The organism is Streptomyces sp. NPDC058326 (genome assembly GCF_042879855.1).
Classification (GTDB): domain Bacteria; phylum Actinomycetota; class Actinomycetes; order Streptomycetales; family Streptomycetaceae; genus Streptomyces.
Map to the genome: position 1 here is coordinate 170,636 of NZ_JBHVZO010000011.1, position 55,813 is coordinate 226,448.

Annotated in this window: 54 protein-coding genes and 2 riboswitches (2 of these 56 cut by a window edge); of the genes, 22 read left to right on the plus strand and 32 right to left on the minus strand. The window is 71.6% G+C overall.

Annotated features, from left to right (window positions below; all coding sequences use genetic code 11):
* From ACFVYX_RS21460 to ACFVYX_RS21475, 4 genes are all read left to right on the plus strand, one after another.
* On the plus strand, positions 1–1,357 hold the 3' portion of the coding sequence (locus tag ACFVYX_RS21460; RefSeq protein ID WP_389683003.1) for a YhgE/Pip family protein. Its footprint begins 731 nt before the window's first position; the window shows 1,357 of its 2,088 coding nt (coding positions 732–2,088); the start codon falls outside the window, past its left edge; it ends in the stop codon at positions 1,355–1,357.
* A gap of 43 nt (positions 1,358–1,400) precedes the next feature.
* Complete coding sequence (locus ACFVYX_RS21465) at positions 1,401–2,009, plus strand: TetR/AcrR family transcriptional regulator (RefSeq protein WP_389683004.1); 609 nt, start codon at positions 1,401–1,403, stop codon at positions 2,007–2,009.
* 371 nt (positions 2,010–2,380) lie between these two features.
* Positions 2,381–3,028 carry a DUF4126 domain-containing protein gene (locus ACFVYX_RS21470; RefSeq protein ID WP_389683005.1) on the plus strand — a complete coding sequence of 216 codons (648 nt, stop codon included), beginning with the start codon at positions 2,381–2,383 and terminating at the stop codon, positions 3,026–3,028.
* Positions 3,029–3,094: 66 nt separating this feature from the next.
* Positions 3,095–4,528: a phytoene desaturase family protein gene (locus ACFVYX_RS21475; protein ID WP_389683006.1), complete on the plus strand. Its 1,434-nt coding sequence runs from the start codon at positions 3,095–3,097 to the stop codon at positions 4,526–4,528.
* Positions 4,529–4,611: 83 nt separating this feature from the next.
* On the opposite strand, the gene ACFVYX_RS21480 is transcribed toward ACFVYX_RS21475, so the two are convergent.
* The 5 genes from ACFVYX_RS21480 to ACFVYX_RS21500 all read right to left on the minus strand — a co-directional run bounded on the left by ACFVYX_RS21480 (position 4,612) and on the right by ACFVYX_RS21500 (position 8,985).
* Positions 4,612–5,493, minus strand: coding sequence for a hypothetical protein (locus ACFVYX_RS21480; RefSeq protein ID WP_389683007.1), 882 nt, complete (start codon positions 5,491–5,493; stop codon positions 4,612–4,614).
* 54 nt (positions 5,494–5,547) lie between these two features.
* A complete protein-coding gene (gene metF / locus ACFVYX_RS21485; protein WP_389683008.1) occupies positions 5,548–6,465 on the minus strand; it encodes a methylenetetrahydrofolate reductase [NAD(P)H] in 918 nt (305 codons plus the stop codon).
* A 131-nt stretch (positions 6,466–6,596) separates the two neighbouring features.
* Positions 6,597–7,250, minus strand: a complete 654-nt coding sequence (gene thiE, locus ACFVYX_RS21490) for a thiamine phosphate synthase (protein ID WP_389683009.1) — start codon at positions 7,248–7,250, stop codon at positions 6,597–6,599.
* Between the two features lie 102 nt (positions 7,251–7,352).
* Entirely contained in the window at positions 7,353–7,718 is a 366-nt protein-coding gene (locus tag ACFVYX_RS21495; RefSeq protein WP_030219572.1) for an Rv2175c family DNA-binding protein, read from the minus strand.
* Between the two features lie 43 nt (positions 7,719–7,761).
* Complete coding sequence (locus ACFVYX_RS21500; RefSeq protein ID WP_389683010.1) at positions 7,762–8,985, minus strand: NAD(P)/FAD-dependent oxidoreductase; 1,224 nt, start codon at positions 8,983–8,985, stop codon at positions 7,762–7,764.
* 128 nt (positions 8,986–9,113) lie between these two features.
* A riboswitch (TPP riboswitch) is annotated at positions 9,114–9,227 on the plus strand.
* Between ACFVYX_RS21500 and thiO the strand changes: the two genes are divergently transcribed.
* The 6 genes from thiO to ACFVYX_RS21530 all read left to right on the plus strand — a co-directional run bounded on the left by thiO (position 9,225) and on the right by ACFVYX_RS21530 (position 14,974).
* On the plus strand, positions 9,225–10,424 hold the full coding sequence (gene thiO / locus ACFVYX_RS21505) for a glycine oxidase ThiO (RefSeq protein ID WP_389683011.1): 1,200 nt from the start codon (positions 9,225–9,227) through the stop codon (positions 10,422–10,424). Its footprint overlaps the riboswitch before it by 3 nt.
* Complete coding sequence (gene thiS, locus ACFVYX_RS21510; RefSeq protein WP_389683012.1) at positions 10,421–10,621, plus strand: sulfur carrier protein ThiS; 201 nt, start codon at positions 10,421–10,423, stop codon at positions 10,619–10,621. The genes thiO and thiS overlap by 4 nt, the downstream gene beginning before the upstream one ends.
* 5 nt (positions 10,622–10,626) lie before the next feature.
* Positions 10,627–11,421 (plus strand): thiazole synthase, encoded by a 795-nt coding sequence (locus ACFVYX_RS21515; RefSeq protein WP_389683013.1) that lies wholly within the window; start codon positions 10,627–10,629, stop codon positions 11,419–11,421.
* 189 nt (positions 11,422–11,610) lie between these two features.
* Positions 11,611–13,521 (plus strand): Stk1 family PASTA domain-containing Ser/Thr kinase, encoded by a 1,911-nt coding sequence (gene pknB / locus ACFVYX_RS21520; protein WP_389683014.1) that lies wholly within the window; start codon positions 11,611–11,613, stop codon positions 13,519–13,521.
* 6 nt (positions 13,522–13,527) lie between these two features.
* Positions 13,528–14,391 (plus strand): deoxyribonuclease IV, encoded by an 864-nt coding sequence (locus tag ACFVYX_RS21525; protein ID WP_389683015.1) that lies wholly within the window; start codon positions 13,528–13,530, stop codon positions 14,389–14,391.
* Between the two features lie 70 nt (positions 14,392–14,461).
* A complete protein-coding gene (locus tag ACFVYX_RS21530; RefSeq protein WP_389683016.1) occupies positions 14,462–14,974 on the plus strand; it encodes a DUF4396 domain-containing protein in 513 nt (170 codons plus the stop codon).
* Positions 14,975–15,006: 32 nt separating this feature from the next.
* Here the strand turns inward: ACFVYX_RS21530 and ACFVYX_RS21535 are convergent, their stop codons facing one another.
* Positions 15,007–15,651 carry a sulfite oxidase-like oxidoreductase gene (locus ACFVYX_RS21535; RefSeq protein WP_389683017.1) on the minus strand — a complete coding sequence of 215 codons (645 nt, stop codon included), beginning with the start codon at positions 15,649–15,651 and terminating at the stop codon, positions 15,007–15,009.
* A gap of 177 nt (positions 15,652–15,828) precedes the next feature.
* On the opposite strand from ACFVYX_RS21535, the gene bfr reads away from it, so the two are divergent.
* On the plus strand, positions 15,829–16,305 hold the full coding sequence (gene bfr / locus ACFVYX_RS21540) for a bacterioferritin (protein ID WP_030219605.1): 477 nt from the start codon (positions 15,829–15,831) through the stop codon (positions 16,303–16,305).
* A gap of 33 nt (positions 16,306–16,338) precedes the next feature.
* On the opposite strand, the gene ACFVYX_RS21545 is transcribed toward bfr, so the two are convergent.
* Positions 16,339–16,614, minus strand: coding sequence for a bacterioferritin-associated ferredoxin (locus ACFVYX_RS21545; RefSeq protein WP_389683018.1), 276 nt, complete (start codon positions 16,612–16,614; stop codon positions 16,339–16,341).
* A gap of 132 nt (positions 16,615–16,746) precedes the next feature.
* The gene (locus ACFVYX_RS21550; RefSeq protein ID WP_389683019.1) at positions 16,747–18,099 is read right to left on the minus strand and encodes a class II 3-deoxy-7-phosphoheptulonate synthase; all 1,353 of its coding nucleotides are present in this window, start codon (positions 18,097–18,099) and stop codon (positions 16,747–16,749) included.
* A gap of 196 nt (positions 18,100–18,295) precedes the next feature.
* Between ACFVYX_RS21550 and ACFVYX_RS21555 the strand changes: the two genes are divergently transcribed.
* The 3 genes from ACFVYX_RS21555 to ACFVYX_RS21565 all read left to right on the plus strand — a co-directional run bounded on the left by ACFVYX_RS21555 (position 18,296) and on the right by ACFVYX_RS21565 (position 23,157).
* On the plus strand, positions 18,296–21,037 hold the full coding sequence (locus tag ACFVYX_RS21555; protein WP_389683020.1) for an N-acetylmuramoyl-L-alanine amidase: 2,742 nt from the start codon (positions 18,296–18,298) through the stop codon (positions 21,035–21,037).
* 91 nt (positions 21,038–21,128) lie between these two features.
* On the plus strand, positions 21,129–21,185 hold the full coding sequence (locus tag ACFVYX_RS21560) for a trp operon leader peptide (protein ID WP_071892416.1): 57 nt from the start codon (positions 21,129–21,131) through the stop codon (positions 21,183–21,185).
* Positions 21,186–21,285: 100 nt separating this feature from the next.
* Complete coding sequence (locus ACFVYX_RS21565) at positions 21,286–23,157, plus strand: anthranilate synthase family protein (protein ID WP_389683021.1); 1,872 nt, start codon at positions 21,286–21,288, stop codon at positions 23,155–23,157.
* Here the strand turns inward: ACFVYX_RS21565 and ACFVYX_RS21570 are convergent, their stop codons facing one another.
* The 4 genes from ACFVYX_RS21570 to ACFVYX_RS21585 all read right to left on the minus strand — a co-directional run bounded on the left by ACFVYX_RS21570 (position 23,158) and on the right by ACFVYX_RS21585 (position 26,949).
* Positions 23,158–24,153, minus strand: coding sequence for a 2-hydroxyacid dehydrogenase (locus tag ACFVYX_RS21570; protein ID WP_389683022.1), 996 nt, complete (start codon positions 24,151–24,153; stop codon positions 23,158–23,160).
* Between the two features lie 89 nt (positions 24,154–24,242).
* A complete protein-coding gene (locus tag ACFVYX_RS21575; RefSeq protein ID WP_389683023.1) occupies positions 24,243–24,926 on the minus strand; it encodes a response regulator in 684 nt (227 codons plus the stop codon).
* Complete coding sequence (gene macS, locus ACFVYX_RS21580) at positions 24,923–26,137, minus strand: MacS family sensor histidine kinase (protein ID WP_389683024.1); 1,215 nt, start codon at positions 26,135–26,137, stop codon at positions 24,923–24,925. The genes ACFVYX_RS21575 and macS overlap by 4 nt, the downstream gene beginning before the upstream one ends.
* Positions 26,138–26,217: 80 nt before the next feature.
* The gene (locus ACFVYX_RS21585; RefSeq protein ID WP_389683025.1) at positions 26,218–26,949 is read right to left on the minus strand and encodes a lysophospholipid acyltransferase family protein; all 732 of its coding nucleotides are present in this window, start codon (positions 26,947–26,949) and stop codon (positions 26,218–26,220) included.
* A gap of 188 nt (positions 26,950–27,137) precedes the next feature.
* On the opposite strand from ACFVYX_RS21585, the gene ACFVYX_RS21590 reads away from it, so the two are divergent.
* Together ACFVYX_RS21590 and ACFVYX_RS21595 are read left to right on the plus strand one after the other, a co-directional pair.
* On the plus strand, positions 27,138–27,920 hold the full coding sequence (locus tag ACFVYX_RS21590; protein WP_389683026.1) for an alpha/beta hydrolase: 783 nt from the start codon (positions 27,138–27,140) through the stop codon (positions 27,918–27,920).
* Complete coding sequence (locus ACFVYX_RS21595; protein ID WP_389683027.1) at positions 27,826–28,698, plus strand: hypothetical protein; 873 nt, start codon at positions 27,826–27,828, stop codon at positions 28,696–28,698. Before ACFVYX_RS21590 ends, ACFVYX_RS21595 begins: the two co-directional genes overlap by 95 nt.
* Positions 28,699–28,726: 28 nt before the next feature.
* Here the strand turns inward: ACFVYX_RS21595 and ACFVYX_RS21600 are convergent, their stop codons facing one another.
* The 6 genes from ACFVYX_RS21600 to ACFVYX_RS21625 form a co-directional block, all read right to left on the minus strand.
* Positions 28,727–29,470, minus strand: coding sequence for an endonuclease/exonuclease/phosphatase family protein (locus ACFVYX_RS21600; protein ID WP_389683028.1), 744 nt, complete (start codon positions 29,468–29,470; stop codon positions 28,727–28,729).
* A 73-nt stretch (positions 29,471–29,543) separates the two neighbouring features.
* A complete protein-coding gene (locus ACFVYX_RS21605) occupies positions 29,544–30,485 on the minus strand; it encodes an ROK family glucokinase (RefSeq protein ID WP_389683029.1) in 942 nt (313 codons plus the stop codon).
* 66 nt (positions 30,486–30,551) lie between these two features.
* Complete coding sequence (locus ACFVYX_RS21610; RefSeq protein ID WP_389683031.1) at positions 30,552–31,025, minus strand: DUF5304 domain-containing protein; 474 nt, start codon at positions 31,023–31,025, stop codon at positions 30,552–30,554.
* 43 nt (positions 31,026–31,068) lie between these two features.
* Positions 31,069–32,202, minus strand: coding sequence for an ArsA family ATPase (locus tag ACFVYX_RS21615; protein ID WP_389683032.1), 1,134 nt, complete (start codon positions 32,200–32,202; stop codon positions 31,069–31,071).
* A 102-nt stretch (positions 32,203–32,304) separates the two neighbouring features.
* Complete coding sequence (locus tag ACFVYX_RS21620; RefSeq protein WP_384101196.1) at positions 32,305–32,745, minus strand: SRPBCC family protein; 441 nt, start codon at positions 32,743–32,745, stop codon at positions 32,305–32,307.
* Between the two features lie 88 nt (positions 32,746–32,833).
* Positions 32,834–33,601, minus strand: a complete 768-nt coding sequence (locus tag ACFVYX_RS21625) for a metallophosphoesterase (protein ID WP_389683033.1) — start codon at positions 33,599–33,601, stop codon at positions 32,834–32,836.
* Positions 33,602–33,857: 256 nt separating this feature from the next.
* On the opposite strand from ACFVYX_RS21625, the gene ACFVYX_RS21630 reads away from it, so the two are divergent.
* A complete protein-coding gene (locus ACFVYX_RS21630) occupies positions 33,858–35,654 on the plus strand; it encodes an AMP-dependent synthetase/ligase (protein ID WP_389683034.1) in 1,797 nt (598 codons plus the stop codon).
* A 67-nt stretch (positions 35,655–35,721) separates the two neighbouring features.
* On the opposite strand, the gene ACFVYX_RS21635 is transcribed toward ACFVYX_RS21630, so the two are convergent.
* Positions 35,722–36,864, minus strand: coding sequence for a glycosyltransferase family 4 protein (locus ACFVYX_RS21635; protein WP_389683035.1), 1,143 nt, complete (start codon positions 36,862–36,864; stop codon positions 35,722–35,724).
* Between the two features lie 90 nt (positions 36,865–36,954).
* Here ACFVYX_RS21635 and ACFVYX_RS21640 point away from each other — a divergent pair, with 90 nt between their 5' ends.
* Both ACFVYX_RS21640 and ACFVYX_RS21645 read left to right on the plus strand, forming a co-directional pair.
* Positions 36,955–38,217, plus strand: a complete 1,263-nt coding sequence (locus tag ACFVYX_RS21640) for a glycosyltransferase 87 family protein (RefSeq protein WP_389683036.1) — start codon at positions 36,955–36,957, stop codon at positions 38,215–38,217.
* Between the two features lie 70 nt (positions 38,218–38,287).
* Positions 38,288–39,778, plus strand: a complete 1,491-nt coding sequence (locus tag ACFVYX_RS21645) for a DUF2079 domain-containing protein (RefSeq protein ID WP_389683037.1) — start codon at positions 38,288–38,290, stop codon at positions 39,776–39,778.
* 65 nt (positions 39,779–39,843) lie between these two features.
* Here the strand turns inward: ACFVYX_RS21645 and ACFVYX_RS21650 are convergent, their stop codons facing one another.
* The 5 genes from ACFVYX_RS21650 to ACFVYX_RS21670 form a co-directional block, all read right to left on the minus strand.
* A complete protein-coding gene (locus ACFVYX_RS21650; RefSeq protein WP_389683038.1) occupies positions 39,844–41,070 on the minus strand; it encodes a hypothetical protein in 1,227 nt (408 codons plus the stop codon).
* 47 nt (positions 41,071–41,117) lie between these two features.
* Positions 41,118–42,143 (minus strand): NlpC/P60 family protein, encoded by a 1,026-nt coding sequence (locus ACFVYX_RS21655; protein WP_389683039.1) that lies wholly within the window; start codon positions 42,141–42,143, stop codon positions 41,118–41,120.
* Between the two features lie 196 nt (positions 42,144–42,339).
* Positions 42,340–43,377 carry an NlpC/P60 family protein gene (locus ACFVYX_RS21660; RefSeq protein ID WP_389683040.1) on the minus strand — a complete coding sequence of 346 codons (1,038 nt, stop codon included), beginning with the start codon at positions 43,375–43,377 and terminating at the stop codon, positions 42,340–42,342.
* A gap of 256 nt (positions 43,378–43,633) precedes the next feature.
* Complete coding sequence (locus ACFVYX_RS21665) at positions 43,634–44,998, minus strand: NYN domain-containing protein (RefSeq protein WP_389683041.1); 1,365 nt, start codon at positions 44,996–44,998, stop codon at positions 43,634–43,636.
* Positions 44,999–45,031: 33 nt separating this feature from the next.
* Positions 45,032–45,274 (minus strand): hypothetical protein, encoded by a 243-nt coding sequence (locus ACFVYX_RS21670; protein ID WP_017238847.1) that lies wholly within the window; start codon positions 45,272–45,274, stop codon positions 45,032–45,034.
* 158 nt (positions 45,275–45,432) lie between these two features.
* Here ACFVYX_RS21670 and ACFVYX_RS21675 point away from each other — a divergent pair, with 158 nt between their 5' ends.
* Both ACFVYX_RS21675 and ACFVYX_RS21680 read left to right on the plus strand, forming a co-directional pair.
* On the plus strand, positions 45,433–46,185 hold the full coding sequence (locus tag ACFVYX_RS21675; protein ID WP_389683042.1) for a rhomboid family intramembrane serine protease: 753 nt from the start codon (positions 45,433–45,435) through the stop codon (positions 46,183–46,185).
* Positions 46,182–46,463 (plus strand): Lrp/AsnC family transcriptional regulator, encoded by a 282-nt coding sequence (locus ACFVYX_RS21680; protein WP_030205672.1) that lies wholly within the window; start codon positions 46,182–46,184, stop codon positions 46,461–46,463. The genes ACFVYX_RS21675 and ACFVYX_RS21680 overlap by 4 nt, the downstream gene beginning before the upstream one ends.
* A 70-nt stretch (positions 46,464–46,533) precedes the next feature.
* Here the strand turns inward: ACFVYX_RS21680 and ACFVYX_RS21685 are convergent, their stop codons facing one another.
* From ACFVYX_RS21685 to ACFVYX_RS21710, 6 genes are all read right to left on the minus strand, one after another.
* A complete protein-coding gene (locus ACFVYX_RS21685; protein WP_389683043.1) occupies positions 46,534–47,937 on the minus strand; it encodes an aminotransferase class V-fold PLP-dependent enzyme in 1,404 nt (467 codons plus the stop codon).
* Between the two features lie 191 nt (positions 47,938–48,128).
* Positions 48,129–48,245, minus strand: a riboswitch (SAM riboswitch).
* Positions 48,246–48,327: 82 nt separating this feature from the next.
* Complete coding sequence (gene trpD, locus ACFVYX_RS21690; protein ID WP_389683044.1) at positions 48,328–49,392, minus strand: anthranilate phosphoribosyltransferase; 1,065 nt, start codon at positions 49,390–49,392, stop codon at positions 48,328–48,330.
* A 132-nt stretch (positions 49,393–49,524) separates the two neighbouring features.
* Positions 49,525–51,171, minus strand: a complete 1,647-nt coding sequence (locus tag ACFVYX_RS21695; protein WP_389683045.1) for a cytochrome bc complex cytochrome b subunit — start codon at positions 51,169–51,171, stop codon at positions 49,525–49,527.
* Positions 51,168–52,220, minus strand: coding sequence for a Rieske 2Fe-2S domain-containing protein (locus ACFVYX_RS21700; protein WP_389683046.1), 1,053 nt, complete (start codon positions 52,218–52,220; stop codon positions 51,168–51,170). The genes ACFVYX_RS21695 and ACFVYX_RS21700 overlap by 4 nt, the downstream gene beginning before the upstream one ends.
* The gene (locus ACFVYX_RS21705; protein ID WP_389683047.1) at positions 52,217–53,026 is read right to left on the minus strand and encodes a c-type cytochrome; all 810 of its coding nucleotides are present in this window, start codon (positions 53,024–53,026) and stop codon (positions 52,217–52,219) included. Before ACFVYX_RS21705 ends, ACFVYX_RS21700 begins: the two co-directional genes overlap by 4 nt.
* A 74-nt stretch (positions 53,027–53,100) precedes the next feature.
* Entirely contained in the window at positions 53,101–53,721 is a 621-nt protein-coding gene (locus ACFVYX_RS21710) for a heme-copper oxidase subunit III (protein WP_351214770.1), read from the minus strand.
* 201 nt (positions 53,722–53,922) lie between these two features.
* Here ACFVYX_RS21710 and ACFVYX_RS21715 point away from each other — a divergent pair, with 201 nt between their 5' ends.
* Entirely contained in the window at positions 53,923–54,324 is a 402-nt protein-coding gene (locus ACFVYX_RS21715) for a hypothetical protein (protein ID WP_148004446.1), read from the plus strand.
* Between the two features lie 63 nt (positions 54,325–54,387).
* Here ACFVYX_RS21715 and ACFVYX_RS21720 read toward each other — a convergent pair whose 3' ends face one another.
* Both ACFVYX_RS21720 and ACFVYX_RS21725 read right to left on the minus strand, forming a co-directional pair.
* Positions 54,388–55,644, minus strand: a complete 1,257-nt coding sequence (locus tag ACFVYX_RS21720) for an Ig-like domain-containing protein (protein ID WP_389683048.1) — start codon at positions 55,642–55,644, stop codon at positions 54,388–54,390.
* A 122-nt stretch (positions 55,645–55,766) separates the two neighbouring features.
* Positions 55,767–55,813, minus strand: partial view of a cytochrome c oxidase subunit 4 gene (locus ACFVYX_RS21725; RefSeq protein ID WP_389683049.1) — the final stretch only. 352 nt of this gene lie beyond the right edge of the window; 47 of the gene's 399 nt are visible here — the last part of the coding sequence; its start codon lies off the right edge, out of view; the stop codon is at positions 55,767–55,769.

The following is a 55,813-nucleotide window of genomic DNA, read 5'->3' on the forward strand; positions in this document are numbered from 1 at the left end:
CACCCAGTCGCTCGCCGACAAGGTGAACGGCACCGCCGACAAGGTCCGCCCCTACCTGGCGAACAACGGCACGTCGATCCGCGACACCGCCCGTCTCGTCTCCGACTCCGCCACCGCCGCCCGCAACAACCTCGCCGACCTGGTCAGGCGCGCCCCGCTGCTCCGTACCGCCGCGCATACGGCCGACGACGAGCTGGCCGCGATCCACCGGGAGGAGTGCGAGCCGAAGCCCGCGGCCGACGTCCGGATCTGCGAGAGGCTCAAGAAGGCCTCGGTCACCGCCGACGACGTGGCGACGATCGCGGACGACGTGCACGAGCTCACGAAGGGCAGCACCGGCGACCTGAAGGTCCTGGACGCGCGGCTCGCCAAGCTCACGAAGCAGGCCGACGAGCTGGCCGCCCGCGCCCCGCACCTCGACGAGGACGTCGAGGACGCCATCCGGAAGATCAACGAGCTCAACACGGGTGCGAAGAAGGTCGCGGCGGGCGCCGACAGGCTCCACACGGGCATCACGGAGGCCAAGACCGGTTCCGTCAGCCTCGACACCGGCGTCGGCAAGCTCAAGAAGGGCGCGGGGGACCTCGACGGCGGTCTGTTCAAGCTGGCCGACGGCTCCGGCGAGCTGGCCGGCGGGCTGCACGACGGCGTGGAGCAGATCCCGGACTACGACAAGCAGGACCGCGACCGGCGCACGGAGGTCATGGCGGACCCCGTCCAGCTGGCCTCCCAGTCCCTGCACAAGGCGCCGAACTACGGCACCGGTTTCGCCCCGTACTTCATCCCGCTCTCCCTCTGGGTCGGCGCGATGGTCGCCTACATGATCATCCAGCCGATGAACCGGCGCGCCCTCGCCGCCGGCGCCTCCGCCTGGCGGATCGCGCTCGCGGGCTGGTTCCCGGTCGCGGCGATCGGCATCCTCCAGGTCGCGGCCCTCATGTCGGTCCTGCACTGGGGTCTCGGCCTCCAGATGGCCAGGGCGGCCGGAACCGTCGGCTTCCTCGCCCTGGTGACCTGCTGCTTCGCGGCGATCATCCAGTGGCTCAACGCCCGCTTCGGCGCGGCCGGCCGGATCCTGGTCCTCGCGGTCCTGATGCTCCAGCTGACCTCGGCGGGCGGCACGTACCCCGTCCAGACCAGTCCGGGCTTCTTCAACGCCGTCCACCCCTTCCTGCCGATGACCTACGTGGTCGAGGCGCTGCGCCGGCTGATCACGGGCGGCGGGACCGGGCCCGTCTGGCAGGCCTGCGTGGTCCTGGCCGCGTTCACCGTGGGCGCCCTGGCCCTGACCGCCGTCTCGGCCCGCAAGCGGCAGGTCTGGACGCTCGACCGGCTTCACCCCGAACTGACCCTGTGAGACGGGGCCGGTGACCTCCGCGACACCTGTGAGAATCGACCCCATGGACAGCAGCAGCACCCGACGCCAGGCCACGCGCGCGAAGCTCTACGAGGCGGCCGTCACCCTCATCGCGGAGCAGGGGTTCTCCGCGACGACGGTCGACGAGATCGCCGAGCGGGCCGGCGTGGCCAAGGGCACGGTCTACTACAACTTCAAGAGCAAGACCGAGCTCTTCGAGGAGCTGCTGCGCCACGGCGTGTCACTGCTCACGGCCTCGCTGCGGACGGCGGCCGAGGAGACCGCCGAGCACGGCGGGAGCAGGGTCGACGCGCTCGACGCGATGATCCGCGCCGGGCTCGTCTTCATCGACCGCTACCCCGCCTTCACGCAGCTGTACGTGGCGGAGCTCTGGCGCACCAACCGGGCCTGGAACTCGACGCTCCTCGTGGTCCGCCAGGAGGCCGTCGCGGTGGTCGAGGGGGTGCTGCGCGAGGCGGTCGAGGCGGGTGAGCTCAGCGACGAGATCGATGTCCAGCTGACGGCGGCGGCGCTGGTCGGCATGGTGCTCGTGGCGGCTCTCGACTGGCAGGCCTTCCAGAGCGAGCGTTCGCTCGACGACGTGCACGCGGCGCTCTCCCGGCTGCTGCACGGCCGGGTGGGCGGCCGCTGACCCACGCGCCCGCGTGGCGGCCCCGTAACGCCCGTACGGCTTCCGCCCCCGGCGCGCCGAGCACAGCGCACGCGGCGGGCCCGGCCCACGCGGGCGCGACGCCGGGCACAGAACGAGGAAGGCCGGTCCGACGAGGCTCGATCCCCCCGAGCCCCGCCGAACCGGCCTTCCTCACCTTCCCCGTGACACCCCCGTGCCCCCGTGCCGGCAGGCGCGCGGCCCCGGTTCCGCCGCCCCGTGCCGGCGGTTCCCGGGGGCCGCGCCCCTTCCGTGGTCACCACTCTCTCCTCCGGGCGCTCCCCGCCCCATCCGCACATCTACTCATCTCGCCCCCTAGGTACGGGTACTCAGTCCTGGTTACGATCACGGGCGTGTCCGTACTCCCCCTGGTGTTCACCAGCGGCTGGGCAAGCGGGATCAACGCGTACGCGGTGGTCCTGCTGTTCGGCGTCTTCGGCGCGACCGGGCTCACCGACGAGGTGCCCGAGTCCTTGCAGCGCACCGATGTCCTCGTCGTCGCCGGCGTGCTCTTCCTGTGCGAGGCGGTGGCGGACAAGATCCCGTACGTCGACTCGATATGGGACTCCGTCCACACGGTGATCCGGCCGGTCTCGGGGGCCGTGGTCGGCGCCCTGCTCGCCGGACAGAACGGCTCCCTGCCCGAGCTCGCGGCGGGCGCGGTCGGCGGTTCGACAGCCCTGCTCAGCCACTTCGTCAAGGCGGGGACGAGGATGGCGGTCAACTCGTCGCCCGAGCCGTTCTCCAACATCGCGCTGAGCCTCGCGGAGGACCTCGGGGTGGCGGCGATCATCACCTTCGCCGTCTTCCATCCGGTGGCGGCGGCGGTCATCGCGGCCGTACTGCTCGCCCTCGGCCTGGCGATACTGGTCTTCCTGGCGAAGCGGATCCGCCGCTTCCTGCGCCGGAGGTCCGAGCGCCGCGAGGAGAAGCGGCTCGCCGGCGTGACGGCCAGGGCCCGCTCACGGCCGCCGTCCGACGACGGGTCGGAGCACTTCTGACCGGCGCGCCCCGGACGCCCGACCGGGCCTCCCGTGCTGTCGGAGGGGCCGGATAAAGTCGCCGGCATGGCACGGATTGTGGTGATCGGCGCGGGACTCGGCGCCATGGCGGCGGCGGCCCGGCTGGCCGTGGCGGGCCACCGGGTGACGGTGTACGAGCGGGGCGCGACGTACGGCGGCGCGGTCGGCCGCTTCGAGCGGGACGGCTTCGCCTTCGACACGGGCCCGGGGCTGCTGCATCTGCCCGCCGTGTACCGGGACCTGTTCGTGAAGACCGGCAAGGAGCCCCTGGAGGAGTGCGTCACGCTGACGCAGGTCGACCCGGCGAGCCGTCATGTGTTCGCCGACGGTACCCGCGTGGACCTGCCGAACGCCTCACGGGCCGGCACGGTCGCCGCCCTGGACGCGGCGCTCGGAGCCGGTGCGGGCGAGCGCTGGGGCGACTTCCTCGTCCGCGCCCGCGAGGCCTGGGACCGGACGCGCCGCCCGCTCCTGGAGGAGCCGCAGCCGGCCGACCCCGCGCCCCTGGCCCGTGAGCCGTACCCGGCCCTGAAGCCGGGTCTGTTGCGGCGTCCGACGACGACGCTCGCGGGGATCGGGGCGCGGGAGCTGCGCGATCCCCGGCTCGCCGCCCTGCTCGACGCGTACGCGTGGACGTACGGCTTCGACCCGGCGACCGCCCCGGCCTCGGCCGCCGTCCTGCCGTACATGGAGCAGACCTTCGGCAGCTGGTACGTCGGCGGCGGGCTGCGGGCCCTCGCGGACGCGGTCCACGAGCGGTGCCTGAAGCGGCGTGTCGCGTTCGTCTTCGACACGCCCGTCGAGGGCGTCCTGGAGAAGGACGGCCGGGCGGTGGGCGTCCGGCTGGCCGGCGGCGGGACGGTCGAGGCCGACCACGTCGTCTCCGGGGCCCCGGTGCCCGCGCTCCGCCGGGACCAGGTCGTCGAGTGGAGCGAGGGCGGCGGGTGGCCGCGCCATCAGGTGACCGGCACGAGCCGGGTGACGGTCTGTCTGGCGCTGCGCGGGCCCCGCGAGTCGGGGGCGGTCCATCGCACCGTCGTGCACGGGGACGGCGAGCGGCCGACGGTGACCGTGCTGCGCCCGGACGATCCGGCGCTGCGTCCGGACGCGGACCACGAGTCGGTGACGGTGACGTCGACCGTCCGGACGTCCGGCGAGGGGGAGTGGGTCTCGTTCGCCGGGCGGATGGTCGAGGCGGCCGGGCACGCGGTCCCCGGGCTGCGGGAGCGGCTGCTGTGGCAGCACGTGCGCACCCCGGAGGACGTCCGGCGTGACACCGGCGTCGCCGAGGTGCCCGGGCCGGCGCTCGCCGGGGCCCGCGGTCTGCTGCTCCCGGCCGGCAACCGCTCCCCGCTGCCGGGGCTCTGGTTCGCGGGCGGCTGGTCCCACCCGGGCGGCGGGCTCGCCCACGCGGGCATGTCGGGCGCGCTGGTGGCGGGGTTCATCGTGGAGGGCGCGGACTTCCGCGGCTCCCAGTAGGGGTGTCCGGGGGTGGGACGCGAGGGCGTGCGAAGGCCGGCGTGTGGGGCCGCCGACCTCATCGGCGGCCCCCGGTCACTCACTCAGTAGCGGTACTGCTGCTGGTCGTCCGGGTGCGGCTCGTAGCCGTACGGGCCCGGGGCGTGCGGCGGCTGCTGGGGCTGGTCGGTGTCGCGCTGCTGCGGGACCCAGACCCCGCCCGGCGGCGTGTCGTAGGTGTACGAGGGTGCGGAGGAATCGACGTAGTACGAGCCGTACTGCTGGCCGTCCGTGCCCGGGCCGATGTACGGGTCGGAGTAGGCGGCGTACTGCTGCTGCCCGGCGGCCTGGCCGTAGTCGTAGGCCGGCTGCTGCTGGTCGTAGGCGGGCGCGTAGGGGTCGTACTGCGGGTCGTAGCCCGTCCCGTAGCCGGTGCCGGGCGCCTGGGGCGTTCCGCTGCCGGGGTGGTGGCCCGCGTCCTGGCCGAGGTCGTAGACCCCGTACTGGCCGGTGTCTTCGGGCATCGGCAGGGGCTCGTAGACGGCGGTGGTCTCCGCCGTGCCCTGCTCGCCGGCGCTCTCCTGCGCGGCGTACGGGGTCTCCTGCCCCGCGTACGGGGTCTCCGGGCCGTCGTACGCGGTCTCCTGGCCGTCGTAGGACAGCTCGGTGACCTCGAGGGTGGGCCCGGCCTGCGCCGGGGCAGCCGCCCTGCGGCGACGGCTCGCGCCCGGCCTGCCGCCGATCGCCCAGCCGGTGGAGAAGCCGCGGCGGAAGGAGAGCGTCACATAGGTCTGGCCGACGGCGAAGGCGACCGCCCCGGCGATGATCACCGCCACCGAGGGCAGCAGCACGCCGAGGACCACACCGAGGAAGCCGCAGAAGGCGAGCACCCGCCAGCGCAGTCGCGCCTTGTACTGGAGGAGCACCTCCCCCAGCAGCCACAGTGCGACCACGCCGAACGCGATGTAGAGGACCGTCCACCCCATGCCCCGCCGCCCCTCTCCACGGTCACCGCCGCGGGTCGGGGCGGGTACGACCGGTCACGACTGCTGGTGCAGTCCGAGATTCTCGTAGATCTCGAGCGTCGCGGTGGAGCTGTTCAGCGTGATGAAGTGCAGTCCGGGGACACCCTCGGAGAGCAGCCGCGCGCAGAACTCCGTCGCGAACTCGATACCGATGGAGCGTACAGCGGCGGGATCGTCCTTGACGGCGAGGATGCGCTCTTTCACGTCCGCGGGGAAGTGCGCGTTGCTCAGCTGGGGCAGCCGGTCGAGGGTCTTGACGTTCACGACGGGCATGACCTCGGGGATGATCGGGGTCTCGCAGCCCGCCTTGGCGACGCTGTCACGGAGTCGCAGGTAATTCTCCGGGTCGAAGAACATCTGGGTGATCGCGTAGTCGGCGCCGGCGCGGCACTTGTCCACGAAGTGCCGGATGTCCGTGTCCCAGTCGGTGGACCGGGGGTGCATCTCCGGGAACGCGGCGACGCCCACGCAGAAGTCGCCCGACTCCTTGATCAGCCGGACGAGGTCGGCGGCGTACCTCACGCCCTCGGGGTGCTCGATCCACTCCCCCAGCGGGTCGCCCGCCGGGTCGCCGCGCAGCGCGAGCATGTTGCGGATACCGGCGTCGGCGTACTGGCCGAGGACGTTGCGCAGCTCGGCGACCGAGTGGTCGACGGCGGTGAGGTGGGCGACCGGGGTGAGGGTGGTGTCGGAGGCGATCTTCTGGGTGGCCTTCACGGTGCCGCCGCGGGTGGAGCCGCCGGCTCCGTACGTCACGGAGACGAAGCTCGGCCCGACCGCCTCGACCCGGCGCATGGCGTTCCAGAGGTTCTGCTCGCCCTTCTCGGTCCGGGGCGCGTAGAACTCGAAGGAGTACGACGTGCCGCCGGAGGCGAGGATCTCGCGCACCGTGCGGGCGCGGTCCGAGCGGACGGAAGCGGTACCAAGGGCCATACCGGCAGGTTAGACGCGGTGCGGGGAGCCGCGTACACGGCGTCCGAGTGCTGGACACCTTTTCGGACACCCCTGGGCACGGCTCGGGGCGCCCCTCGGGGCCCGGGGTGCGGGCGTGTCCCGCTGCGCGCCTACGCCTCGGCGCGCTCCCGGACCCGCTTGGCGAGGGCGGCGGTCGCGGCGGCCGGGTCGTCGGCCTCCGTGATGGCCCGGACGACGACGATCCGGCGCGCGCCCGCGTCCAGGACCTCGTCGAGGTTGGTCTCGTCGATGCCACCGATGGCGAACCAGGGCCGGTCCTGGGCCAGGCCGGCCGCGTACCGCACGAGGTCGAGTCCCGGCGCGTACCGCCCGGGCTTGGTGGGGGTGGGCCAGCAGGGCCCGGTGCAGAAGTAGTCCACGCCCGGCTCGACGGCGGCCGCGGCCACCTCGGTCTCGGCGTGGCAGGAGCGGCCGATCAGGACGTCCTCGCCGAGGATCGCGCGGGCGGCTGGCACGGGCAGGTCGCCCTGCCCCAGATGGAGGACGTCGGAGCCGATGGCGTGGGCGACGTCGGCCCGGTCGTTCACCGCGAGGAGCCTGCCGTGGCGGCGGGCGGCGTCGGCGAGGACGGCGAGGTGCTCCAGCTCCTCACCGGCCTCCATGCCCTTGTCGCGGAGCTGGACGACGTCCACGCCGGAGGAGAGCACGGCGTCGAGGAAGTCGGGCAGGTCGCCCTGGCGCTTCCGGGCGTCGGTGCACAGGTACAGCCGGGCGTCGGCGAGCCGCTCACGAGGCGTGGGCATGGGTGGGTTCCCCCCGTCGGTGTCGCCGGCGCCGCGGCGGCCGCCCCCGTGAGGGGACGGCCGCCGCGACACCCGCTGGTGGTGTCTTCGGTTCGTGCGGGCTCAGAGGGCGAGCGCCTGGGCGCGGCGCTTCACCTCCGTGCCGCGATTCTCGTTGAGCGCCTGCGCGGGCGTGCCCGGCAGGCTCTCGTCCGGAGTGAAGAGCCACTCCAGCATCTCCTCGTCGGTGAAGCCGTCGTCCCGCAGCACGGTCAGGAGCCCGACGAGGCCCTTGACGATCTTGTCGCCCTGGATGAAGGCGGCGGGAATCTGCAGGGCGTTGTTCTCTCCACGGCGCACGGCGATGAGCTGACCTTCCTTGATCAGCTGCCGCACGCGCGTCACCTCGACATCGAGCATCTCCGCGATGTCGGGCACGTAGAGCCAGGCGGGGACGAGCGCATCGATCTTTACGTCAATCTCGGTCACAGGACAAGCCTGCCATCCCGGACCGACACCCGGTAGTCGGGCCCTACCGGACCGCCGCCTTCAGGGGTACGGAGGGGTCGGACGCGCGCGCGGGGTCGACGGGGGTGGCCGTCTCGATCAGCTTGCGCCCCTGGGCGAGGTCGCGGGGGCGGCCGACGGCGAGGAGCGCCACCGGCACCCCGGCGCGCAGCCAGAGCACGGACCAGGCCTCCTCCGCCGGGTCGCCGCGCCACAGCAGCTCGTCGGCGTCCGCGTGGTGACCGGCGTACTGGACGAAGCGGCCGAACTGCTCGGACCAGAAGTACGGGACGGGGTCGTACGGCGTGTCGGCGGACCCGGTGATCGCCGCGGCGACCGTACGGGGGCCCTGGAGCGCGTTGTCCCAGTGGTGGACGAGGAGGCGCTCGCCGTAGCGGGCGGAGGGGAAGGAGGCGCAGTCGCCGACGGCGTACACGTCGGGCAGGGAGGTGCGCAGCCGCTCGTCGGCGGTGACGGCGCCGCTCGGGTCGAGGGCGATGCCGGAGCCGGTGAGCCAGCCGGTGGCCGGGCGGGCGCCGATGCCGACGACGACCGCGTCGGCGGGGAGCTCGCGGCCGTCGGCGAGGAGGACCCGGCCGGGCGCGCCCGGCTGGACGGAGTGCACGCGCGCGTGGGTGAGGAGTTCGGCGCCGTTGGCCCCGTACCACTCGGCCATGGGGGTCGTGACCTCGGCGGGCAGGGCGGCCGCGAGGGGGCGGTCGGCGGCCTCGACGACGGTGACGGCGCAGCCGGCCTCGCACGCGGCGGTGGCGAACTCGGCGCCGATCCATCCGGCGCCGACGACCACGACGGTGTGGCGGTTCGCCAGGACGGGGCCGAGGCGCACGGCGTCGTCGAGGGTCCGGAGCAGGTGGACGCCGGGGACGCCCTCGGCGCCGGGCAGGGTGACCGGCTGGGCGCCGGTGGCGAGGACCAGGATGTCGTAGCCGAGGGGCCCCGCCTCGGTGTCGATCTCGTGGTCGGCGGCGCGCAGCCCCATGACGTCGAGGCCGAGGCGGAGCTCGACGCCGAGGGCCTCGAAGTCGACGTCGAAGGCGGAGTCCTCGGCCTTGCCGAGGAGGATGGCCTTGGAGAGCGGGGGCCGGTCGTAGGGCTGGTGGGGCTCGGCCCCGATGAGGGTCACGGGGCCGGTGAAGCCCTGTTCGCGCAGGGCGACGGCGGTCTGGACGCCCGCCATGCCGGCGCCGACGATCACGACATGCTGCTGGGCCTGCTTCTGCTCGCTCACCCACCCACCTTACGATCCTGACGAACCGTCAGGAAGGGAGGGTGGGGGCGGCGCGAGGGGGAGGGCGGGGGCGGCGCGAGAGGGAGGGGCCTGGGCGCCGAATGGCCCTGCCGTTAGTCTGGCGGGCGTAAAGCACTCGCGGGAGCCCGGACGCACCGGGCTGAGAGGGAGGCTGGGACGGCCTCCGACCGTACGAACCTGATCCGGGTCATGCCGGCGAAGGGAGGGGCTGGACGCCCATGCGTTCTTCCGATGTCTCCGATGCCCGTGAGGGCGGCGATGTCCCCGATGTCCTCGTGATCGGGGGCGGCATCATCGGCCTGGTCACGGCCTGGCGGGCCGCCCTGCGCGGACTGCGCACCGCCGTCGTCGACCCGGACCCCGGCGGCGGCGCCGCGCGGGTCGCGGCCGGGATGCTCGCCGCCGTCACCGAACTCCACTACGGCGAGGAGACCCTGCTCGGGCTCAACCTCGCCTCCGCCGCGCGCTATCCCGCGTTCGTCGCGGAACTCGAGGAATCCACCGGCCACGACGTCGGCTACCGCGCCTGCGGCACCTTCGCCGTCGCCCTCGACGCCGACGACCGGGCCCACCTGCGCGAACTCCACGCCCTCCAGACCCGCTGCGGGCTCGCCTCCGAGTGGCTCAGCGGCCGCGAGTGCCGCCGCCTCGAACCGATGCTCGCCCCGGGCGTGCGGGGCGGGCTGCGGGTGGACGGCGACCACCAGGTCGACCCGCGCAGGCTGGCCGCCGCGCTGCTCGTCGCCTGCGAACGGGCCGGGGTGGTCTTCCACCGCGCCCTCGCGCGGCGCCTGACGGTGGTACGGGACCGGGCGCGCGGTGCCGTGCTCGCCGACGGCACGGAGCTGACGGCCGGCCAGGTCGTCCTCGCCGCCGGAAGCCTCAGCGGACGGCTCGCGGGCGTGCCGGACGAGGTACTGCCTCCCGTACGCCCCGTGAAGGGCCAGGTCCTTCGACTACGGGTACCGGCCGCGTACGCCCCCTTCCTCTCCCGGACCGTCCGGGCCGTCGTCCGGGGCAGCCACGTCTACCTGGTGCCCCGCGCGAACGGCGAACTCGTCGTCGGCGCCACCAGCGAGGAGCTGGGCTGGGACACCACCGTGACGGCGGGCGGGGTGTACGAGCTGCTGCGCGACGCCCACGAACTCGTCCCCGGGATCACCGAGCTGCCGCTCACCGAGACCCTCGCCGGGCTCCGCCCCGCCTCCCCCGACAACGCGCCGCTGCTCGGCCCCAGCGCCCTGCCCGGCCTCCACCTCGCCACCGGCCACTACCGCAACGGGGTGCTGCTCACCCCCGTCACCGGCGACGTCATGGCCGAGGTGCTCACCACGGGCAGCCTCCCCGACGTGGCCCGTCCCTTCACCCCCCGCCGTTTCTCCCCCGCCCCTCCCGTACGCCAGGAGCAGCCCGTATGAACGTGTCCGTGAACGGAGAAGCGCGCGAGCTCTCCGGCCCCCTCACCCTCGACGCCCTCGTCGCGACCCTGACCACGGCCCGCTCCGGGGTGGCCGCCGCCCTCAACGAGACGGTCGTGCCGCGCGGCGAATGGGCGGCGACGCCGCTCGGCGAAGGCGACCGGGTGGAGATCCTCACCGCGGTCCAGGGAGGCTGAGCGCCATGTCCGACGACGTGTTCACCCTCGGCGGTACGGAGTTCTCCTCGCGCCTCGTCATGGGCACCGGCGGGGCGCCCAGCCTCGACGTCCTGGAACGCTCGCTGATCGCCAGCGGTACGGAACTGACGACGGTCGCCATGCGGCGCCTCGACCCCACCGTCCAGGGCTCGGTCCTCTCCGTCCTGGACCGGCTCGGCATCCGGGTCCTGCCGAACACCGCGGGCTGCTTCACAGCCGGCGAGGCGGTCCTCACCGCGCGGCTCGCCCGGGAGGCCCTCGGCACGCACTGGATCAAACTGGAGGTGGTGGCGGACGAGCGCACCCTCCTGCCGGACGGCGAGGAACTCCTCGCCGCGGCCGAGACCCTCGTGGACGACGGCTTCACCGTCCTCCCCTACACGAACGACGACCCGGTCCTCGCGCGGAAGCTGGAGGACGTGGGCTGCGCGGCGATCATGCCCCTCGGCTCGCCGATCGGCTCCGGGCTCGGCATCCGCAACCCGCACAACTTCCAGCTGATCACGGAACGCGCGGGGGTGCCGGTCATCCTCGACGCGGGCGCGGGCACGGCGTCCGACGCGGCGCTCGCGATGGAGCTGGGGTGTGCGGCGGTGATGCTGGCGTCGGCGGTGACGCGGGCGCAGGAGCCGGTGCTGATGGCGGCGGCGATGCGGCACGCGGTCGAGGCGGGGCGGCTGGCCCACCGGGCGGGCCGGATCCCCCGCCGCCACTTCGCGGAGGCGTCGTCCCCGACGAAGGGCCGCCCCACCCTGGACCCGGAACGCCCGGCCTTCTAGAACCACCCCGCCGGGGCGCCGCCCCACCTCGATGGGGCATCTGTCCCTCCCCCGGGCTCCGTCCGGGGGAGGAACCCGGCGGGGCGCAGGGCGCCCCGCAGCGCGGCCCGTGCGGTGCTCGTCACAGGTGCGCTGCAGTAAGGGGCGGACGGCGCGGGAGCCCCGTCCGTGGCTCGTAGACTCGACGCCGTGGACACGACCCTTCAGGACCCCCTCGTCGGGCGGCTGCTCGACGGCCGCTACCGCGTCGACGCGCGCATCGCCGTCGGCGGGATGGCCACGGTCTACCGGGCCGTCGACACCCGCCTCGACCGCGTCCTCGCGCTCAAGGTGATGCACCCCGCCCTCGCGACCGACGCAGCCTTCGTGGAGCGCTTCATCCGCGAGGCGAAGTCCGTCGCCCGGCTCGCCCACCCGAACGTCGTCGGTGTCTTCGACCAGGGCGCCGAGGGGGCGTACGTCTATCTGGCGATGGAGTACGTCGCCGGCTGCACCCTCCGTGACGTGCTGCGCGAGCGCGGCGCCCTCGCGCCCCGGGCCGCGCTCGACATCCTGGAGCCGGTGCTCGCCGCGCTCGGCGCCGCGCACCGCGCCGGGTTCGTGCACCGGGACATGAAGCCGGAGAACGTCCTGATAGGGGACGACGGCCGGGTCAAGGTCGCCGACTTCGGTCTCGTACGGGCCGTGGGCTCCGCGACCGCCACCACCGGCTCGGTCCTCGGCACCGTCTCGTACCTCGCGCCGGAGCAGATCGAGCACGGCACCGCCGACACCCGCGCCGACGTGTACGCCTGCGGTGTCGTCCTGTACGAGATGCTGACCGGCGGCAAGCCCCATGCCGGCGACACCCCCGCCCAGGTCCTCTACCAACACCTCAGCACGGACGTGCCCGCCCCCTCCGCCGCCGTTCCGGGTCTCGCCCTGGAGCTGGACGAGCTGGTCGGGGCGGCCACGGCCCGTAACCCCGAGGTCCGCCCGCACGACGCCGTCGCCCTGCTCGCGCTCCTCCGGGAGGCCCGCGCCGGGCTCGGCGAGGAGCAGCTGGACGCCGTGCCCCCGCAGGCGCGGTCCGAGGTCCGGGACACCACGGAGGACCGGACCAGCGTGATCGCCCGGCCGGTACCGGCGGCGGCCGAGGCTGACCCCCAGCGGGTCCTGCACACGAACCGGCTGCCCGCGCCGGAGCCTCCCGCGCCCACGGCCCGCCGACGGCCCCCGCGCGGCCCCCTGCTGATCGTCCTCGGCGTCCTGCTCGCCCTCGGTCTCGGCACCGGCGTCTGGTACATCAATTCCGGCCAGTTCACCCGTGTCCCCGCCGTCCTCGGCCAGACCGAGACCGTGGCGACGAAGCGGATCACCGACGCCGGCCTTGAGGTCGGCACGACGAAGCGCGCGTTCAGCGACGTGTACGAGCGCGGCACCGTCATGGCCGTCGACCCGGCGCCGGGCGAGCGCCTCCGCGGCAACGGCACGGTCACCCTGACCCTCTCCAGGGGCCCGGAGATCGTGAAGGTGCCCAACCTCAGGAACAAGCCGCTCGCCGAGGCCAGGCGCCTGCTGGAGAAGGAGGGTCTGCTGCCCGGGGTGACCACCACGGCGTTCAGCGACTCCGTCGCCCAGGGTTCCGTGATCAGCTCCGACCCCGAGCCCGGTACGGAGCGTGCCCCCGACTCGGCGATCGCCCTGGTGGTCAGCAAGGGCGCGCCGATCGACGTACCGGACGTCACCGGTGAGACCGTCGCCGACGCCACGGCCCTGCTCAGGGAGGAGGGCCTGACCGTGCGGGTCGCCCAGGAGCGGATCCACTCCCCCGAGGACGCCGGCGCGGTCGCCGCGCAGTCCCTCGCCGGGGGCAGCCGGGCCGCGGAGGGCGACACCGTCACCCTCACCGTCTCCAAGGGCCCGAAGCCCGTCGAGGTCCCCGACGTCACCGGCGAGACGACCGACGACGCCCGTACGGCCCTGGAGGACGCGGGCTTCGAGGTGGAGGTCAAGAAGACCTTCCCGTACCTGGGCGACACGGTCACCGGCCAGTCCGTGGAGGGCGGCGAGACCGCGCCCGAGGGCTCCGTCGTCACGATCACGATCAAGGGACTGTAGAGACTGATGCGCAACCCCGTCGGAGGGCATGTCCCGGTGGCCGGTGGCCTCGCCACGGTCGGCCTGGGCTACGCCCGTGAGCTCGGCGCCGAGGCCGTGCAGGTCTTCGTCGCCAACCCGCGCGGCTGGGCCACCCCGCCCGGCAACCCCGTCCAGGACGAGCGGTTCCGCGCGGAGTGCGCGGCCGAGTCGATCTCGGCGTGGGTCCACGCCCCTTACCTGATCAACTTCGGCTCCCACACCGAGGCCACCGCGGAGAAGTCGGTGGAGTCGATGCGGCACTCGCTGCGGCGGGGCCGGGAGATCGGCGCGAAGGGGGTCGTGGTGCACACCGGCTCGGCGACCGGTGGCCGTCCGCGTGCGGTGGCCCTCGCCCAGGTGCGGGAGAGGCTGCTGCCGCTGCTCGACGAGCTGACGCACGAGGACGATCCGTATCTGCTTCTGGAGTCGACGGCGGGGCAGGGCTTCTCGCTCTGCTCGCGCGCGGAGGACTTCGGGCCGTACTTCGACGCGCTCGACCGCCATCCGAAGCTCGGCATCTGCCTGGACACCTGCCACATCTTCGCCGCCGGCCACGATCTGACCGGCCCGCACGGTGCGTCGCAGACCCTCGACCAGCTGGTGGAGACGGTGGGCGAGGGACGGCTCAAGCTGATCCACGCCAACGACTCCCAGGACGTCGTGGGCGCGCGCAAGGACCGGCACGCGAACATCGGCGTGGGCCACATCGGTGAGGACGGCTTCCGGAACCTTCTCCGGCACCCCGCGACGGACGGCGTTCCGCTGGTCATCGAGACGCCGGGCGGCAAGGAGGGGCACGTCGCGGACGTGGAGCTGCTGAAGAAGCTGAGGGGCGTCATTTCCCGTTGAGGAATACCCTATGGGGGTATACGGTTCGAGTGACGGCAGGAACCGCTACCCACACCCTGGGGGCACCCCGATGCAGCACGACGCACACGCTCATCACCACCACGACACCTCCGCGGACCACTCGGGACACGCCGATCACTCCGGCAAGGTCTCCTGGTCCATGGCCGCCAGGGCCACGCTGCACTGCCTCACCGGCTGCGCCATCGGCGAGGTGCTCGGCATGGTCATCGGCACCGCGCTCGGCTGGGGCAACATGGAGACGATGATCCTCGCGATCGTCCTGGCCTTCTTCTTCGGCTACGCGCTCACCCTGCGCGGCGTGCTGGCCGCCGGCGTCGGCTTCAGGACGGCGTTCAAGGTGGCGCTCGCCGCCGACACCCTCTCCATCGCGGTCATGGAGACCATCGACAACGGCGTTCTCGCCCTCTGGCCGGGCGCCATGGACGCGCACCTCTCGGAGCCGTTCTTCTGGATCGTGCTCGCCATCGCGCTCGCCGCCGCGTTCGTGATCACCACGCCGATCAACAAGTGGATGATCGGCCGGGGCAAGGGCCACGCCGTGGTCCACCAGTACCACCACTGATCAACCGCCGGGACACCGGACGGTCCGGAGCGCTACAGCTCCGGGCCGTCTCCCGGTTCCTCCTGGTACGAGTAGCGCTGCTCCGTCCAGGGGTCACCGAGGTTGTGATAGCCGCGCTCCTCCCAGAAGCCCCGGCGGTCGGCGGCCATGTACTCCACGCCCCTGACCCACTTGGGGCCCTTCCACGCGTACAGGTGGGGGACGACGAGGCGCAGCGGGAAGCCGTGCTCGGCGGTGAGCAGTTCGCCGTCCTTGTGGGTGGCGAAGATCGTACGGTCCGCGGCGAAGTCGGCGAGCCGCATGTTGGCGCTGTAGCCGTACTCGGCCCAGACCATCACATGGGTGACGTGTGGCGCGGGCGGAGCGAGGTCGAGGACCGTGCGGGCCCTCACGCCACCCCATTCGGCCCCGAGCATGCTGAATTTCGTGACGCAGTGCAGATCGGCCACGACCGTGGAGAACGGGAGGGCCGAGAACTCCTCGTGGTTCCAGCACCGCTTGTCCCCGTCGGCCGTCGCCCCGAAGACGCGGAACTCCCAGCGGTCCGGCTTGAACTTGGGGACGGGCCCGTAATGGGTGACCGGCCAGCCGCGCTGGAGCCGCTGGCCCGGCGGAAGGTCCGGCGAACGATCCGGCTGCCCCGCTTCCCGGTGTACTCCGCTCTCCGGCTGACCCATGTCATCCATGGTGACAGACGGCGAGGGGTGGTCATGACCAGGAGACCGCCCGCACCAGCGGATTCGGGCAACTCCGACTAAGCCTGCACTTACTGGACGACCCCCATTCGGGGTGCGAGGATGCGGCCATCCTGCCCAGTGACGGCGTAGACACGTAACGTGGAAGGAGCCTCTGCGATGCAGGGCGACCCCGAGGTCCTCGAGTTCCTCAACGAGCAGCTGACCGGCGAGCTGACGGCCATCAACCAGTACTGGCTGCACTATCGCATCCAGGACAACAAGGGGTGGACGAAGCTCGCCAAGTACACCCGCGAAGAGTCCATCGACGAGATGAAGCACGCGGACAAGATCACCGAGCGCATCCTGATGCTCGACGGTCTGCCCAACTACCAGCGGCTCTTCCACGTGCGGGTCGGCCAGACCATCACCGAGATGTTCCAGGCGGACCGCCAGGTCGAGGTGGAGGCGATCGACCGCCTCAAGCGCGGCATCGAGGTCATGCGTACCAAGGGCGACATCACCTCGGCGAACCTCTTCGAGGAGATCCTCGCGGACGAGGAGCACCACATCGACTACCTGGACACGCAGCTGGAGCTGATCGAGTCCCTGGGTGAGGCGCTGTACATCTCGACGCTCATCGAGCAGCCGAGCTGAGCGGCTCTCCCGAGCCGAGCGGCTTCGCCTGAGCTAAGCGGCTTCCCGGAGCCGAGCGGCCTCCCCGAGCTCCGCGACGGGCACGACGGGCTCCACGAGCTCCGTCGCGAGCGCGGGCATCCCCTGGTCCACGAGTTCACGCCGGGGGCAGTTGCCACGCCCGAGGATGGCCTGGATGCGGCGGACGCAGGAACCGCAGTCCGTGCCGGCCTTGCAGGCGGACGCGATCTGGCGGGGCGTACAGGCGCCCGCGTCGGCATGCTGCTTGACCTGCTTCTCCGTGACTCCGAAGCATGAGCAGACGTACAACGCGGTTCACCTCCCGCCGTGATCGATAAGGCTAACCTAACCTTACCCGGCGCGGCGGGACCGTAAAAGCCCCGGCAACGACGATGGGGCGCGGATCACATGGATCCGCGCCCCGTCGTCGTAGGTACCTACTTACTGATCGCGGTACATCTCCGCCACCAGGAACGCCAGGTCGAGCGACTGGCTCCGGTTGAGCCGCGGGTCGCAGGCCGTCTCGTAGCGCTGGTGCAGGTCGTCGACGAAGATCTCGTCGCCGCCGCCCACGCACTCGGTGACGTCGTCACCGGTGAGCTCGACGTGGATGCCGCCCGGGTGGGTGCCGAGCTCCTTGTGGACCTCGAAGAAGCCCTTGACCTCGTCGAGCACGTCGTCGAAGCGGCGGGTCTTGTGGCCGGAGGCGGCCTCGAAGGTGTTGCCGTGCATCGGGTCGGTGACCCAGGCGACGACCGCGCCGGAGGCGGTGACCTTCTCGACCAGCTCGGGGAGCTTGTCGCGGACCTTGTCGGCGCCCATGCGGACGATGAAGGTCAGCCGGCCGGGCTCCCGGTCGGGGTCCAGACGGTCGATGTACGTCAGCGCCTCGTCCACCGAGGTGGTCGGGCCGAGCTTGATGCCGATCGGGTTGGCGATCCGCGAGGCGAACTCGATGTGCGCGTGGTCGAGCTGGCGGGTGCGCTCACCGATCCAGACCATGTGGCCGGAGGTGTCGTACAGCTTGCCGGTGCGCGAGTCCGTACGGGTCAGGGCACCCTCGTAGTCGAGCAGCAGCGCCTCGTGGGAGGCGTAGAACTCGACGGCCTTGAACTCGGCCGGGTCGGTGCCACAGGCCTTCATGAAGTTCAGCGCGTTGTCGATCTCGCGCGCCAGCTGCTCGTAGCGCTGTCCGGACGGGGACGCCTTCACGAAGTCCTGGTTCCAGGCGTGCACCTGTCGCAGGTCGGCGTAACCACCGGTGGTGAAGGCGCGCACCAGGTTGAGCGTGGAGGCGGAGGCGTTGTACATCCGCTTCAGGCGCTCGGGGTCCGGGACGCGGGACTTCTCGTCGAAGGCGAAGCCGTTGACCGAGTCGCCCCGGTAGGTCGGCAGGGTCACGCCGTCGCGGGTCTCGGTCCCCTTGGAGCGGGGCTTCGAGTACTGGCCGGCGATGCGGCCGACCTTCACCACGGGCACGGAGGCCGCGTAGGTGAGGACGGCGCTCATCTGGAGCAGCGTCTTGAGCTTGGCCCTGATGTGGTCGGCGGACACGGCGTCGAAGGCCTCGGCGCAGTCGCCACCCTGGAGCAGGAACGCCTCGCCACGGGCGACGGCTCCCATCCGGGCGCGCAGCTGGTCGCACTCGCCGGCGAAGACGAGCGGAGGATACGACTCGAGGTCCGCGATCACATCGCGCAGAGCCTCGGCATCGGGGTACTCGGGCTGCTGCGCCGCGGGCAGGTCTCGCCAGGTCGCCTTGGCGACGGCGTGGGAATCAGCGTTCACGGTCACACGCACCACATTACGGGGTTCTTCGTCCGGTCCTGTCCCCCTGCCCAATGGCTGAGACGCGCGCCCGAAATGTCCGTCGACGACGCTCACGCCTTCGAGTGGTGTTACCCTCTGGCCCGTTTCACAAGTACACAGTCGAACCACAGGGGTGGGCGTGACCCAGAGTCACCGCAGGGACCGCAAAAAGAAACGATTCTTGTACGGAGCGGCGGCAGCCGTCGTCGCCACCGCCACGATCGGCACCATCGCGGTCGCGTCACCGGGCCTCCTCGGCGCGGCCGGCGACGGCAGGGCTGCTGGGGACACTTCCCTGCAGTCCCAGTTCGCAAACGCGGCGCGCGAGTTCGATGTGCCGCAGAGCGTGCTGATGGCCGTGTCGTACAACCAGACGCGGTGGGAGTCGCACGACGGCGAGCCGAGCGTGACCGGCGCCTACAACGTCATGGGTCTGACGAAGGTCGACGCCGATGACGTGGAGCAGGAAGTCACCGACGAACAGATCGATCACTTCAACGGCTCCGGCCGCCCGGAGATCGAGAAGACCTTCGACCGCGAGAAGGTCCGCAGCATCCTGGAGAAGGCGATCGTCGACACCGACGACCCCCGGCTCCACACCCTGGACAAGGCCGCCGAACTGATCGACAGCTCCACCGAGGCCGTCCAGAACGACACCGCCGCCTCCATCCGGGCCGGTGCCGCGCTCCTCGCGGACTACCAGAAGCAGGCCGGCGCGGAGCTGTCCGAGGACCCGGGCGACTGGTACCCGGCCGTGGCGCGCTACGGCCAGTCCTCCGACCGGAAGGGCGCCGACCTCTTCGCGAAGCGCGTCTTCGAGTCGATCAAGACGGGCGAGCGTGAGCTCACCCTGGACGGCGAGCAGGTCGCCCTGCCGGCCGACACCTCGGTCGAGCCGGTCAAGCCGTCGAACGTGCCGCTCGCGGCGAGCTTCGCGAGCACGACGGCCGCCTCGGTCCCCGAGTGCCCCGTCGGCCTGAACTGCAACGCCAAGCTGGTCGTCCCGACGAGCACGGGCAAGAAGAACTACACCCAGGGTGACCGCCCCAACCAGGGCGTCGACATCCGTCAGATCGTCATCCACGACACCGAGGGCGGCTACGACGGCTCGCTCAAGGTGCTCACGGACCCGACGAGCGGGGCCAGCGCCCACTACCTGATCAAGGCCTCCGACGGCCTGGTCACCCAGATGCTCGAGAACAAGAATCTGGCGTGGCACGCGGGTAACTGGACCCACAACATGCACTCCATCGGCGTGGAGCACGAAGGCTTCGCCATCAAGGAGGGCAGCTGGTACACGGAGCAGCAGTACCGTTCCTCCGCCGAGCTGGTGAAGTACCTGGCCAACACGTACAACGTGCCGATCGACCGTGAGCACATCATCGGTCACGACGAGGTGGCGCTCCAGACGGACGCCGGCCTCAGCAAGCTCCACTGGGACGCGGGCCCGTACTGGGACTGGAACTACTACATGTCTCTCATGGGCGCCCCGCAGGGCGACAAGGGAGCGGGCGGCCTGCTCAAGGCCGGCCAGGTGGTCCGTGTGGTGCCGCCGTTCACCACGGCGAACCAGCCGAAGCTGACCACCGGCGGGAACGCCGTCCCGGCGCGTCCGTCCAACTTCGGTTACCTGTACACCTCGCCGTCGACGAGTGCGACGACGCTGAAGGACCCGTACTTCACCTCGCTCTGGACCGAGGGCTCCAACTACGGGAACAAGGTCCGTGCCGGCGGCTCGTACGTCGTCGCCGAGGTGCGGACCGACTGGACGGCGATCTGGTACGCCGGTCAGAAGGCCTGGTTCTACAACCCGGGCGGCCAGTACACCGCGCCGGTGACCGGCGCCACGACCGTGAAGGCGAAGTCGGGGCTGGCCTCGGCCAAGGTCTTCGGCCGCTCCTTCCCGGAGACCGCGGCCTACACCGCCGCCGGTCTGGCCGCTCCGGGTGACGAGAACGCGTCCCTGACGAAGTTCTCCCTCCCGGCCGGCCAGGCGTACGTCAAGGCCGGCCCGGCGGTGAAGGGCGACGACTGGTTCGGCTCCGCCCAGCGCAACGTCGTCGGCAACACGGTGTTCGTCCCGGTCCGCTACCACCACAAGATCGTCTGGGTGAAGCAGAGCGAGATCACCGAGGCGCCCGGCGCCACCCCGGTCACCGCCACCGACCGCTACAACGTCATCGCCCGCGACGCCTCCGGCGTCCTCTGGCAGTACCAGGGCACCGGCTCCGGAACCACGCCGTTCCTGAGCCGCTACCGGGTCGGGCCCGGGTGGCAGGTGTACAACGCCATCACCCCGATGACCGCGCTCCGTGCCGACGGCACCGGTGACGCCGTCGCCCGGGACAAGGACGGCGTGCTCTGGTACTACCGGGGCAGCGGCAACCCCTCCGCGCCGTTCGCGAGCCGCCTCCGGGTCGGCGGCGGCTGGAACATCTACAACAAGATCCTCGGCGCGCGGGACATGAACGCCGACGGCCGTCCGGACCTGATCGCGCGCGACGCGTCGGGCGTGCTGTGGCTGTACACGAACACGGGCGCCTCCCCCAACCCGTTCGCGACCCGCGTCCGGGTCGGCGGCGGCTGGAACATCTACAACGAGCTCATCAGCACCGGCGACATGACGGGTGACGGCAAGCCGGACCTGGTGGCCCGTGACACCACCGGCGTGCTGTGGCTGTACAAGAACACGGGCGGCACCCCGAACCCGTACGCCACCCGTGCGCGGGTCGGCGGCGGCTGGGGCGTCTACAACGTCATGGTCGGCCCGAGCGACCTCGACCGCGACGGCAAGCCGGACCTGATCGCCCGGGACGGCGACGGCGTCCTGTGGTTCTACAAGAACACGAACGCCTACCCGAACCCGTACGCCACCCGCGTCCGCGTCGGTGGTGGCTGGAGCGGCTACAACCTCATCGTCTGAGCCGGCGCTCCCCGGCCTCGGGGCCCGTTCCGTACCGTCCACGGTGCGGAACGGGCCCCGTTCCCGTGTCCGGCTGGGTTACAGTGCTCGCATGTTCGCGCCTCAGATCCAGAACTGGTGGTGGACCGCTCATCCGGCGGCCCACTGACTGCGCGTACACGACACACGCAAAGGCCGCCCGAGGGGCGGCCTTTTCTCGCACCCGGGCCGTTCCTCTCCGTACTCCACCGGAAGGAACGACGCACCTCATGGACCTCTCCCGTCTCCTCGACGCCTCCTGCCCGCCCTTCGCCCTGCTCCGCAGGCGCACCCCCGGCCGTGACCACGACACCGTCGAGGTGCTGATCGGGCGGGTCCACGAGGCCGAGCGCCTCGCGGAGCTGCCCGTGGGCCCGCTGCCGGCCCTCGCGCTCGTACCCTTCCGGCAGATCCGGGAGCGCGGCTTCGACGTACGGGACGACGGGACCCCGCTCTCCGTGCTCGTCGCCGACGAGGTGGACGAGCTGCCGCTCGCGGAGGCCCTGGAGCGGCTTCCCGCGCACGACGTGGCCGTCGAGGGCGGCGGGTTCGACGTCTCCGACGAGGAGTACGCCGGGATCGTGCGGCGGGTCATCGACGAGGAGATCGGCTCGGGCGAGGGCGCGAACTTCGTCATCCGGCGGACGTACACGGGAGAGATCCCGGGCTTCGGGCGCGCCGACGCCCTCGCCCTGTTCCGTCGGCTGCTCGCGGGCGAGCGGGGCGCGTACTGGACCTTCGTCGTGCACACCGGCGACCGGACGCTCGTCGGGGCCAGCCCGGAGGTGCACGTCCGCATGTCGGGGGGCACGGTCGTGATGAACCCGATCAGCGGCACGTACCGCTACCCGGCCGGCGCCGCCCCGACCGCCGAGGGCCTCCTCTCCTTCCTCGCCGACCGCAAGGAGACCGAGGAGCTCTCCATGGTGGTCGACGAGGAGCTCAAGATGATGTGCACGGTCGGCGACATGGGCGGGGTGGTGATCGGTCCCCGGCTGAAGGAGATGGCCCATCTCGCGCATACCGAGTACGAGTTGCGCGGCCGGTCCTCGCTCGACGTGCGCGAGGTGCTGCGGGAGACGATGTTCGCGGCGACCGTGACCGGCTCGCCGGTGCAGAACGCCTGCCGGGTGATCGAGCGTCACGAGGCCGGTGGGCGCGGCTACTACGCGGGGGCGCTCGCCCTCCTCGGCACCGACGCGAACGGCGCCCAGACCCTGGACTCCCCCATCCTGATCCGTACGGCCGACATCGCCGCCGACGGACGGCTGCGGGTGCCGGTCGGCGCCACCCTCGTCCGGCACTCGGACCCGGCGGGCGAGGTGGCCGAGACCCACGCGAAGGCGGCCGGGGTGCTCACCGCACTCGGCGTACGGGAGGGCAGGCCGGCCGCCGGTCCCGCACCGGCCCCCGCGCCCCTCGGCGACGACCCCCGGGTGCGGGCCGCCCTGGACGCGCGGCGGAGCGACCTGGCGCCGTTCTGGCTGAAGATGCAGGTCCGGTCCGCCGAACTGTCGGGCCATGCCCTGGTCATCGACGCCGAGGACACCTTCACGGCGATGCTGGCGCACGTCCTTCGCTCCTCGGGCCTCGACGTGTCCGTGCTCCGCTACGACGAGCCGGGGCTGCGGGAGCTCGCGCTCGCCCACGAGGGGCCGGTGGTCCTCGGCCCCGGCCCGGGGAACCCCTCGGACGCCGCCGATCCGAAGATGCGCTTCCTCCGCGGTCTCACCGCCGAGCTGGTCCGGGACCACCGGCACGGGCTCCTCGGCGTCTGCCTCGGGCACGAGCTGATCGCCGCCGAGCTGGGCCTGGAGATCGTCCGCAAGCGGACCCCGTTCCAGGGCGCCCAACTGCGGATCGACCTGTTCGGGCAGGAGCGGACGGTCGGCTTCTACAACAGTTTCACCGCCCGCTGCGACGACAGGGCGGCGACGGAGCTCGCCCTGCACCGGATCGAGGTGAGCAGGGACGCGGAGACCGGCGAGGTGCACGCCCTGCGCGGTCCGGGTTTCGCGGGGGTCCAGTTCCACCCGGAGTCCGTCCTGACCCTGGAGGGGGCCGCGCTGACGGCCTCGCTGCTCGCGGGCGTACTCGTCTGATCAGACCCTCGGGACCAGGACGTTCTCGCTGCGCCGTCCCGCGGTGTAGTCGAGGACGTTCCGGACCGTGGTGTCGATGATCTGGCCGACCGCGTCCACGGTGTAGTACGCCTGGTGGGAGGTGACCACCACGTTCGGGAAGGTGACCAGGCGGGCCAGGGTGTCGTCCTCGACGACCTCGAGGGACTTGTCGAGGAAGAAGACCCCGGCCTCCGCCTCGTACACGTCGAGGCCGACGCCGGCGAAGCGGCCGGCCCGGAGTTCTGCGACCAGCGCCTCGGTGTCGATGAGGCCGCCCCGGCTGGAGTTCACCAGGACGGCGTCGTCCTTCATGGCCTTGAGCGCGGTGGCGTCGACGAGGTGCTGGGTCGAGGGGAGCAGCGGCACGTGCAGGCTGATGAGGTCGGCCTCGGCGAACAGCTGCTCCTTCCCGACGTACTTCATGCCGAGTTCGACGCAGGCGGGGTTCTCGGCGACGTCCCAGCCGAGGAGGTTCATGCCGAAGCCGTGGGCGATCCGGGTGAAGGCCTCGCCGATCTTGCCGGTGCCGAGGACGCCGACGGTACGGCCCCGCAGGTCACGGCCCATCAGTCCGTCGAGGCGGAAGTCGAAGTCGCGGGTCCGGTTGGAGGCGCGGACGATCCGGCGGTTGACGGCGGTCGCGAGGGTCCAGGCGAACTCGGCGACGGAGTACGGCGAGTAGTACGAGACCCGGGCGACGGTGAGGCCGAGACGCTCGGCGACCTCCAGGTCGATGTTGTTGAACCCCGTGGAGCGCTGGGCGATCATCTGCGTCCCGCCGGCGGCGAGGGTCTGCAGGACGCGGTGGTCCAGACTGGCGTTGACGCTGGTGGAGACGATCTCGTAGCCGGCGGCGATGGGCGCGGTGTCCTCGGTGAGGAAGACGCTCAGACAGCGGACGTCGTGGTGCCCCGCGAAGGCCTTCTCGATCAGGGGCTTCTCGTCCGCCTGCACGCCGAATGCCAGGATTTCCACGAGATGTCCCCTCATGACGGTGATGGGCCGTATATCCGCGCTCCTCGCGAATATACGGCCCCTGCCGTCGGCGCGCCCGGCCCCGGGGCTCAGGCGTCGTCGAGGCCGCGCTCGATGGCGTACCGGACGAGCTCCACCCGGTTGTGCAGCTGGAGCTTGCCGAGGGTGTTCTGTACGTGGTTCTGCACCGTGCGGTGCGAGATCACCAGGCGCTCCGCGATCTGCTTGTAGCTGAGGCCCTTGGCGACGAGCCGCAGGACCTCGGTCTCCCGCTCGGTCAGCTGCGGGGCCTTCGGCTCGTCGGCGCCGGCCGCCGGGGCGGGCTCCGAGGCGAGCCGGCGGTACTCGCCGAGGACGAGCCCGGCGAGACCGGGGGTGAAGACCGGGTCGCCGACCGCCGTCCGCCGCACGGCGTCGATCAGCTCCTCCGTACTGGCCGACTTGAGGAGGTAGCCGGTCGCGCCCGACTTCACCGCCTCCAGGACGTCGGCGTGCTCACCGCTCGCGGAGAGCACCAGGACCCGCAGCTCGGGCCGGCCGCCGACGAGCTCCTTGCACACCTGGACGCCCGGCTTCACCGGCAGGTTCAGGTCGAGGACGAGGACGTCCGGGGTGACCGCCCGGGCGCGGCGCACCGCCTGCTCGCCGTCCCCCGCGGTGGCCACCACGTCGAGGCCCGCCTCGGCCAGGTCGCGGGCGACCGCGTCCCGCCACATCGGATGGTCGTCGACGACCATCACCCTGATCGGCCGCTCGGCCCGCTGCTCGTTCATCTTCCTCGTCCTGCCTTCCCCCGTGGAACCTTCAACTCGACTTCCGTGCCCTGGCCGGGGACCGAGATCAGCTCGGCCGTGCCGCCCAGCTCCCGCAGTCTCCCCCGGATGGAGAGGGCGACGCCCATCCGGCCCTCGCCCTCCGCCTGCGCGAGGCGGCCCTCCGGGATGCCGGGGCCGTCGTCCCGGACGGTGACGATCACCTCGTCGGGCCAGTCCTCGACGAGGATCCAGGCCTGGGCGCCCTCGCCCGCGTGCACCCGCACATTGTCCAGGGCCGCGCCGACGGCCGCGGCCAGCTCGCGGGCCGCGGGCGGCGGCAGCAGGACCGGCACGCCCGGATCGGAGAGGGTGACCCTGGCCCCGGCGCGCGGGGCGAGCAGGATGCGCAGGTCGACGGGCGAGTCGTCGTCGTCCTCCTCGTCCACGTCGACGACCCGGACCACCGCACCCTCGGACTCGTCCTCGGAGACCAGGCTGGGCCGGGTCAGACCGCCGGCGACGAGGGTACGGAGGGCCACCTCCTGCTCCCCGGCCATCCGGCCGAGCTCGGCGGCCTCGCCGCCGATCGCCGTGCCGCGCCGCTGCACCATCGCGAGGACCTGGAGGACGCTGTCGTGGATGTCCCGGGCGAGCCGCTCACGTTCCCGGGTCGCGGCCTCGATCTCCAGGGCGCGGGCGAGGGTGCGCTCGGAGGCGCGGGCGACCTCGACGACGTATCCGATGGCGATGGAGGCCACCCAGACGAGCAGGACGTTGTGGAGGGTGTCCCGGCTGGGGTGGCCGCGTTCGACGATGTTGGCGACGGCGACGAGGGAGGAGGCCACGCCCGCCCAGCGCCAGCCGCCCTTGATCGCGTACGCGAGGACGGAACCGGCGGTCCATATCGACGGCAGCGTGGGGCCGTCGACCGTCTGGGCGTGGGCGTCGGCGAGCGGGGTGAGGAGGATGCCGGCGAGGGCGACGGTGAGGTCGGCGCCGAGGAAGCGCTTGGTGCAGCTGGCCGCGTTCGCCACCTTGGGCAGGGTCGCGAGGGTCCAGACGCACATCACCGCGAGATAGGCGACGCCGATCCAGGGCCGCTCGTACGCCTCCCTGCCGAAGGCGAAGATCAGGACCGCGTAGACCATGGTCAGGACGCGGTAGCCGGTCAGCGCCCGCCACAACGGCTGCTCGACCGACATGCGTACGACACGCTCGCGCTTGGCCATCTCCCCCACCCCCGGACGCCCCTCGCGGGAACGCCTGCGCCCCGGAACGCCTGCTCCGGAAGTCCTGTGCGCCGGAACGCCTACGCGCCGGACTCTTCCCGAGCGGCGATCTCGGCCTTCACGGCCTCCTTGGCCGCCTTCTCCGCGTCCGCGATCTGCCGCTTGGCGGCGGTCGCGTAGATGTCGACGTACTCCTGGCCGGACAGCTTCATGATCTCGTACATGACCTCGTCGGTCACCGAGCGCAGGATGAAGCGGTCCCCCTCCATGCCCTGGTAGCGGCTGAAGTCCAGCGGCTTGCCGATCCGGATCCCCGGACGCATCAGCTTCGGGACGACCTTGCCGGGCGGCTGGATCTTCTCGGTGTCGATCATGGCGACCGGGATCACCGGCGCGCCGGTGGCGAGGGCCACCCGCGCGAGACCGCCGGGCTTGCCCCGGTAGAGCCGCCCGTCGGGCGAACGGGTGCCCTCGGGGTAGATCCCGAAGAGCCCGCCCTTCTCGATGACCTCGATGCCGGCCCTGATGGCCGCCTCGCCCGCGCCGCGGGCGCCCGAACGGTCCACCGGGAGCTGGCCGACACCCTTGAAGAAGGCGGCGGTGAGCCTGCCCTTCACGCCCGGCGAGGTGAAGTACTCGGCCTTGGCGATGAAGGTGACCTTGCGGTCGAGGACGGCGGGCAGGAAGAAGGAGTCGGAGAACGACAGGTGGTTGCTCGCCAGGATCGCGGGCCCCTCGGCGGGAACGTTCTCCAGACCCTCCACCCAGGGCCGGAAGGCAAGCTTCAGGGACCCTCCGAGGGAGAACTTCATTGCGCCGTAGATCAACTCGTCATGCCTTCCGTGTGCCGTGGCGACGACTTTATCCCGTACCGGCGTACGGCCCCCGCTACGGCCCTGGTCGGTGTCGGTCCGGTCGCGTACCGTGAAGGTCCTTCCCCATTTTCCGTCGCTCCGGCGCACCCGAAGACGCCGAAGTCGCAACCGAACAGGAGACCCCGGTGCCGGTCCTTCCCGGAGCCGAGCCGTACCGCCACGAGGGCGGAGAGGTCGGCGTCCTTCTCTGTCACGGATTCACCGGTTCCCCGCAGTCACTGCGCCCGTGGGCCGAGTATCTCGCCGAGCGCGGTCTGACGGTGTCGCTGCCCCTGCTGCCCGGCCACGGCACCCGCTGGCAGGACATGCAGCTCACCACCTGGCACGACTGGTACGCGGAGGTGGACCGGGCGCTGCGCGAGCTCCAGGAGCGGTGCGAGACCGTCTTCGTCTTCGGCCTCTCCATGGGCGGGGCGCTGACCCTGCGGCTCGCCGCCCGGCACGGGGACACCGTGAAGGGCATCGTCCTGGTCAACCCGGCCAACAAGGTGCACGGCCTGGCGGCGCACGCGCTGCCGGTCGTCCGTCATCTGGTCCCCTCGAACAAGGGCATCGCCAGCGACATCGCCAAGGAGGGCGTGACCGAGATCGGGTACGACCGGGTGCCGCTGCACGCCGCGCACTCCCTGCGGCAGTTCTTCCGGATCGTGGACGCGGAGCTTCCGCAGGTCACACAGCCGGTGGTACTGCTCCACAGCCCCCAGGACCATGTCGTGCCGCCGGCCGACTCGGCCCGGATCCTCTCCCGGATCTCCTCGGCGGACGTCCGGGAGATCCTGCTGGAACAGAGCTACCACGTGGCGACGTTGGACCATGACGCGGAGCGGATCTTCGACGAGAGCCTGGCCTTCGTCGAGCGTCTCGCCCCGGGTCTGGTCGGCGGAAAGGGGAGCAGGAACGGTGGCTGAGCAGCAGGACGGCGGCGAGCGGGAGCCGCAGCCCATCGACGAGGAGGCGGCCTGGGCCGCGATCGTCGCCGGGTACGGCGACGAGCCCGCGGACCCGCCGGGGGCGAAGCCGTTCCGGACCATCGAGAACCTGTCGCTGCCGGAGCCGGAGGACGAGGAGAACGACGGCGCCGAGGACTCCGGCGAGCCCGGCCCCGCGGGGCCGAAGGCCTCGACGGAGAGGTCCGGGACCACCGGCGGGTCCCCGACCGGGACGTCCCCGACGGAGAAGTCCCTGACCGAGAAGTTCCGGACCGAGGGGTCCCGGCCGGCGGAGAGCGCGAAGCCCGAGGGCACGAAGCCGGGGGATCCGACGTCAGGAGCCACGGAGCCGGGAGACGCGGAGCCGGAGGACGGGACGTCCGGGGACGGCCCCGAGCGGCCCGCGCTCGGCAGCTCCGTCGTGTTCGCCCCCGGGGTGCGGCCCGCAGGGCCCCGGGACTACTCGCCCGCCGACCCGGAGGACGCCCCCGGCGGCTCCGAAGAGGGCCACTTCGTCCCGCCCGAGCCGCCCCCGCTGCCCGAGGCGGACGCCACGACCAAGTTCGCCTGGCTCGCGGTGGTCGGCGGCCCGGTGCTCATGCTCCTCGCCGTCCTGCTCCGCTGGGACATGACGTGGTGGCTGACCACGATCTGCGTCGGCGGCTTCCTGGGCGGCTTCGCCACCCTGGTGGGGCGCATGAAGCACGACGACGATGACGACGGCTTCGACGACCCGGGGCGCGGCGCGGTCGTGTAGGCCGGCCTCGCCACGCCCCCGCCTGCGCCTACGACGCGGGGACGCGGACCGCCGCGAGCACCGGCAGGTGATCGGTGGCGGCCCGCAGATCCGCCGGGTCGAGGTCCTCCGGCACCCCGCAGCCGAGGAACTCGACGCCCGGCGTGGCCAGGATCGCGTCGATCCGCTGGTGCGGGTCGCCGGGGGTCGAGGTGTACTCACCGCCCCAGGGGCTGACCTCCCAGCCGTCCTGGAGCTCCTTCGTCAGCCGGCGGAAGGCCGGCCCGTCGGGCCGTTCGTTGAGGTCGCCGCCGACGAGGGCGTACGGGGTCCCCAGGGCGGCGACCCGGTCGAGGACCATCCCGGCCTGGGCGTACCGCTCGTCCTTCCCCAGGCTCAGATGGCAGCTGACGAGCCCGACCCTGGCCCCCGCGAATCGGACGACGGCCGTCGCGAGGCCGCGCCGGTGGAGGCCGGGGGTGAGCGGCAGCAGGACGTCCTCGGTGCGTTCCACAGTGGCCCGCAGCGAGCAGAGCAGCAGGGGTCCGGCGGCCGTGGCGCCACCGCTGAGGACGAGGAGTTCGCTCTTGGCCGCGAGCCGGGCGGCGTGCTTGCGCCACCGGAAGAAGCGCGGCGCCTCCTGGACGAAGACGAGGTCGGGGGCGCAGGCGCGGATCACCCGGGCGAGGGCGTCCTCGTCGTCACGCATCGAGCGGACGTTGTAGCTGAGGACCCGCAGGACGGCCGAACCGTCCGCTTCGGTCCGGGAGTTGGGCAGCTCACTGATCGCCATGCCACGTAACGTACGACAGACGCCCGCCGCGTCCGAGGGGACGCGGCGGGCGGTCGGGGTGACGGTGCCGGGCTCAGCCCTGGCGGGCCAGGTCCGCCGCGCCGACCAGGCCGGCCTTGTTGCCGAGCTGGGCCGCGAGAACCTGGGCGTGCGGGCGCCACTGGCCGCCGATCAGCCAGCGCCTGAAGGACTTGCGGATCGGGTCGAGGACGAGGTCGCCCTCGTCCGAGACGCCACCGCCGACGATGAACGCCGAGGGGTCGAAGAGCGAGGCGAGGTCGGCGAGGCCCGCACCCGCCCAGCGGGCCAGCTCCCGGAAGGAGTCGACGGCCACCGGGTCGCCGGCGCGGGCGGCCTGGCTGACGTGCTTGCCCTCGATGCCCTCGGGGGTGCCGTCGCCGAGGCCGAGCAGGACCTCCGCGCGCTCCGGGGTGGCGTTGGCGCGCTGCCTGGCGTACCGGACGAGGGCACGCCCGGAGGCGTACTGCTCCCAGCAGCCCTGGCTGCCGCAGCCGCACAGCAGACCGTCCGGGACGACCCGGATGTGGCCGAACTCGGCGGCGACGCCGAAGCGTCCGCGGCGCAGCTTGTTGCCGATGATGATGCCGCCGCCGAGGCCGGTGCCGAGGGTGATGCAGATGACGTCCTCGTGTCCCTGGCCCGCGCCGAACCTGTACTCGCCCCAGGCGGCCGCGTTGGCGTCGTTCTCGACGACGACGGGCAGGCCGACCCGCTGCTCGACCTTGTCCTTGAGCGGCTCGTGTCGCCAGTCGATGTTCGGCGCGAAGAGGACGGTGGCACGCTTGTCGTCGACGTAGCCCGCGGCGCCGATGCCGACGGCCTCGATCGAGTGGCCCTTGCCGGCCTCGGACACGGCCGCGCTGATCGCGTCGACGATGCCCTCGGGGGTCGGCGGGGTGGGCACCTTGTGCGTGTCGAGGATGTTGCCCTCCTCGTCGACCACGCCGGCCGCGATCTTCGTGCCGCCGATGTCGACGCCGATGGTGAGTCCCATGTGTCCCTCAGTTTTCGGTCGAGCCCCGCTAGGGCCCACCGTACCCGAGGGGGACGGGCGTACCGATCAGTCGAGGTCGATGTGCTGGCCGGTTCCCGGCCCTTCGTCGTCCCCGCGGTCCTCGTCGCGGTCCTCGTCGCGCGGCTTGTCCGCGTCCCGGCGCGGATCGCTCGGGTCGTCGGCGGTCACCGTGCCGTCGCGCGTCCAGCGGCTCTCGTGGCCCTCGACGGCGGAGCGGTAGGCGGCGAGCAGCTCGCTCCCGGCGGCGGCCAGGTGGTCGAAGACCTGCGGGTTGCGCTCGATGACGGGCTCGACGACGGCCTTCGCCTGGTGGACGAGCTGCTGCACGGTCTGTGCCGCCTGGCCGCCGAGCAGCGGGTTCCCGAGGCTGCCGGAGACCTTGTCCGCGACGGCCTCGAAGAGCTTGCGGAACTCCTCGGCGGGCGAGCCGGGCCCGTCCCCGCGCTGGGACCTGCGGCGGGCCTTCTCCGCCTCCAGGTCCTCGGCGCACGCCTTGGCCCAGGCGTCCGAATCGCTCATGGCGTACTCCTCAGTGGCTGGTACTTCGACGGTACACGCCCCCTCAGGGGGTACGGGGCCAGAGGCCGGGGTCCGGGGTGAACCGCACCCGCAGGTCCCCCTCGACGAGTCCGGCTCCGGTGACGGTACAGCGGCGCAGGGCGCCCGGCAGGGGCAGGTGGCGGCGGAAGCCTCCGACGGTCAGGAGCAGTTCGTCGCCCCTGCGGACGAGCGACAGCTCCTCCTTGACGGCCCCGGGGAGGCCGATGTGCCAGACGAGGACGCCGTCCTCCTCGCGGCGGTCCTCCACGGACCACTCCGGTACGGGGCCGGGGACGGCGGCGGCCCGGGCGGGGGCGAGCAGCGCGAGGTCCTCGGGCCCGCGCGGGTCCCGTCCGAGATGGGGCAGCTCGTCGACGTCCGTGACGGTACGGAGCTCCGCCAGGTGCCGGTGCTGCTGGGTGGTGAGTCCGGCGAGCCAGGGGTCCTCGGAGGAGGCGGGCAGCAGCCGGTTGGCGACGACGGCGTCGAGGGCGAGGCGGTGGAGGGCGAGGCCGAGCCGGGCGGTGCGCAGGGCGCGGCTCGCGGCGGGGCCTGGTTCCAGGACGAGCCGGACGCTGGTGGTGGGGGCCTCGACGACGGCCTGGACGGCGGCGAGCTCTGCCTCCCAGCGCGCGGTGGTCTCGTACAGCCACTGTGCGGGCATCGGGACCCCGGCGAGCTGGGCGAGCATCGGACGCAGAGCGCGGGCGGCCTGCCGTTCGGGGGGCAGGAGGCGCCGCAGATAGCGGCGGAGCTGCTCGGGCAGGGCGAGGACGGCGAGGGCCTCGGGCAGCGGCGGCAGGTCGACGACGGCGAGCTCGTGGTCGCCGTCGGCCGCGTCGCGCAGGGAGCGGAGCAGGGCGAACTGGCGGCTGCCGGGGAGTTCGGTGAGCTCGGCGTCCTCGAAGGGGGCGGCGCCGAGGAGGTCGAGGGCGGCGGCGGAACGGGCCTGGAGGGCGAGGAACTCGCGGCGGAAGTCGGCGGCCGGCTCCGGGCGCAGGACCTGGAGGCCGTCACCGCCGCCGTCGAGGAGCGGGTCGGCGTCCTCGGAGACGAGCAGGACCCTCCGTCCCGCCCGCGCCTCGGCGAGCGCGGTGGCGGCGGCGACGGTGGTACGGCCGGCGCCGCCGAGGCCGGTGACAAGGATGATCCGCATGCGGGGGAACGTTACCGGCCCGCCACGCCACCCCCGGTCGCGGGCCTCAGCTCCGCCGGGCGGCCCGCAGGCGGCCCGGGGAGACCCCCCGCGGCGGGAGCGTTACGCGCCGGATTCCACGCGCTTCTTCAGCCCCGCAAGCGCCCTGTCGATGATGACCTTCTCCGCCTTGCGCTTGATCATGCCGAGCATGGGGATCTTGACGTCGACGGTCAGCTGGTACGTGACCTCGGTGCGGTCCCCGCCGAGCGGGGCCAGCCGGTAGGAGCCGTCGAGGGAGCGGAGCATCTGGGACTTGACCAGGGTCCAGCTGACCTCGTTGGCGCCGGTCCAGGTGTAGGCGAGGGTGTGGTCGTCCTTGATCGCGCCGGCGTCGAGGAGCAGCCGGACCTTCTCCGCGCGGCCGGAGCCGTCGGTCTCCAGGACCTCGGCCTCCTTCACCTCGCCCGTCCACTCGGGGTAGCGGGCGAAGTCGGCGATCACGCCCATGACGTCGGCCGGTGCCGCCTCGATCGTGATGCTCGAGCTGGTGTGTTCGGCCATCGTGGTGGCTCCTCCACTGTGCGTCCGGCGGAAGTCAAAGGGCACAGACGTGCCGACGGAAGGCTATCGCGCCGTGACTCCGCGCCCGTCACCACTCCAGGGCGAAGGGCCTGCCCGTGGAGGCGAAGTGGCCGACGTTCACGCACTCGGTGGAGCCGACCCTCATCCGCCGGGCCAGCGGCTGGTGGACGTGGCCGAAGAACGCGTAACGGGGCCGGGTGCGCCGGATCGCGTCGAGCAGGGCCCGGCTGCCGCGCTCGAAGCGGCGGGCGACGGTGTCGTACGTCAGCTCCGGCACCTCTGGCGGGATGTGGGAGCAGAGGACGTCGACGTCGCCGAGGGCCTCGACCTTCGCCGCGTACTCCTCGTCGGAGATCTCGTACGGGGTGCGCATGGGCGTGCGCAGGCCGCCGCCGACGAAGCCGAAGACGAGACCGCCGAGCTCGACCCGCTCGCCGTCGAGGACGGTCGTCCCCGGGCGGGCGAAGTCGGTCCAGAACCGGGGGATGTCGACGTTGCCGTAGGTGGCGTACGTGGGGGTGGGGAAGGCGGCGAAGAGTGCGGCGTACTGGCGGCGGACCGCGGCCTCGATCGCGGTCTCCCGGTCGACGTCGAGCTCGGCCCAGAGGCGGCGGCCCAGGTCACGGGCCTCGTCGAAGCGGCGGGCGGTGCGCAGCTCCACGAGCCGGGTGGCGTTCTCGGCGCCGAAGAGGTCGGGGAAGATCCCGCGACTGTGGTCGGCGTAGTCGAGGAAGAGGACGAGGTCGCCCAGGCACACGAGGGCGTCGGCGCCGTCTCCCGCCCTGGCGAGATCTCGGGCGTTTCCGTGCACGTCACTGACCACATGGACTCGCATGGGGCCTACCTTAGGGGGTGCGACCTGCGGTTACTTCCTAGTCGGGAAACCTGTGGATTACTGTGCGCAGAGCACCGCCATACATGTGTGACGCACCGAACATCTGGCCGGGACCCCCTATCGGGAACCATGTACTGATGGGTAACGTCCGGGCAGTCCAGTCGTGCTCACCCCCACTGAGCACCCGCCAGTTCTTGGACTTCACCGGTGCATCACACAGAGCCGTGGCGCCGGCGCCCGATGAGGAGCAGCAGTCTTGCGCGAGTTCAGCCTTCCGGCCCTGTACGAGGTCCCCGCGGACGGCAACCTGACGGATCTCATCCGCCGCAACGCCTCCCAGCACCCAGACGTCGCCGTGATGGGCCGCAAGGCCGGCGGGGCGTGGACCGACGTGACCGCCAGAGAGTTCCTGGCCGAGGTACGCGGGGCCGCCAAGGGTCTGATCGCCGCCGGCGTCGAGCCGGGCGACCGGGTCGCGCTGCTGTCGCGCACCCGCTACGAGTGGGTGCTCCTCGACTTCGCGATCTGGAGCGCGGGCGGCGTGACCGTCCCCGTGTACGAGACGAGCTCGCCGGAGCAGATCCAGTGGATCCTCGGTGACTCGGGCGCGACCCTGGTGCTGGTCGAGAGCGCGGCCCACCAGGAGTCGGTGGTGTCGGTCCAGGAGAACCTGCCGGAGCTGAAGGGCATCTGGCAGATCGAGGACGACGCGGTCGCGCAGCTGACCGCGACCGGCCTGGACGTCTCCGACGAGCTGCTCGACGAGCGCATGTCGGCGGCGAACGCGGACGACCCGGCGACGATCGTCTACACCTCGGGCACGACGGGCCGCCCCAAGGGCTGTGTCCTGACCCACCGCGCCTTCTTCGCCGAGTGCGGCAACGTGGTGGAGCGGCTGAAGCCCCTCTTCCGTACCGGCGAGTGTTCGGTGCTGCTCTTCCTGCCCGCCGCGCACGTCTTCGGGCGGCTCGTCGAGGTCGCGTCCGTGATGGCGCCGATCCGGCTGGGCTGCGTCCCCGACATCAAGAACCTCACCGACGAGCTGGCCTCGTTCCGGCCGACGCTGATCCTGGGCGTGCCGCGGGTCTTCGAGAAGGTCTACAACTCGGCCCGGGCGAAGGCGCAGGCCGACGGCAAGGGCAAGATCTTCGACAAGGCCGCGCACACGGCCATCGCGTACAGCAGGGCCATCGGCACCCCGCAGGGCCCCTCCTTCGGCCTGAAGCTGAAGCACAGGATCTTCGACAAGCTGGTCTTCTCCAAGCTGCGGGCGGTGCTCGGCGGTCGCGGTGAGTACGCGATCTCGGGCGGTGCGCCGCTGGGCGAGCGGCTCGGCCACTTCTTCCGCGGCATCGGCTTCACGGTCCTGGAGGGCTACGGCCTGACGGAGTCGTGCGCGGCGACCGCGTTCAACCCCTGGGACCGGCAGAAGATCGGCACGGTCGGGCAGCCGCTGCCGGGTTCGGTGGTGCGGATCGCCGACGACGGCGAGGTGCTGCTGCACGGCGAGCACATCTTCTCGCGGTACTGGAACAACGAGGCGGCGACGGCCGAGGCGCTGGCGGACGGCTGGTTCCATACGGGCGACATCGGCACCCTCGACGAGGACGGCTATCTGGCGATCACCGGCCGGAAGAAGGAGATCCTGGTGACGGCGGGCGGCAAGAACGTCGCCCCGGCGGTCATCGAGGACCGGATCCGGGCGCACGCCCTCGTCGCGGAGTGCATGGTGGTCGGCGACGGGCGTCCGTTCGTGGGCGCGCTGGTCACGATCGACGAGGAGTTCCTCGGCCGCTGGGCCTCCGAGCACGGCAAGCCGGCGGGTTCGACGGCGGCTTCCCTGCGTGACGACGCGGAGCTCCTGGCGGAGGTCCAGCGGGCGATCGACGACGGCAACGCGGCGGTCTCCAAGGCCGAGTCGGTCCGCAAGTTCCGCGTTCTTCCCGCCCAGTTCACGGAGGAGGCGGGGCACATCACCCCGTCCCTGAAGCTGAAGCGGAACGTGGTGGCGAAGGACTTCGCGGACGAGATCGAGGCGATCTACACGGCGTGAGCCGTGAGCGGTGTACGAAGGGGCCCGAGGCGGGTGGATCGCCTCGGGCCCCTTCGTACACCCTCCTTCAGAGCAGCTCCTTGAGCCGCTCCGCGAGGAGGTCCCAGCGCCATTTCTCCTCGACCCAGGCGCGGCCCCGCTCGCCCATGCGGGCGCGGAGCTCGGGGTCGAGGAGGAGGGTGGTGACGCGGTCGGCGGTGTCCTCGGGGGACTCGCCGCGGACGACCCAGCCGGTCTCGCCGTCGAGGACGGCGTCGGGGGCGCCGCCGGAGTCCCCGGCGACGACCGGGAGGCCGGTGGCGGAGGCCTCCAGGTAGACGATGCCGAGGCCCTCGACGTCGAGGCCGCCGCGCCGGGTGCGGCAGGGCATGGCGAAGACGTCGCCCGCTCCGTAGTGGGCGGGGAGCTCGGACCAGGGGACGGCGCCGGTGAAGCGTACGGATCCGGCCACTCCGGTCTCGGCGGCGAGGCGGCGCAGGTCCTTCTCGTACGGGCCGCCGCCGACGATCAGGAGGACCGCGTCCGGGACCCGGCGGAGGATCTGCGGCAGGGCGCGGATCAGGGTGTCCTGGCCCTTGCGCGGGACCAGCCGTGAGACGCAGACCACGACGGGCCGGTCGCTGAGCCCGAGGCGGGCGCGGACCTCGTCGCCGCCCGAGCCGGGGTGGAAGGTCTTCTCGTCGACGCCCGGCGGGAGCTGCGTCATCCGGCCGGCGGCGGCGGGTGTGAGGGCCGCCGCGATCCGGGAGCGGGTGTACTCGCCGAGGTAGGTGATCGTGTCCGTACCCTCGCCGATCCGCCGCAACAGCTGACGGGAGGCGGGGAGTTGGGCCCAGCCCGCCTCATGGCCGTGGGTGGTGGCGACGATCCGCCGGGCGCCCGCGCGGCGCAGCGCGGGGGCCATCAGGCCGAGGGGCGCGGCGGCACCGAACCACACGGACTCGCAGCCGTGCTCGCGGAGGAGCGCGGTGGCCCGTGCGGTGACCCGGGGGGTCGGCAACAGCATGGTGGTGCGATCCCGGACGACCGTGAAAGGCTGTTCGGCGTCGAACGCGGCCGTCGCGTCGATCCCTTCGCGGCCGCGCTTCCAGGTGGAGGCGTAGACCACGATCCGGTCGGGATCCAGGCGGAGTGCCATGTTGTGCAGGAAGGCCTGGATTCCGCCGGGACGCGGCGGGAAGTCGTTGGTTACGATCAGGGTCTTGTGCATCGTGGCCGACAGTACCGCGCGCGCAGCCACCGCCCAGCACCCACCACTCCTCCGCGTGAGCGAGCCGACAGGACAGGAACCAGGACGGTCATGACGGGCGCGGCGGGAAAGAACAACCTCCCCATGGACCTGCGACTTCCGCTCACGCTGTGGGGCCTCACCCGGATCATCCTGCTTCTGTGCGTCTTCAAGATCGTGGTGGTCCCCGGCCCGGACGCGACGTTCGAGGTGGAGGAGATCTACCAGGGCTGGTTCGAGGTGCTGAGGACCGGTACGTATCCCCAGCACGACGTGACCTGGCAGTACCCTCCGGCCGCCGCCCTCGCGATCCTCGCGCCCGGACTGCTGCCGTTCCTCGGCTACTCGGCCGCGTTCTTCGCTCTGGCGTTCCTCTGTGACGCCGTCGTCTTCGGGCTCCTCGTGCGCACGGGCCGCCGCCCGGGCCGGTCGATGCGGGGCGCCTGGCTGTGGCTCGCCGCAGTGCCGCTGCTCGGCCCGACCGCGTACGCCCGCTACGACATCATGGTGACGGCCGTGGCCGTGGCGGCCCTGCTGGCCGCCGCCCGCAGTCCGCGGATCCTCGGGGCGCTCGCCGGTTTCGGCGCGGTGCTCAAGGTGTGGCCGGCCCTGCTGCTCGCGGGCACCCTCAAGGGTCCGATGACCTGGCGCTCCTGGCCGGTGGCCGTGGGTACGGCGGGCGCGGTCCTGCTGCTGTGCTCGGCCTGGATGCCGGGGGGCCTCGCCTTTCTCTCCTACCAGAGCGACCGGGGCACGGAGGTCGAGTCGCTGGGTGCGACGGTGTTCCATCTGGCCCGGCACTTCGGCTGGGACGGAGTGGCCCGGATGAACTACGGCTCGATGGAATTCATCGGCCCGTACGTCTCCTGGGTGTCGGCCGGCTCGATGGCGCTGACGGTCGCCGCCCTGGGCTGGCTGGCGCTGTGGCGGTTCAAGGCGCGGCGCTTCGCGTCCTCGACGGTGGCGGACGCGGCTTTCGTGGCGGTCCTGCTCTTCACCGTGACGAGCCGGGTGATCTCGCCGCAGTACATGATCTGGCTGTTCGGGCTCGCCGCGGTCTGCGTCGCCTACCGGTCGAGCCCGATGCGGCGCCCCGCGCACCTGGTGCTGTGGGCGACGGCGGTGACGCAGTTCGAGTTCCCGGTCTGGTTCTCCCACGTGACGGAGAGCGATCCCCTGGGCCTCGCGGTGCTGTTCCTGCGCAACGGGCTGCTCGTGGCCGCCACTCTCTCCGCCTGTCGCAATCTGTGGCGGCACACGGTGACGGAGGCCGGCGTGGTGCGGATCCCTGCCCCGGCGGACCAGCCGGAGCGGGAGAAGGTGCCGACCGGCTAGTCCCGATTCCACCGATACCGCTTGCCACCCCGATGGACCTTTTGACTCCCTGTAAGGTTTTCCAGCTGATATGAGTACTCAGAACCTCTCGGTCGACGCGCTTCAGCGGCGCACAGGGGCCGACGGTACCGAAAGCACCGCGGAGGAATCACGGGGAACCTCGGCGGGAGAATTCTCGAAGGCTCCCTATCTGGTCGCCGCCGCCTTCTTCGCGGTGTATCTCCTTCTGTCGGCACGGCGCCACGCGACCAACCTCTCGACCGGATACGACCTGGGAATCTTCACGCAGATCGTGAAGTCGTACTCCGAGCTCTCCGCCCCGTATTCACCTCTCAAGGGGCCCGACTACAACGCGCTCGGGGATCACTTCCATCCGATCCTCGCGCTGCTCGCGCCCGCCTACAAGGCATTCCCGTACAGCTATACGCTGCTCGTCTGCCAGGCGATCCTCGTCGCGTTCTCCATCGTCCCCCTGATGAAGTGGGCCCACGAGGTCAGGGGCCGGAGGTTCGCCCTCTGGATCGGCATGTCGTACGGAGCTTCCTGGGGACTCGCCAAGCTGATCTCCTTCGACTTCCACGAAGTCGCCTTCGCCGTGCCGCTCCTGGCGCTCTCCCTCTGCGCGGCCGGGCGGAAGAACTGGCGCGCGGCCCTCCTGTGGTCGCTTCCCCTGGTCCTGGTCAAGGAGGACCTCGGTCTCACGGTTGCCGCGATCGGCGCCTACGCGGCCTGGAAGGGGCCGCGGACAGCGGGGCTCGCCACCCTCGCCTTCGGGGCCGCCGCAACGGCCCTCGAGATGCTGGTGATCCTTCCGTACTTCAATCCCGTCGGGAAGTTCGCCTATTGGCCGGCCCCGACACCCGAGGAGACGGGCCTGCTGATGCAGGCCGCCGAGGCGTTCTGGCCGCCGGTCAAGTGGCTCACGGTCTTCATGATCCTGGCCCCCACCGGATTCCTCGCCCTTCGCTCCCCGATCCTGCTCGTCGCACTGCCGACCCTGGCCTGGCGCTTCACCTCGCCGAACCCCTTCCACTGGGGGACGGATTTCCACTACAGCGCGGCGCTCATGCCCATCGCCTTCGCCGCCGCCATTCACGCCGTCGCCACGGGCCGCGTCACCGCGCGAGGAATCATGCCCGCCTGTGTCATCGGAGCGGTGACCACGAGCGTCACCTTCTTCACGCATCCCCTGCACGAGCTCGTGCTACCGCGGACATGGAGCGAGTCCGCCCATGTCAGGACAGCGGACGAGCTGCTCGCGAAGATCCCCGACGGCGCGACGGTGGCCGCGTCCAATCGCCTGGCCGCCCAACTCGCGGACCGGACCTCCGTCAGCGAGATCTGCCTCTTCCCCCGCTCCTTCCCTCCGAGTGAACCACCCCAGTGGCTGATCTACGACGCCACCGACATGACCGATCCGGAGTGCGCGGCAGGAAAGGCGATGGAAGCGGCCAGGCCGGATGTCCCCGGTTACCGCGTGGTCGAGACGCGGGACGGGATCTCCCTCTTCAGCCTTGTCGACAGCGCGAAGACGTCACGCCAGACCCCTGTCCACGGCTGACCACACGGGCGGTCTCCCGGCTCGCCGGCCGACGCCGCGAACCGGCCCGATCGACAAGGCAGGCCCTAGGGTGCTGCGGTGCCGAGCCGCTCCCCCAGATACGCCCGCCAGTCGGCCGTGAACTCCTCCGGCGTGGTGGCCAGCACCTCCTGGAGTGCCTTCTCCACCGCGCCCTCGCGGCCCGGATGCGCGCCCACCGCCCGGTAGAAGGCCGTCAGCTTCTCCTCGCCCCAGCGGTCCGCGATCAGCTCGCAGGCCAGCCAGCCGCCCTCGTAGGCCCGCCCCATGGCCTCCGCGTCGCCGCCGAAGGTGAAGTCGGCGTCCTCCGGGAGCCGGGCGGGCAGCTCGCCCGCGCGGACCGCCCGGCGCAGCTCGGGCGCGGCCTGGGCGGCGGTGCGGCCGGTGCCCCGGTAGGCGACCCAGTCGGCGAAGCCCTCCGAGAGCCAGACCGGCGTGGCTCTCGTGGTCTGGGCCCGGGTCGCCACATGGGTGGCCTCGTGGGTGAGGACCAGCTGCCGGCCGAACGCGCCGAGCACCGCGTACGCCTCCGGGTTCACGATCACCCGGTCGGCGGGCGCCAGGGGCCCGCCGCCGACCTCGCCGGTCGTGACGGCGGCGATGCCCCGGTAGGAGGCCGCCGGCCCGCCGAGGAGCCGCCCCATCGCCTCGACAGACGCGGGCACGAGGACCACGATCCGGCCCGCCCAGCTCCCCCGCCAGGCGTCCCCGACCGCCGGCACCGCCCGGTCCGCGGCCGCCGCGATCTCCCGCAGCCGCTCCGGACTCTGCCCGACGCCGAGGACGAGGCTGCGCCGCCCGGTCACCGCCTCGACCTCTCCCTGCTGCCACAGCTGCTGCGGGGCGCCCTCCGCGGCGCGGTCGCCGGTGACGTACCAGCGTCCGTCCCGCTCGACGAGGTCGAGGACCCGCTCGGTGGTGGCGGGCCCCGAGTCGTACCCCTTGATCCGGTACCCCAGCTCGGCCTCGACGGTGACCCGGCCCTCGCCGGTCGGGTCGACATCGGTGACCCGGTACGTCAGGCCGTCGAGCGGGATCTTCGCGAGCCGGTCGAACTCGGTGCGCGCGGCCGGTGCGAGCGCGGGGTCGAGGGCCGCGAGGTAGCCGGTCTCGTCCCGGGTGAGCAGCGCCCGGGCGTGCCGGTCGAGCAGGCTCTGGATCTCCCCGGTCGCCGGGCCGGCCGGTTCGGGGGCCGTGCAGCCGCCGAGCGCCAGCAGGGCCGCCAGGAGGAATGCCGCCGCGCCGCGCGCCGCTCCACTCCCCTGACCTGCCACGCCCCCGATCGTACGGGGCGCCGGAGGAGCGCGGCCCGGGACGGGGCTCAGACCCGGGTCACCGTCACGTGGGACATCATGTTCACCGGGTCGTAGCGGACGCGCGCACCCGGGTAGGGGGCGTGGATGACCTGCCCGTTCCCCGCGTAGATCCCCACGTGGCTGGCGTCCCCGCGGTACGTGACGAGGTCCCCGGGCTGTGCCTGCGAGAGCGGCACCTGCCGGCCCGCGTACCGCTGCGCCGACGAGGTGCGCGGCAGGCTGATCCCGGCCTGGCGGTACGACCAGACCATCAGGCCCGAGCAGTCGAAGGCCGAGGGGCCGGTCGCCCCCCACACATACGGCTTGCCGATCGCGCTGCGGGCCGCCATCACCGCGGCGGAGGCCCGTGAGGAGGCCGGACCGAGGTCGGCCAGGGGCGGCGGCTCCTCGGCGGGCGCCCCGTCCCGCCCGCCGCTCCTGGAGGCGCGGTCGAAGTCGGCGCGCTCCTCGACGGTGAGGCTCGCGAGCACCCGGCGGGCCTCGGCGAGCTTGCGCTCGATGGTGCGCTTGTGGCGGGCGACCTCGGCCCTGCTGTGCTCGAGCTCGGTCAGCGCCGAACGGGCCTCGGAGCGCTTCTGGTTCAGCCGGCGCTGTTCCCGCTGGAGTTCGCCGAGCGCTGCGCTCTGGCGTGCGGTGGCCCGGTCGAGGGCGGTGGCCCGGTCGAGGTAGCTGTCCGGGTCGGAGGAGAGCAGCAGGGCGAGGGCGGGGTCGATGCCGCCGGAGCGGTACTGGGCCCCGGCGACCGCGCCGAGCGCGCCCCGCATGCGGTTGATGCGCTCCTGGCCGCGGGCCAGGCCGTCCTGGGCCTGGGAGACCGTCCGGCGCAGCGCGTCCGCCTTCTCGTCCGCCCGGTTGTAGCCCTCGGTGGCCTTCTCGGCCTCCTCGAAGAGGCGGTCGACCGTGGCGCGGGTGGCCTCGGTCCCGGCCCCGGGGTCGGCGCTCGCGGGGACGGCCCCGAGGGACGCCGCCGCGGTGGCCGCGGCGGCTGCGGTGAGGACGGTGACCCTGGCGGGTCGGCGGTGGGACGCCACGAATCGCGCTCCGTTCGGCTCGACGCTGACTGGCGCGGCAGACAGTAGCCGCTGATCAGTCCGCGTCCAACGAAGCCGATGGGCACAGAAAGTGACGCCCCGCCGGAGAACACAGGTCACCGGCGGGGCGTCAGGTCAGCACGCGTCGCGGCGAACCACCCGTTCGGGCGGCATACCGCAGCGGGTCGCGGGGGCGTCAGCCGCCGACGCGGACCCCGAACTGGAAGGAGCCCAGGGTGTTCATGGACTCGTAGCGGACGTAGGCGCCCGAGTAGGGGGCGTGCAGGACCGTGTTGTTGCCCGCGTACAGACCCACGTGCGAAAGGCCGTTGAAGAAGACCAGGTCGCCGGGCTTGAGCTGGCTGCGGCCGATCTTCGTGCCGTCGTTCTGCTGGGTGTAGGTGGTGCGGGTGAGCTGGACGTTGGCCTGGCCGTAGGCCCACATGGTCAGACCGGAGCAGTCGTACGAGCCGGGGCCCTCCTGGCCGGAGGCGTACGGCTTGCCGATCTGCGTGGCGGCGGCGGCGAGCGCCGCGGCGCCGTAGCCGTTCGCGGGAGCCTCGTTGCCCAGGTCGACCCGCGCGGTGGCGGCACGGCTGGCGCGCTGCTCCTTCTCCTGCAGCCTGGCCTTCTCGGCCTCGGTGAGGGTGTTGAGGAGCTTGCGGGCCTCGGCCAGCTTGCCCTGGAACTTCTTCTTCTTCTCGCCGAGGGTCTTGCGGACGTCCTCGAGGTCGGCCAGCTTCGTGGTGGCCTCGGCCCGCTGCTGGGCGAGCGTGCGCTGCTTGGCCTGGATCGAGGTGAGCACGTCGGCCTGCTGGGCGCTCAACTGGTCGATCGCGGACGCCTTGTCGAGGTAGGTGTCCGGGTCGGCGGAGAGGAAGAGCTGGAGCGCCGGGTCGATGCCGCCGGAGCGGTACTGGGCCGTGGCGACCGAACCGATCTGGTCGCGGAGGGTGTTGAGCTCCTCCTGACCGCGGGCCACCTGGTCCTGGAGCTGACCGATCTCCTTCTGCAGCTTGCCCTTGCGCTCGTCCGCGAGGTTGTACTGCTCCGTGGCCTCCTCGGCCTCGTGGTGCAGCTTGTCGACCTTGGACTTGACCTCGTCGATCTTGGGCTTGGCAGGGGCCGCCTGGGCACCGGACTGGGCGGAGAGGGCGACGGCGGCGGCCGCGGCCGCGGTGAGCACGGTCACGCGGGCACGGCTCGGCTGCTTGGGTCGACGGTGGGACGCCACGAAGGCGAGCTCCTTCTTCCTCGAGCCGCCCAACCGGTCAGGGGCAGGCGGTTCCTCCGCCGTCACCCCGGATGGGTGATCAACCGCGCGAAGGTTCGAAGGCTGACCCTAGTGACCAAGTTGTGATCAGTTCAAATCCCACTGGCAAAAATATCGCCCAGGCACCACTTTATTTACACGCATCGCACGGGCAGTGATGGCCACTTGACGGTCCGCCATCCAGAATCCGGGCATAAGGCCCAGGGGTTGCGATGCGTCACGAGAGCCGCGAAAGCCGCTTCAGCAACAAGGCGGACGCCACCGGGCGCGCACCCGCCTTCGCCACCCCGTCGGCCACCTCACGGTCCGTGGAGACCACCACCACCGGCCGGCCGGGCGGCTCCGCCCGTACCAACTGGCGGATCAGCTCGTCCGCCGTGACACCGGGCTTGGAGAACAGCACCCGCACCCCCCGCGGCGGCGCGAGCAGCACCGGGGCCGCCAGCTCCGCCCCGTCGAAGACACAGGTGACCTCGGCGCCCGAGCGGGCGGCGAGGGCCGAGAGACTGCCGAGCAGCCGCAGCCGCTGCTTCTCCAACGGCATGGTCGGGTAACCGGTCTTGGTGACGTTGTAGCCGTCGACGACCAGATGGGCCTGCGGCAGCGCGAGCAGCTGGTCGAGCAGCGCCGGATCGGTCTCGGAGAGCGCCCGCGCGGCGATGTCCTTCGGGGACATCCGCCCCGGCTCCACCGCGTCCACGGTGTCCGCCGGGTGCGTCGAGACGGGCGGAAGCGCCAGCTCGCGACGGAGTCCCTGGGCCGCGTCGAGGACGGTGTCGAGCAGCAGCCGCAGCCGCATGTCCTCCACCGAGCGCCCCTCGCGGGCGGACCGGCGGCTCGCCTCGAGGGCCGCCTCGACCTCGGCGAGCCGGGCCTTGAGGCGACGGCTCTCGCTCTCGGCCGAGGACACCTGGGCCGCGGCTTCCGCCCGCGCGGTGTCGATCTCGCCCTGGACGCGGCGCAGCGCGGCCTCCCCGCGCTTCACGTCGCTCTGGGCGCTGCGCAGCTTCCGGTGGAGCGATTCCGCTTCCTTCCGGGCCGCTTCCAGGTCGCGCCGCAGCTGCTCGGTCTCGTCCTTCGAGCGGTCCCGGGCGGCGGCGAGTTCCTCGCGCAGCCGCTCCAGTTCGCGCCGCCCGGCCTCGTCGGCCCGCTCGGCGTCGACGCGCAGGGCCTCCTCGCCCGCGGCGGCCACCAGCTTGACCCAGCCGGGCGGGCGCAGCACATAGGCGGCCGCCGCCACGTCGACGGGGTCGGCGGCGGCGGGCGGGGTGCCGGTCTCGACGGCTCCGGCCAGTTCGGGCTGGCCCTGCTTGAACCGCTCGCCGATCCGCTGCCGGAACAGCGGATCGCTCTCCAGGGCCGCCGCCATCGCGTTGCCGGCGAACTTGGCCCGCCGGCTCGCGGTGAACCGGGCGTACTGCCTCAGGGGCGCGGGCAGCTCCGCGACGGTCAGCCCGCCGAAGGCGTCGGCGACCAGCGCGACGACCCGCCGCCGTACGCCTTCCGGCAGTGGGTGGTCGAGCGTCTCGGCAGCGTCACCTGCCGCGCCGGCCGGCTCTCCACCGTGCGCGGGCTGCTCCACGATCCGTCACCCCTATGTCGTCCGCGCCGTCCCTCAGGAAGCGGCGCCCGGCCTGTCCACCAGTTCGATCTGGTCCACCGCGTTGCACCAGCGGCAGCGGACCGACTCGATGGTCTCACTGACCACCTGCCGCTCCTCGACCGTCGGATCCCCCGCGAGGTCCAGATGGACGTACTCGACGACCTTGGAGGAGCGGGTCACGTCGAAGCGGGTCAGATTGCCGCAGAGCGTGCAGCGCCAGCGGGTCTCGGCGGTCGGCAGGGGAACCGTCGTCATCGTGCCGTCCTTCTTCCTGTTGCGAGGTACCAGGTGCGGGAGCCGCGGTGCGCCGTCGAACTGCGGGTTGTATCGCCCGTAACCCTACGGCCTCGTGGGTCGGCGGGGGACGGCGAGGCACTCTGTCCAGTTCGGCACCGGTACGCCATGATCTGTCCATGATCGATGGGCGAGGAGTGGTCCGCGCTGTCCGCGCTGTCCCGGGGGCCTGGCGCGGCATCCGCAGTGGACCCACGGTGACGTACGGACTGATCGCCGCGTGTGTCCTCCTCTTCGCGATCAGTCCGGTCTCCGGACTGAACCCGGTCCACGGCACGGGGGACCAGCTCCTCGCGGCTCAGGGCGTGTACTTCCGCCGCTGGGGCGTCGTCCCCGCCGAGCTGATGAGCGGCGAGCCGCGTGCCCTGCTCACCCCGCTGACCGCGCTCTTCGTCCACGGCAGCTGGCTCCACCTCCTGGGGAACATGCTCTTCCTGTACGTCTTCGGGGCGATGGCCGAGGAACGCATGGGCCCTGCCGGGTTCGCCCTCTTCTACCTGGGCACCGGCTACCTGGCGCTCCTCGGGTACGCGGCGGCCCACGCGAGCAGCGAGCAGACGCTCGTCGGGGCGTCCGGCGCGATCTCCGGGGTGCTCGGGGCCTTTCTCTTTCTCTTCCCTCGCTCCCGGGTCACCAGTCTCTACCCCTTCCTCTTCTTCCTGCCGCTGCGCTTCCCCGCCTGGATCGTGCTGATCTTCTGGTTCGTGCTGCAGTGGCTGGCCGCGCGGGCCGCGGGCGCGGGACCCGGCGTCGCCTACCTGGCCCATGTGGTGGGCTTCTCCGTCGGCTTCCTCTACGCCTGGGGGCGCTACCGGGGTGGGGATAGAGTGAAAGCCCAAGCCGCGGCGACCGAGGGAGAAAGCCAGCCGTGATCACCGCGATCGTGCTCATCAAGACCAGCGTGGACCGCATCCCCGAGATCGCCGAGTCGATCGCCGCGCTCGACAGCGTCAGCGAGGTCTTCTCGGTGACCGGTACGTACGACCTGATCGCCATGGTCCGGGTGCCGCGCCACGACGACCTCGCGGACGTGATCCCCGGCAGCATCAGCAAAATCCCGGGTGTCGAGGCCACGGACACCCACGTCGCCTTCCGCACGTACTCCCAGCACGATCTGGAGGCGGCCTTCGCCATCGGCCTGGAGTCCTGAGGCCGCACACGCGACAAGGTGAAGGGGGCCTCCCGGTCGGGAGGCCCCCTTCACCCGTACGAGTGAGTGATCAGCCACGGTCGGGGACGCAGCGGCCGTCCTCGGTGCGGTACTTCCACTGCGCCCCGTCCCGGACGAGCTCCTTCACGGCGCCGACGAACCGCTCCACGTGCTCGTCGGGCGTACCGGCGCCGAAGCTGACCCGGATGGCGTTGAGGGACCTCTCACCGGGCGCGGCCTCGGGAGCGCCGCACTCGCCCTGGGTCTGGGGGTCGCTGCCGAGCAGCGTGCGGACCAGCGGGTGGGCGCAGAAGAGTCCGTCGCGGACGCCGATGCCGTACTCGGCGGAGAGCGCGGCGGCGAAGTGGGAGCTGTTCCAGCCCTCGACGACGAAGGAGATGACGCCGACCCGGGGGGCGTCGTCGCCGAACAGCGAGAGCACCTTGACCTCGGGCACCTCGGCGAGGCCCTCGCGGACCGTGGCGATCAGGTGCCGCTCCCGCTCGACGAGGGTGTCGAAGCCGGCCTCGGTGAGCGCCTTGCAGGCGGAGGCGATGGAGTACACGCCGATGACGTTCGGGGAACCGGCCTCGTGCCGAGCCGCGGTGGTGTGCCACTCCACGTCCACCCCGCCGTCGGCCCGGCGCGCCACCTTGCGGGAGGCGCCGCCGCCCGCGAGATAGGGCTCGGCGTCCTGGAGCCAGTCGGCACGGCCCGCGAGGACACCCGAGCCGAAGGGCGCGTACAGCTTGTGCCCGGAGAAGGCGATCCAGTCCACGTCGAGGTCCTGGACGGAGACCGGGTGGTGGGGCGCGAGCTGGGCGGCGTCGAGCACGATCCGGGCGCCGTGGGCGTGCGCCGCGGCGGCGAGTTCCTTCACCGGCCACAGCTCACCGGTGACGTTGGAGGCGCCGGTGACGCAGACCAGCGCGGGGCCGTAAGGGTCGCGGTCGGCGAGGGCCCGCTCCAGGGTGGCGACGGCCTGCTCGGGGGTGCGCGGGGCGTTGAGGTAGGTGACGCGGGCGTCCTGCCACGGCAGCAGCGAGGCGTGGTGCTCGGTCTCGAAGACGAAGACCTGGCAGTCCGCGGGGAGGGCCGCGGCGAGCAGGTTGAGCGAGTCGGTGGTGGAGCGGGTGAAGACGACCTGGTCGCCGGGGCGGCAGTCGAGGAACTCGGCGACGGTGGCGCGGCTGTTCTCGAAGAGGTCGGTGGAGAGCTGGGAGAGGTATCCGGCGCCGCGGTGGACGCTGCCGTAGTAGGGGGCGTACGCGGCGACGTCGTCCCAGACCCGCTGGAGGGCCGGCGCGCTGGCCGCGTAGTCGAGCGCCGCGTAGGTCACCTCGCCGCCGGTGACGAGCGGGACGGTGACGTCCCGGCCGAGGACGGGCAGCGGGGCGGCGCAGCAGGGGTCGGCGGACTCGGAGTCGACGGCGGTGGCGGCGGTGGCGGCGGTGGCGTTCGGGTACGCGGACATGGCGGTATCTCCCGGCAGGAATGGGCAGCGAAGGACCCGCGGGGCAGCGCGAAGTGGGGCGCCTCACACGGGTGTTGCCTCGACACACGATGGTCGTGCGGAGGATGGGAAAACGGGGCCGGTGGCCCTAACGCATTCGCTTGCTCACGGAAAAACGCTCCTCGAGAGACCAGGACCCCTGGTGGTCGAGGGGTCCGCGCTTGCCGTGGACCTTGCTGTCCACGGCCTGGTCTTCACCCGGGGCACCCCGCCACGGACGGAGGGTTGCCGGACAGCAAGCCGGGGCTTCGTAGCTGTCACTCATGACCTGCCCAGCATCCTGCCACAGGAGCGCGGAAGTGCAAGACCCCGGTCCGCATACTGGACCGGGGTCGTACGACGAGGCACGTCCTACGCGTTGCTGACGGCGATCCATCGCTCCAGGGCCCGGCGGGCCGCACCCGAGTCGATCGCCTCCGCGGCCTTCTCGATGCCGGCGCGGATCTGCTCCACGAGGCTGCCCTCCCCCGGCGCGAGCGCGACCAGCGCCGCGGCCGAGTTGAGCAGCACCGCGTCCCGTACCGGACCGGTCTCCCCCGCGAGGAGCCGGCGGGCGACGTCCGCGTTGTACGAGGCGTCCGCACCGCGCAGCGCCTCCACCGGTACGAGGTCGATGCCGGCGTCCCGGGGGTCGAAGGCCTCCTCCCGCACCGCGCCGTCGCGGACCACCCAGACCCGCGAGGTGGCGGTGGTGGTCAGCTCGTCGAGCCCGTCGTCGCCGCGGAAGACGAGCGCGGAGGAACCCCGCTCGGCGAGAACCCCGGCCATGATCGGAGCCATCCGGGCGTCGGCGACGCCGGTGGCCTGCGCCCTGACCCGGGCCGGGTTGGTGAGCGGACCGAGGAAGTTGAAGGTGGTCCGGATGCCGAGTTCCTTGCGGGCGGCGGCGACGTGACGCAGCGCCGGGTGGAACTTCACGGCGAAGCAGAAGGTGATCCCGGCCTCCTCCGCGACCTCGGCGACCCGCCGCGGGGTCAGCTCCAGGTTGACGCCGAGCTTCTCCAGGACGTCGGAGGCGCCGGACGCGGAGGACGCGGCCCGGTTGCCGTGCTTGACGACCTTGGCTCCGGTGCCGGCCACGACGACCGCCGACATGGTGGAGATGTTGACGGTCTTGGCGCCGTCGCCGCCGGTGCCGACGATGTCGACGGACGGGCCGGGCACCTCGATCGTGTTGGCGTGCTCGTACATGGTGCGGACGAGCCCGGAGATCTCCTCGACGGTCTCGCCCTTGGCGCGCAGGGCGACCGCGAAGCCGGCGATCTGGGCGTCGGTGGCCTCGCCGCGCAGGATCCGGTCCATCGCCCAGGCGGTGTCCTCGGCGCTCTGGTCGCGGCCGGTCAGCAGGCCTTCCAGGACGACGGGCCAGGAGCGGCCCGCCGACGTAGGTCCTCCAGCGGGGGTCACAGCGCTCATGGCAGCTCCTGGGTCGTCACGTGACGGATACGGACCCACCCTATCGACCCCCGGGGACGGCAAAGAGCCCCGTCCATCGAATGGACGGGGCTCTCGCCGTGGCGAACTTCGAGACGTCAGGAGTTCAGGTGATCAGTGGTGGCCGTGGCCGCTCTGGATCTCCTTGTACTCCTCGACCGTGGGCTTGGCGACCTGGCTGTCGTCGCCGTAGTAGCCCTTGTTGAGCTTGATCCGGAGCTTCTCCATGCGCCCGATCTTGCGCTCCACGCCGTTCTCGTCGACGGCCGGCGGAAGCTCCGCGGCCGCGTACTGCTCGTGCGCCGTGAGGCGGTGCAGCTCGCCCTGGCTGAGCGGCTCGTGGACCTCGACGAACTCACCGTGCGGCAGGCGCTTGATGATGCCGGACTCGCGCCCGTGCAGCACCTTGTCCTTGTCCCGGCGCTGGAGGCCGAGGCAGATCCGCTTGGTGGCGATGAACGCGATGACCGGGCCGACGAAGAAGAAGATCCGCACGAACCAGGTGATCGAGTTGATCGACAGGTGGAAGTGGGTCGCCCAGAGGTCGTTTCCACCACCCACGAGCATGATCATGTACGCGGTGATCCAGGCGACACCGAAGGCGGTGCGCGTCGGAGCGTTGCGCGGGCGCTGCGCGATGTGGTGCTCGCGCTTGTCGCCGGTGATCCACGACTCGATGAACGGGTAGACCGCGATGGCCGCGAGGACCGCCGGGAAGATCGCCAGCGGGATCATCACGCCGAGGACCAGCGTGTGGCCCCAGAGGTTGATCTCCCAGCCCGGCATGACACGGATCAGACCCTCGGCGAAGCCCATGTACCAGTCGGGCTGGGCGCCGGTGGAGACCATGTCGGGGCGGTACGGGCCGAGCGCCCAGATCGGGTTGATCGAGGCGACCGCCGAGATGACCGCGATGACACCGAAGACCAGGAAGAAGAAGCCTCCGGCCTTGGCCATGTAGACCGGCAGCAGCGGCATGCCCACGACGTTGTTGTTCGTGCGGCCGGGGCCGGCGAACTGCGTGTGCTTGTGGAAGAACACCAGGATGAGGTGGGCCACCACGAGGCCGAGCATGATGCCGGGCAGCAGCAGCACGTGGGCCGAGTAGAACCGGGCCACGAAGTCGCCGCCGGGGAACTCGCCGCCGAACAGGAACATCGACAGGTACGTGCCGATGACCGGCACGGACAGGATCGCGCCCTGCATGAAGCGGACACCGGTGCCGGAGAGCAGGTCGTCCGGGAGCGAGTAACCGGTGAAGCCGGTGAACATGCCCAGGAAGAACAGCAGGAAACCGAACAGCCAGTTGATCTCACGCGGCTTGCGGAACGCGCCCGTGAAGAACACGCGCATCATGTGCACGAACATGCCGGCGAGGAAGATCAGCGCCGCCCAGTGGTGGATCTGCCGGATCAGCAGACCACCGCGCACCTCGAACGAGATGTGCATGGTCGAGTTGAACGCCTCGGACATCAGCTGTCCCTGGAGCGGGACGTACGGTCCTGCGTACTCCACCTCGTTCATCGACGGGTGGAAGAACATCGTCAGATAGACGCCCGTCAGGATGATGATGAGGAAGCTGTAGAGGCAGATCTCGCCCAGCATGAAGGACCAGTGGTCCGGGAAGATCTTCCGCATGTTGGCCTTGGCCAGGGTGTAGATCCCCAGGCGGCCGTCGGCCCAGTCGGCGACCCGCTCACCGGCGGGTGCTTTCTTCCCCGCCGCGTCAGCGGCTGATGTACTCGTGGTCACGGTGCTCATCCGCGCTCCCAGAAGGCAGGACCGACGGGCTCGTCGAAGTCGCCGAGCGCCTCCAGGAAGCCCTTGTCGTTCACGCCGATCCGCAGCTGCGGAAGGGCGTGACCGGCCGGGCCGAAGATGACGCGGGCGCCGTCGGAGAGGTCGAAGGTGGACTGGTGGCACGGGCAGAGGACGTGGTGCGTCTGCTGCTCGTACAGGGAGATCGGGCAGCCCACGTGGGTGCAGATCTTCGAGAAGGCGACGATGCCCTCGTGCGACCACTCGAGCTCGCGCTTGTCCTTGATGTCCTCCGGCTGGATCCGGACGATCATCAGGGCGGCCTTGGCGATCTCGGTCTGGAAGTGGTGGTCGTGCTCCGAGAGGCCCTCGGGCATCGCGAAGGTCAGCGAACCGACGGCGACGTCCTCGGGGCGCAGCGGCTCGTGCGTGTTCATGTTGATGAGCTGAAGCCCCTTGGCCCACATGGTGGTCCGGAGCTTCTTCTCGGGCAGCGGGCCCATGTCACGCAGCAGCACGAGGCCGGAGAGCGGTACGAGCGACAGCGCGCCGAACATCGTGTTGCGGATGAGCTTGCGACGGCCCATGCCCGACTCGGCGGCACCGGCCGCGAAGTCCGACATGACCTTGGCCTTCGTCTCCGGCGACGCCTCGATCGGGTGCCGCTCGTCGGCGACCTCCACGTCGGACATCAGGGTGCGGGCCCAGTGGACCGCGCCCGCGCCGATGAAGAAGAGGGCGAGGCCGAGGGTCCAGCCGAGCGCGAAGTTGAGCGCGGACACCCGGCCGAAGGGCCAGATGTACACGATCTGGTCGACCGGGAAGATCACGTACGAGGCGATGAAGCCGACGGTGGCCAGCATCGACAGCGTGAACATGAAGGCGACCGCGCGCTCGGACCGACGGGCGGCCCGCTCGTCGATGTCCTGGATGCGGGGCTTGTGGGGCGGGAGGCCCGGGTCGGCGAACGGGTCGTCGGCGACCTTCACCGCGCCGTGCGCGGTGTCCTGCCCTGCCGGCAGGGTCTCTTCTGGAATCTCTTGGCTACTCATGACTTCTTGGCCTTAGCGGTGTGGGCCGCGACCCAGATGGCAACTGCGATCAGCGCGCCCAGTCCGAAGATCCAGGCGAACAGGCCCTCGCTGACGGGGCCGAGGCCACCGAGCTTCAGACCGCCCGGGTTGTCGGCCTTGTCGCTGTTGACGGCCTGGACGTACGCGATGATGTCCTTCTTCTCCTTCTCCGGCATGGTCGTGTCCGGGAAGGAGGGCATGTTCTGCGGGCCGGTCTGCATGGCCTCGTAGAGGTGCTTCGGGCTCACGCCTTCGAGGCTCGGGGCGTACTTGCCGTAGGTCAGCGCGCCGCCCTCACCGGTGAAGTTGTGGCACTGGGCACAGTTGTTGCGGAACAGTTCGCCACCACGGCCGATGTCGGCGCCTGCGGTGTCGTACTGGCTCTTGGCCGGCGTGATCGCACCGGCACCGAGGGAGGCGACGTACGCCGCGAGCTGATCGATCTCAGCCTGCGAGTAGATGACCTTCTTCTTCGGGACCTGGGCGCCAGGCTGCTGGGCCGGCATGCGACCGGTGCCGACCTGGAAGTCGACTGCGGCCGAACCGACGCCTACGAGGGTCGGGCCGTCAGTAGTGCCCTGACCGCCGGTTCCGTGGCAGCTGGCGCAGCCGACGGAGTAGAGCTTCTTGCCCTCCTCGATGGCGAGGGACTGGGCGGTTTCATCGGCCTTCGCCGTGCCCGCGGGCGCGAACGCGGCGTACAGCCCCCCAGTGGCCGCCAGCGCGAGAAGGAGGACGACGACCGCCGCCAGCGGATGGCGTCGTCGTGCGGAGAGCTTTTTCACGGATTACCCCGGTGTCAGGATCTTCTGCGTCGATGCTTGCTGGATGTCTCGGTCCGCCGTGACGGCGGTCCCGATTACTTGATCATGTAGATCGTGGCGAAGAGGCCGATCCAGACGACATCGACGAAGTGCCAGTAGTAGGACACGACGATGGCGGCGGTTGCCTGCTCGTGAGTGAACCTCTTGGCGGCGTACGTCCGGCCGAGGACCAGCAGGAAGGCGATGAGTCCGCCCGTCACGTGCAGGCCGTGGAAGCCGGTGGTCAGGTAGAACACCGAGCCGTAGGGCCCGGACGAGAGCGACATGCCCGCGTCCTTGACCAGCTCGGTGTACTCGAAGACCTGGCCGCCGATGAAGATCGAACCCATCACGAACGTGACGATGAACCACGTCCTGAGCTTCTTCACGTCGCCCCGCTCGGCGGCGAATACGCCGAGCTGACAGGTGAGGGAGGAGAGCACCAGGATCGTGGTGTTGGTCGCCGAGAACGGGAAGGCCAGGTGTTCCGCCTGAGCCTTCCAATAGTCGGCACCTGTCACCGATCGCAGGGTGAAGTACATCGCGAAGAGGGCCGCGAAGAACATCAGCTCGGAGCTCAACCAGATGATGGTTCCGACGCTGGTGAGGTTCGGTCGATTGACCGACGGGTGCGCGTGCCCTGTTTCTACTGTCGTTACTGTCGCCACGACCGACATTATGTCGGTCGCTTATCCCGCCCTCACTCCGGGGGGTGCCGTTCGGAGTGTCAGAGGGGTGTGTCCAGCCCATACGGCCCAGTGCGAGGGCCCCCGAGCACCCTTCGAACAGGTGTTGAACGGGTGTTGACGGGGTGTGGACCGGAGTAGCATCCGCGCATCGGTCGACGACGACCACCCGCCTTCCCAGCCGGAGGAACGATGCAGTCGAGTGCCACGGTCCTGGTCTACAGCGACGACGCGAACACCCGCGAGCAGGTACGGCTGGCGGCCGGGCGCAGGCCCGCGTCCGACGTGCCCCCGGTCGAGTTCGTGGAGTGCGCGACGCTGCCGGCGGTGCTGAAGCGCCTGGACGAGGGCGGCATCGACGTGTGTGTCCTGGACGGCGAGGCGGTGCCCGCGGGCGGCATGGGCGTCTGCCGGCAGATCAAGGACGAGGTCTTCCGGTGCCCGCCGGTGCTGCTGCTCATCGGACGCCCGCAGGACGCCTGGCTGGCCACCTGGAGCCGCGCGGACGCCGCGGTCACCCTTCCGGTGGAACCGGTCGAGTTCGCGGCGTCCCTGGCGGCCCTGCTGCGCTCACGCCTCTCGATCGACGCGTAGTCGCCGCGCAGGGCGAGTATGCCGAAGGGGCGCGGCCGGAGCGCCCCGGAGGCGAACCGAGCCTTACAGAGGCAGGGGCCTGAGGCGGGCCTTCTCGGTGGGGGCCACCGGGTTCTCGGCGGCCTCCACCAGGGCGCTGCCCTGGCGCCACTTGGCCCAGGTCAGGTTCCAGTCTCCGAAACCGTTGCCGAAGGTGTCCATCGTGTCGCCGTAGCTGTTGACGGTCTTGACGATGTCGCCGGGCCGTACGGTCTTGTAGAACCAGGCCGCGTTCCCCGTCGACATGCCGACACAGCCGTGGCTGACGTTCGCCACGCCCTGCGAGCCGACGGACCAGGGCGCGGCGTGGACGTACTCGCCGCTCCAGGTGACCCGGGTCGCGTAGTAGACGGGCAGGTCGTACGACTCGGAGCTGCCCTCCGCGATGCCGACGCTGGTGCCCCGCATCCGGACGTAGTACTCCTTGCCCAGGATCACCTTGATGCCGTTGCGGGTGGAGAAGCCGGGCTTGCCGGTGGTCACCGGAATGGTGTTGATCACTTCTCCGTTGCGCTTCACGGTCATGTAGTGCGACCCGGCGTCCGCGATGGCCTCGATCCGGTCGCCGATCGTGAGCTTCAGCGGCTTGGACGCGCCGCCGTAGAGCTTGTCGCCGACCTTGAGGCCGTCCAGGTTGCCGGTGACCGTGACGAGCGCGCCCGCCGGCCAGTACTCCTTCGGGCGGAAGTGCAGCTTCTTGTCGTCCACCCAGTACCAGGAGCCCTCGACGGAGGGCGTGGAGCGGACTTTGAGGGCCCGTTCGACGACCGCGCGCGCCTTCCGGTCCTTGACGGGGAGGCTGAGGTCGGCCGTGATGGGCTGTCCGACGCCGTACGTGCCCGCCTCAGGGCCGAAGGTGGCCGTCAGGGCCCGTTTGGCGGGGGCCGTCTCGAACGTGTACGTACGGGCGCCTGGGGCGCCGTCCTCGTCCTCCGTGGCCACCCGGACCGTGTAGCGGGTGCCGGCCGCCAGGGCGGCCGTGGAGCGCCAGCGCCGTCCGTCCGCGGTGAGCTCGCCCGCCAGGTGGCGTCCCGCGGTGTCCGTGGCCGTGACGTCGGTGATCCGGCCGTCCTCGCCCTTGGCGGTGACCTCCAGGGGCTTCTCGGGGTCCGCCTTGGCTCCGTCGGCGGGGGCGCTGACCGCGAGCTGGTCCGCCGCGTCGTACGCCCTCGCCGACAGCGGGTGGCCGTCGTTGCCGGCACAGGCGGTCGCGGCCGCGGTGACGGTGACAGCCAGAAGAGTGCAGCTCAGAACAGTCCGAATGCGCGGCGTGTCGTTCATGGACTCACCGTAAGAAGAATCTCGTGCGGCAGCGCGCCGAGTGCTGCAAAAGAGGGGCCCGGGCACTTCGGTGACGAAGTGTCCGGGCCCCTCGGTGTGCTCCGGTGCGGAGCGGGGTACCGCTACTGGTTCTGGTTCTCTCCGCGGTAGAACTCGAAGACCCAGCCGA

Excerpts from the sequence above, each read along its gene's own strand:
- thiE (WP_389683009.1), bottom strand. The coding sequence starts at position 7,250 with ATGCCCACGCCTCGTGAGCGGCTCGCCGACGCCCGGCTGTACCTGTGC.
- ACFVYX_RS21565 (WP_389683021.1), top strand. The coding sequence starts at position 21,286 with ATGGACCTCTCCCGTCTCCTCGACGCCTCCTGCCCGCCCTTCGCCCTG.
- ACFVYX_RS21720 (WP_389683048.1), bottom strand. The coding sequence starts at position 55,644 with ATGAACGACACGCCGCGCATTCGGACTGTTCTGAGCTGCACTCTTCTG.
- ACFVYX_RS21535 (WP_389683017.1), bottom strand. The coding sequence starts at position 15,651 with ATGGGTCAGCCGGAGAGCGGAGTACACCGGGAAGCGGGGCAGCCGGAT.
- ACFVYX_RS21670 (WP_017238847.1), bottom strand. The coding sequence starts at position 45,274 with ATGACGACGGTTCCCCTGCCGACCGCCGAGACCCGCTGGCGCTGCACG.
- ACFVYX_RS21600 (WP_389683028.1), bottom strand. The coding sequence starts at position 29,470 with ATGGCGATCAGTGAGCTGCCCAACTCCCGGACCGAAGCGGACGGTTCG.
- ACFVYX_RS21605 (WP_389683029.1), bottom strand. The coding sequence starts at position 30,485 with ATGGGACTCACCATCGGCGTCGACATCGGCGGCACGAAGATCGCGGCC.
- ACFVYX_RS21710 (WP_351214770.1), bottom strand. The coding sequence starts at position 53,721 with ATGTCGGTCGTGGCGACAGTAACGACAGTAGAAACAGGGCACGCGCAC.
- ACFVYX_RS21695 (WP_389683045.1), bottom strand. The coding sequence starts at position 51,171 with ATGAGCACCGTGACCACGAGTACATCAGCCGCTGACGCGGCGGGGAAG.
- ACFVYX_RS21700 (WP_389683046.1), bottom strand. The coding sequence starts at position 52,220 with ATGAGTAGCCAAGAGATTCCAGAAGAGACCCTGCCGGCAGGGCAGGAC.
- ACFVYX_RS21685 (WP_389683043.1), bottom strand. The coding sequence starts at position 47,937 with ATGTCCGCGTACCCGAACGCCACCGCCGCCACCGCCGCCACCGCCGTC.
- ACFVYX_RS21475 (WP_389683006.1), top strand. The coding sequence starts at position 3,095 with ATGGCACGGATTGTGGTGATCGGCGCGGGACTCGGCGCCATGGCGGCG.
- metF (WP_389683008.1), bottom strand. The coding sequence starts at position 6,465 with ATGGCCCTTGGTACCGCTTCCGTCCGCTCGGACCGCGCCCGCACGGTG.
- ACFVYX_RS21595 (WP_389683027.1), top strand. The coding sequence starts at position 27,826 with ATGACGCGGAGCGGATCTTCGACGAGAGCCTGGCCTTCGTCGAGCGTC.
- ACFVYX_RS21610 (WP_389683031.1), bottom strand. The coding sequence starts at position 31,025 with ATGAGCGATTCGGACGCCTGGGCCAAGGCGTGCGCCGAGGACCTGGAG.
- ACFVYX_RS21575 (WP_389683023.1), bottom strand. The coding sequence starts at position 24,926 with ATGAACGAGCAGCGGGCCGAGCGGCCGATCAGGGTGATGGTCGTCGAC.
- ACFVYX_RS21640 (WP_389683036.1), top strand. The coding sequence starts at position 36,955 with ATGACGGGCGCGGCGGGAAAGAACAACCTCCCCATGGACCTGCGACTT.
- ACFVYX_RS21620 (WP_384101196.1), bottom strand. The coding sequence starts at position 32,745 with ATGGCCGAACACACCAGCTCGAGCATCACGATCGAGGCGGCACCGGCC.
- ACFVYX_RS21615 (WP_389683032.1), bottom strand. The coding sequence starts at position 32,202 with ATGCGGATCATCCTTGTCACCGGCCTCGGCGGCGCCGGCCGTACCACC.
- ACFVYX_RS21585 (WP_389683025.1), bottom strand. The coding sequence starts at position 26,949 with ATGAAGTTCTCCCTCGGAGGGTCCCTGAAGCTTGCCTTCCGGCCCTGG.
- ACFVYX_RS21625 (WP_389683033.1), bottom strand. The coding sequence starts at position 33,601 with ATGCGAGTCCATGTGGTCAGTGACGTGCACGGAAACGCCCGAGATCTC.
- ACFVYX_RS21480 (WP_389683007.1), bottom strand. The coding sequence starts at position 5,493 with ATGGGGTGGACGGTCCTCTACATCGCGTTCGGCGTGGTCGCACTGTGG.
- trpD (WP_389683044.1), bottom strand. The coding sequence starts at position 49,392 with ATGAGCGCTGTGACCCCCGCTGGAGGACCTACGTCGGCGGGCCGCTCC.
- ACFVYX_RS21645 (WP_389683037.1), top strand. The coding sequence starts at position 38,288 with ATGAGTACTCAGAACCTCTCGGTCGACGCGCTTCAGCGGCGCACAGGG.
- thiO (WP_389683011.1), top strand. The coding sequence starts at position 9,225 with ATGCGTTCTTCCGATGTCTCCGATGCCCGTGAGGGCGGCGATGTCCCC.
- ACFVYX_RS21530 (WP_389683016.1), top strand. The coding sequence starts at position 14,462 with ATGCAGCACGACGCACACGCTCATCACCACCACGACACCTCCGCGGAC.
- ACFVYX_RS21635 (WP_389683035.1), bottom strand. The coding sequence starts at position 36,864 with ATGCACAAGACCCTGATCGTAACCAACGACTTCCCGCCGCGTCCCGGC.
- macS (WP_389683024.1), bottom strand. The coding sequence starts at position 26,137 with ATGGCCAAGCGCGAGCGTGTCGTACGCATGTCGGTCGAGCAGCCGTTG.
- ACFVYX_RS21525 (WP_389683015.1), top strand. The coding sequence starts at position 13,528 with ATGCGCAACCCCGTCGGAGGGCATGTCCCGGTGGCCGGTGGCCTCGCC.
- ACFVYX_RS21675 (WP_389683042.1), top strand. The coding sequence starts at position 45,433 with ATGATCGATGGGCGAGGAGTGGTCCGCGCTGTCCGCGCTGTCCCGGGG.
- ACFVYX_RS21515 (WP_389683013.1), top strand. The coding sequence starts at position 10,627 with ATGTCCGACGACGTGTTCACCCTCGGCGGTACGGAGTTCTCCTCGCGC.
- ACFVYX_RS21715 (WP_148004446.1), top strand. The coding sequence starts at position 53,923 with ATGCAGTCGAGTGCCACGGTCCTGGTCTACAGCGACGACGCGAACACC.
- bfr (WP_030219605.1), top strand. The coding sequence starts at position 15,829 with ATGCAGGGCGACCCCGAGGTCCTCGAGTTCCTCAACGAGCAGCTGACC.
- thiS (WP_389683012.1), top strand. The coding sequence starts at position 10,421 with ATGAACGTGTCCGTGAACGGAGAAGCGCGCGAGCTCTCCGGCCCCCTC.
- ACFVYX_RS21465 (WP_389683004.1), top strand. The coding sequence starts at position 1,401 with ATGGACAGCAGCAGCACCCGACGCCAGGCCACGCGCGCGAAGCTCTAC.